This is a genomic window from Methanocalculus pumilus, from assembly GCF_055382585.1.
On sequence record NZ_AP042393.1, the window covers coordinates 1,755,494 to 1,811,480 of the forward strand.

At 52.6% G+C, this 55,987-nt stretch carries 62 protein-coding genes and 2 tRNA genes (2 of these 64 cut by a window edge); 37 read left to right on the forward strand and 27 right to left on the reverse strand.

Features of this window, described 5'->3' with window-relative positions:
• The 3 genes in view from ACZ44I_RS09275 to ACZ44I_RS09285 are tightly spaced (each overlapping or abutting the next) and all read left to right on the forward strand, a layout consistent with a single transcriptional unit that may run on beyond the window.
• Positions 1-1,245, forward strand: the 3' portion of a protein-coding gene (locus ACZ44I_RS09275; RefSeq protein WP_464550555.1) for a sensor histidine kinase. Its footprint begins 414 nt before the window's first position; only the last 1,245 of its 1,659 coding nucleotides appear in the window; the start codon falls outside the window, past its left edge; the stop codon is at positions 1,243-1,245.
• Positions 1,242-1,688: a response regulator gene (locus ACZ44I_RS09280; RefSeq protein WP_464550553.1), complete on the forward strand. Its 447-nt coding sequence runs from the start codon at positions 1,242-1,244 to the stop codon at positions 1,686-1,688. Before ACZ44I_RS09275 ends, ACZ44I_RS09280 begins: the two co-directional genes overlap by 4 nt.
• Complete coding sequence (locus tag ACZ44I_RS09285; protein WP_464550551.1) at positions 1,689-2,735, forward strand: PAS domain S-box protein; 1,047 nt, start codon at positions 1,689-1,691, stop codon at positions 2,733-2,735.
• Here ACZ44I_RS09285 and ACZ44I_RS09290 read toward each other — a convergent pair.
• Genes ACZ44I_RS09290 through ACZ44I_RS09300 form a run of 3 tightly spaced genes read right to left on the reverse strand, consistent with a single transcriptional unit; the run spans position 2,725 to position 4,234 of the window.
• Positions 2,725-3,369, reverse strand: a complete 645-nt coding sequence (locus ACZ44I_RS09290) for a DUF2284 domain-containing protein (RefSeq protein ID WP_464550549.1) — start codon at positions 3,367-3,369, stop codon at positions 2,725-2,727. The two genes, ACZ44I_RS09285 and ACZ44I_RS09290, sit on opposite strands and share 11 nt — an antisense overlap.
• A gap of 46 nt (positions 3,370-3,415) precedes the next feature.
• Entirely contained in the window at positions 3,416-3,865 is a 450-nt protein-coding gene (locus ACZ44I_RS09295; RefSeq protein ID WP_464551625.1) for an FAD synthase family protein, read from the reverse strand.
• The gene (locus tag ACZ44I_RS09300) at positions 3,866-4,234 is read right to left on the reverse strand and encodes a Mov34/MPN/PAD-1 family protein (RefSeq protein WP_464550547.1); all 369 of its coding nucleotides are present in this window, start codon (positions 4,232-4,234) and stop codon (positions 3,866-3,868) included.
• Between the two features lie 85 nt (positions 4,235-4,319).
• On the opposite strand from ACZ44I_RS09300, the gene ACZ44I_RS09305 reads away from it, so the two are divergent.
• Positions 4,320-5,291: a M48 family metallopeptidase gene (locus tag ACZ44I_RS09305; RefSeq protein ID WP_464550545.1), complete on the forward strand. Its 972-nt coding sequence runs from the start codon at positions 4,320-4,322 to the stop codon at positions 5,289-5,291.
• Positions 5,292-5,324: 33 nt separating this feature from the next.
• Here the strand turns inward: ACZ44I_RS09305 and ACZ44I_RS09310 are convergent, their stop codons facing one another.
• The 4 genes from ACZ44I_RS09310 to ACZ44I_RS09325 all read right to left on the reverse strand — a co-directional run bounded on the left by ACZ44I_RS09310 (position 5,325) and on the right by ACZ44I_RS09325 (position 9,199).
• The gene (locus tag ACZ44I_RS09310; RefSeq protein ID WP_464550543.1) at positions 5,325-5,969 is read right to left on the reverse strand and encodes a HepT-like ribonuclease domain-containing protein; all 645 of its coding nucleotides are present in this window, start codon (positions 5,967-5,969) and stop codon (positions 5,325-5,327) included.
• A 61-nt stretch (positions 5,970-6,030) separates the two neighbouring features.
• Positions 6,031-6,243 (reverse strand): hypothetical protein, encoded by a 213-nt coding sequence (locus tag ACZ44I_RS09315; protein ID WP_464550541.1) that lies wholly within the window; start codon positions 6,241-6,243, stop codon positions 6,031-6,033.
• Between the two features lie 74 nt (positions 6,244-6,317).
• Positions 6,318-7,391, reverse strand: a complete 1,074-nt coding sequence (locus ACZ44I_RS09320; RefSeq protein WP_464550539.1) for an ABC transporter permease — start codon at positions 7,389-7,391, stop codon at positions 6,318-6,320.
• Positions 7,388-9,199, reverse strand: a complete 1,812-nt coding sequence (locus tag ACZ44I_RS09325) for an ABC transporter permease family protein (RefSeq protein ID WP_464550537.1) — start codon at positions 9,197-9,199, stop codon at positions 7,388-7,390. The genes ACZ44I_RS09320 and ACZ44I_RS09325 overlap by 4 nt, the downstream gene beginning before the upstream one ends.
• A gap of 163 nt (positions 9,200-9,362) precedes the next feature.
• Between ACZ44I_RS09325 and ACZ44I_RS09330 the strand changes: the two genes are divergently transcribed.
• Entirely contained in the window at positions 9,363-10,244 is an 882-nt protein-coding gene (locus tag ACZ44I_RS09330) for an ABC transporter ATP-binding protein (RefSeq protein ID WP_464550535.1), read from the forward strand.
• A 59-nt stretch (positions 10,245-10,303) separates the two neighbouring features.
• Here the strand turns inward: ACZ44I_RS09330 and ACZ44I_RS09335 are convergent.
• Positions 10,304-10,377: transfer RNA gene (locus ACZ44I_RS09335), tRNA-Lys, on the reverse strand.
• A gap of 110 nt (positions 10,378-10,487) precedes the next feature.
• Here ACZ44I_RS09335 and ACZ44I_RS09340 point away from each other — a divergent pair.
• The 4 genes from ACZ44I_RS09340 to ACZ44I_RS09355 are packed head-to-tail and all read left to right on the forward strand — an operon-like array spanning position 10,488 to position 16,971.
• Positions 10,488-11,960, forward strand: a complete 1,473-nt coding sequence (locus tag ACZ44I_RS09340) for a DHH family phosphoesterase (protein ID WP_464550533.1) — start codon at positions 10,488-10,490, stop codon at positions 11,958-11,960.
• The gene (locus tag ACZ44I_RS09345) at positions 11,950-12,570 is read left to right on the forward strand and encodes a 6-hydroxymethylpterin diphosphokinase MptE-like protein (RefSeq protein WP_464550531.1); all 621 of its coding nucleotides are present in this window, start codon (positions 11,950-11,952) and stop codon (positions 12,568-12,570) included. The genes ACZ44I_RS09340 and ACZ44I_RS09345 overlap by 11 nt, the downstream gene beginning before the upstream one ends.
• On the forward strand, positions 12,560-14,209 hold the full coding sequence (locus ACZ44I_RS09350; protein ID WP_464550529.1) for a radical SAM protein: 1,650 nt from the start codon (positions 12,560-12,562) through the stop codon (positions 14,207-14,209). The genes ACZ44I_RS09345 and ACZ44I_RS09350 overlap by 11 nt, the downstream gene beginning before the upstream one ends.
• Positions 14,210-14,247: 38 nt before the next feature.
• Positions 14,248-16,971 carry a cation-translocating P-type ATPase gene (locus ACZ44I_RS09355; RefSeq protein ID WP_464550527.1) on the forward strand — a complete coding sequence of 908 codons (2,724 nt, stop codon included), beginning with the start codon at positions 14,248-14,250 and terminating at the stop codon, positions 16,969-16,971.
• On the opposite strand, the gene ACZ44I_RS09360 is transcribed toward ACZ44I_RS09355, so the two are convergent.
• Positions 16,952-17,401 (reverse strand): GNAT family N-acetyltransferase, encoded by a 450-nt coding sequence (locus ACZ44I_RS09360; RefSeq protein WP_464550525.1) that lies wholly within the window; start codon positions 17,399-17,401, stop codon positions 16,952-16,954. The two genes, ACZ44I_RS09355 and ACZ44I_RS09360, sit on opposite strands and share 20 nt — an antisense overlap.
• 128 nt (positions 17,402-17,529) lie before the next feature.
• Between ACZ44I_RS09360 and ileS the strand changes: the two genes are divergently transcribed.
• Positions 17,530-20,706, forward strand: coding sequence for an isoleucine--tRNA ligase (gene ileS, locus ACZ44I_RS09365; protein WP_464550523.1), 3,177 nt, complete (start codon positions 17,530-17,532; stop codon positions 20,704-20,706).
• Here the strand turns inward: ileS and ACZ44I_RS09370 are convergent.
• The gene (locus ACZ44I_RS09370) at positions 20,683-21,426 is read right to left on the reverse strand and encodes a tRNA(His) guanylyltransferase Thg1 family protein (RefSeq protein ID WP_464550521.1); all 744 of its coding nucleotides are present in this window, start codon (positions 21,424-21,426) and stop codon (positions 20,683-20,685) included. The genes ileS and ACZ44I_RS09370 overlap by 24 nt on opposite strands.
• On the reverse strand, positions 21,423-21,695 hold the full coding sequence (locus ACZ44I_RS09375; protein WP_300331886.1) for a PRC-barrel domain-containing protein: 273 nt from the start codon (positions 21,693-21,695) through the stop codon (positions 21,423-21,425). Before ACZ44I_RS09375 ends, ACZ44I_RS09370 begins: the two co-directional genes overlap by 4 nt.
• Before the next feature lie 51 nt (positions 21,696-21,746).
• Here ACZ44I_RS09375 and ACZ44I_RS09380 point away from each other — a divergent pair, with 51 nt between their 5' ends.
• On the forward strand, positions 21,747-22,886 hold the full coding sequence (locus ACZ44I_RS09380; protein WP_464550519.1) for a CBS domain-containing protein: 1,140 nt from the start codon (positions 21,747-21,749) through the stop codon (positions 22,884-22,886).
• Here ACZ44I_RS09380 and ACZ44I_RS09385 read toward each other — a convergent pair.
• The 3 genes from ACZ44I_RS09385 to ACZ44I_RS09395 are packed head-to-tail and all read right to left on the reverse strand — an operon-like array spanning position 22,883 to position 26,105.
• Positions 22,883-24,736, reverse strand: a complete 1,854-nt coding sequence (locus ACZ44I_RS09385; protein ID WP_464550517.1) for a molybdopterin biosynthesis protein — start codon at positions 24,734-24,736, stop codon at positions 22,883-22,885. The two genes, ACZ44I_RS09380 and ACZ44I_RS09385, sit on opposite strands and share 4 nt — an antisense overlap.
• A complete protein-coding gene (locus ACZ44I_RS09390; RefSeq protein WP_464550515.1) occupies positions 24,730-25,932 on the reverse strand; it encodes a molybdopterin molybdotransferase MoeA in 1,203 nt (400 codons plus the stop codon). Before ACZ44I_RS09390 ends, ACZ44I_RS09385 begins: the two co-directional genes overlap by 7 nt.
• On the reverse strand, positions 25,929-26,105 hold the full coding sequence (locus ACZ44I_RS09395; RefSeq protein ID WP_300333638.1) for a hypothetical protein: 177 nt from the start codon (positions 26,103-26,105) through the stop codon (positions 25,929-25,931). Before ACZ44I_RS09395 ends, ACZ44I_RS09390 begins: the two co-directional genes overlap by 4 nt.
• A gap of 112 nt (positions 26,106-26,217) precedes the next feature.
• Here ACZ44I_RS09395 and ACZ44I_RS09400 point away from each other — a divergent pair, with 112 nt between their 5' ends.
• From ACZ44I_RS09400 to rpl12p, 8 genes are all read left to right on the forward strand, one after another.
• On the forward strand, positions 26,218-27,537 hold the full coding sequence (locus tag ACZ44I_RS09400; protein WP_464550512.1) for a D-aminoacyl-tRNA deacylase: 1,320 nt from the start codon (positions 26,218-26,220) through the stop codon (positions 27,535-27,537).
• Entirely contained in the window at positions 27,534-28,700 is a 1,167-nt protein-coding gene (gene ftsZ, locus ACZ44I_RS09405; protein ID WP_464550510.1) for a cell division protein FtsZ, read from the forward strand. The genes ACZ44I_RS09400 and ftsZ overlap by 4 nt, the downstream gene beginning before the upstream one ends.
• A 5-nt stretch (positions 28,701-28,705) precedes the next feature.
• Entirely contained in the window at positions 28,706-28,909 is a 204-nt protein-coding gene (locus tag ACZ44I_RS09410) for a protein translocase SEC61 complex subunit gamma (RefSeq protein ID WP_464550508.1), read from the forward strand.
• A gap of 11 nt (positions 28,910-28,920) precedes the next feature.
• Complete coding sequence (locus ACZ44I_RS09415; RefSeq protein WP_464550506.1) at positions 28,921-29,394, forward strand: transcription elongation factor Spt5; 474 nt, start codon at positions 28,921-28,923, stop codon at positions 29,392-29,394.
• A 131-nt stretch (positions 29,395-29,525) separates the two neighbouring features.
• The gene (locus ACZ44I_RS09420) at positions 29,526-30,002 is read left to right on the forward strand and encodes a 50S ribosomal protein L11 (protein ID WP_464550504.1); all 477 of its coding nucleotides are present in this window, start codon (positions 29,526-29,528) and stop codon (positions 30,000-30,002) included.
• Positions 30,003-30,064: 62 nt separating this feature from the next.
• On the forward strand, positions 30,065-30,706 hold the full coding sequence (locus ACZ44I_RS09425) for a 50S ribosomal protein L1 (protein WP_464550502.1): 642 nt from the start codon (positions 30,065-30,067) through the stop codon (positions 30,704-30,706).
• The gene (locus ACZ44I_RS09430) at positions 30,707-31,555 is read left to right on the forward strand and encodes a 50S ribosomal protein L10 (RefSeq protein WP_464550500.1); all 849 of its coding nucleotides are present in this window, start codon (positions 30,707-30,709) and stop codon (positions 31,553-31,555) included.
• A gap of 12 nt (positions 31,556-31,567) precedes the next feature.
• Complete coding sequence (gene rpl12p / locus ACZ44I_RS09435) at positions 31,568-31,879, forward strand: 50S ribosomal protein P1 (RefSeq protein ID WP_255332474.1); 312 nt, start codon at positions 31,568-31,570, stop codon at positions 31,877-31,879.
• Between the two features lie 131 nt (positions 31,880-32,010).
• Here the strand turns inward: rpl12p and ACZ44I_RS09440 are convergent, their stop codons facing one another.
• Positions 32,011-32,619 carry a hypothetical protein gene (locus ACZ44I_RS09440; RefSeq protein WP_464576500.1) on the reverse strand — a complete coding sequence of 203 codons (609 nt, stop codon included), beginning with the start codon at positions 32,617-32,619 and terminating at the stop codon, positions 32,011-32,013.
• The gene (hypF, locus tag ACZ44I_RS09445) at positions 32,619-34,850 is read right to left on the reverse strand and encodes a carbamoyltransferase HypF (protein ID WP_464550496.1); all 2,232 of its coding nucleotides are present in this window, start codon (positions 34,848-34,850) and stop codon (positions 32,619-32,621) included. Before hypF ends, ACZ44I_RS09440 begins: the two co-directional genes overlap by 1 nt.
• A gap of 96 nt (positions 34,851-34,946) precedes the next feature.
• Between hypF and ACZ44I_RS09450 the strand changes: the two genes are divergently transcribed.
• From ACZ44I_RS09450 to ACZ44I_RS09460, 3 genes are read left to right on the forward strand one after another with little or no spacing between them, the layout of a single operon-like run.
• Entirely contained in the window at positions 34,947-35,423 is a 477-nt protein-coding gene (locus tag ACZ44I_RS09450) for an ArsR family transcriptional regulator (protein WP_464576502.1), read from the forward strand.
• Positions 35,410-36,216: a DUF7839 domain-containing protein gene (locus ACZ44I_RS09455; RefSeq protein WP_300333014.1), complete on the forward strand. Its 807-nt coding sequence runs from the start codon at positions 35,410-35,412 to the stop codon at positions 36,214-36,216. The genes ACZ44I_RS09450 and ACZ44I_RS09455 overlap by 14 nt, the downstream gene beginning before the upstream one ends.
• A 6-nt stretch (positions 36,217-36,222) precedes the next feature.
• Positions 36,223-38,247 (forward strand): DEAD/DEAH box helicase, encoded by a 2,025-nt coding sequence (locus tag ACZ44I_RS09460; protein WP_464550492.1) that lies wholly within the window; start codon positions 36,223-36,225, stop codon positions 38,245-38,247.
• Positions 38,248-38,458: 211 nt separating this feature from the next.
• Here the strand turns inward: ACZ44I_RS09460 and ACZ44I_RS09465 are convergent, their stop codons facing one another.
• From ACZ44I_RS09465 to ACZ44I_RS09515, 11 genes are all read right to left on the reverse strand, one after another.
• Entirely contained in the window at positions 38,459-39,295 is an 837-nt protein-coding gene (locus ACZ44I_RS09465) for a hypothetical protein (RefSeq protein WP_464550490.1), read from the reverse strand.
• Positions 39,292-40,170 (reverse strand): polymer-forming cytoskeletal protein, encoded by an 879-nt coding sequence (locus tag ACZ44I_RS09470; RefSeq protein WP_464550488.1) that lies wholly within the window; start codon positions 40,168-40,170, stop codon positions 39,292-39,294. Before ACZ44I_RS09470 ends, ACZ44I_RS09465 begins: the two co-directional genes overlap by 4 nt.
• Positions 40,171-40,183: 13 nt before the next feature.
• Positions 40,184-41,419, reverse strand: coding sequence for a 2,3-bisphosphoglycerate-independent phosphoglycerate mutase (locus tag ACZ44I_RS09475; protein ID WP_464550486.1), 1,236 nt, complete (start codon positions 41,417-41,419; stop codon positions 40,184-40,186).
• A 61-nt stretch (positions 41,420-41,480) separates the two neighbouring features.
• Positions 41,481-42,095 carry a 30S ribosomal protein S3ae gene (locus ACZ44I_RS09480; protein ID WP_464550484.1) on the reverse strand — a complete coding sequence of 205 codons (615 nt, stop codon included), beginning with the start codon at positions 42,093-42,095 and terminating at the stop codon, positions 41,481-41,483.
• 29 nt (positions 42,096-42,124) lie between these two features.
• Entirely contained in the window at positions 42,125-42,370 is a 246-nt protein-coding gene (locus tag ACZ44I_RS09485) for a KEOPS complex subunit Pcc1 (protein WP_464550482.1), read from the reverse strand.
• A complete protein-coding gene (locus ACZ44I_RS09490) occupies positions 42,367-43,581 on the reverse strand; it encodes a DHH family phosphoesterase (protein ID WP_464550480.1) in 1,215 nt (404 codons plus the stop codon). The genes ACZ44I_RS09485 and ACZ44I_RS09490 overlap by 4 nt, the downstream gene beginning before the upstream one ends.
• Positions 43,582-43,584: 3 nt before the next feature.
• On the reverse strand, positions 43,585-44,043 hold the full coding sequence (locus tag ACZ44I_RS09495) for a 30S ribosomal protein S15 (protein WP_460372029.1): 459 nt from the start codon (positions 44,041-44,043) through the stop codon (positions 43,585-43,587).
• A 228-nt stretch (positions 44,044-44,271) separates the two neighbouring features.
• Positions 44,272-45,441, reverse strand: coding sequence for a KamA family radical SAM protein (locus ACZ44I_RS09500; RefSeq protein WP_464550478.1), 1,170 nt, complete (start codon positions 45,439-45,441; stop codon positions 44,272-44,274).
• A 229-nt stretch (positions 45,442-45,670) separates the two neighbouring features.
• Positions 45,671-46,063 carry a Zn-ribbon domain-containing protein gene (locus ACZ44I_RS09505; protein WP_464550476.1) on the reverse strand — a complete coding sequence of 131 codons (393 nt, stop codon included), beginning with the start codon at positions 46,061-46,063 and terminating at the stop codon, positions 45,671-45,673.
• Positions 46,064-46,071: 8 nt separating this feature from the next.
• Positions 46,072-46,452 (reverse strand): DUF2073 domain-containing protein, encoded by a 381-nt coding sequence (locus ACZ44I_RS09510; protein ID WP_464550474.1) that lies wholly within the window; start codon positions 46,450-46,452, stop codon positions 46,072-46,074.
• A 5-nt stretch (positions 46,453-46,457) separates the two neighbouring features.
• Complete coding sequence (locus ACZ44I_RS09515) at positions 46,458-47,099, reverse strand: Era-like GTP-binding protein (protein ID WP_464550472.1); 642 nt, start codon at positions 47,097-47,099, stop codon at positions 46,458-46,460.
• A gap of 241 nt (positions 47,100-47,340) precedes the next feature.
• Between ACZ44I_RS09515 and ACZ44I_RS09520 the strand changes: the two genes are divergently transcribed.
• The 15 genes from ACZ44I_RS09520 to ACZ44I_RS09590 all read left to right on the forward strand — a co-directional run.
• On the forward strand, positions 47,341-47,886 hold the full coding sequence (locus ACZ44I_RS09520; protein ID WP_464551624.1) for a CBS domain-containing protein: 546 nt from the start codon (positions 47,341-47,343) through the stop codon (positions 47,884-47,886).
• A complete protein-coding gene (locus ACZ44I_RS09525; protein WP_464550470.1) occupies positions 47,883-48,641 on the forward strand; it encodes a CBS domain-containing protein in 759 nt (252 codons plus the stop codon). The genes ACZ44I_RS09520 and ACZ44I_RS09525 overlap by 4 nt, the downstream gene beginning before the upstream one ends.
• A gap of 9 nt (positions 48,642-48,650) precedes the next feature.
• The gene (locus ACZ44I_RS09530; protein WP_464550468.1) at positions 48,651-49,592 is read left to right on the forward strand and encodes a CBS domain-containing protein; all 942 of its coding nucleotides are present in this window, start codon (positions 48,651-48,653) and stop codon (positions 49,590-49,592) included.
• Between the two features lie 6 nt (positions 49,593-49,598).
• On the forward strand, positions 49,599-50,435 hold the full coding sequence (locus ACZ44I_RS09535) for a CBS domain-containing protein (RefSeq protein WP_464550466.1): 837 nt from the start codon (positions 49,599-49,601) through the stop codon (positions 50,433-50,435).
• The gene (locus ACZ44I_RS09540) at positions 50,432-51,208 is read left to right on the forward strand and encodes a CBS domain-containing protein (RefSeq protein ID WP_464550464.1); all 777 of its coding nucleotides are present in this window, start codon (positions 50,432-50,434) and stop codon (positions 51,206-51,208) included. Before ACZ44I_RS09535 ends, ACZ44I_RS09540 begins: the two co-directional genes overlap by 4 nt.
• A gap of 73 nt (positions 51,209-51,281) precedes the next feature.
• Positions 51,282-52,259: a deoxyhypusine synthase gene (locus ACZ44I_RS09545; protein ID WP_464550462.1), complete on the forward strand. Its 978-nt coding sequence runs from the start codon at positions 51,282-51,284 to the stop codon at positions 52,257-52,259.
• Positions 52,260-52,356: 97 nt separating this feature from the next.
• Positions 52,357-52,441 (forward strand) — tRNA-Ser (locus ACZ44I_RS09550).
• A gap of 27 nt (positions 52,442-52,468) precedes the next feature.
• On the forward strand, positions 52,469-52,918 hold the full coding sequence (locus ACZ44I_RS09555; RefSeq protein ID WP_464550460.1) for a 30S ribosomal protein S13: 450 nt from the start codon (positions 52,469-52,471) through the stop codon (positions 52,916-52,918).
• 13 nt (positions 52,919-52,931) lie between these two features.
• Positions 52,932-53,477: a 30S ribosomal protein S4 gene (locus ACZ44I_RS09560; protein WP_464550458.1), complete on the forward strand. Its 546-nt coding sequence runs from the start codon at positions 52,932-52,934 to the stop codon at positions 53,475-53,477.
• Between the two features lie 2 nt (positions 53,478-53,479).
• Entirely contained in the window at positions 53,480-53,875 is a 396-nt protein-coding gene (locus ACZ44I_RS09565) for a 30S ribosomal protein S11 (protein WP_292736998.1), read from the forward strand.
• Positions 53,875-54,702 carry a DNA-directed RNA polymerase subunit D gene (locus ACZ44I_RS09570; RefSeq protein WP_464550456.1) on the forward strand — a complete coding sequence of 276 codons (828 nt, stop codon included), beginning with the start codon at positions 53,875-53,877 and terminating at the stop codon, positions 54,700-54,702. The genes ACZ44I_RS09565 and ACZ44I_RS09570 overlap by 1 nt, the downstream gene beginning before the upstream one ends.
• On the forward strand, positions 54,703-55,065 hold the full coding sequence (locus ACZ44I_RS09575) for a 50S ribosomal protein L18e (protein WP_464550455.1): 363 nt from the start codon (positions 54,703-54,705) through the stop codon (positions 55,063-55,065). It abuts the gene before it with no gap.
• Between the two features lie 6 nt (positions 55,066-55,071).
• Positions 55,072-55,494 (forward strand): 50S ribosomal protein L13, encoded by a 423-nt coding sequence (locus ACZ44I_RS09580; RefSeq protein ID WP_464550453.1) that lies wholly within the window; start codon positions 55,072-55,074, stop codon positions 55,492-55,494.
• A 14-nt stretch (positions 55,495-55,508) separates the two neighbouring features.
• Entirely contained in the window at positions 55,509-55,910 is a 402-nt protein-coding gene (locus tag ACZ44I_RS09585; protein WP_292736990.1) for a 30S ribosomal protein S9, read from the forward strand.
• Positions 55,911-55,941: 31 nt separating this feature from the next.
• Positions 55,942-55,987: the beginning of a DNA-directed RNA polymerase subunit N gene (locus tag ACZ44I_RS09590; RefSeq protein WP_300333725.1), read on the forward strand. 143 nt of this gene lie beyond the right edge of the window; 46 of the gene's 189 nt are visible here — the first part of the coding sequence; the start codon lies at positions 55,942-55,944; its stop codon lies beyond the right edge, outside the window.

Below are 55,987 nucleotides of genomic sequence, written 5' to 3' on the forward strand. Positions count from 1 at the left end.
ATCGCGATCATCCGCGACATTACCAGACAACGTGCAGCAGAAGAGGCAATAATCCGGACAAAAGACATGTTCGAGTCGGTGATCAGGATCAGCGCCGTACAGGATGCGGGGGAGGAGGAGATCCTCTCTGCAACACTCAGTGAGGCAGCAAAACTCACAGAGAGCACCCATGCCTACTGTGCCATCCTATCTCCTGATGAGAGCTTCTTCAAAATCTCCTCATCTTCAGATGATATCCCTGCAACAGCAAGGCTCTCTCCGGCAGACAGGGGCGGGCCATGGGAAGAGGTGATCAAAAAGAGAGTGCCGCTCATCGGTGGGAAGTGTGGCGGCATCTGCCTCCCAATCTTTGAAAGGGACCGTGTTGTGGCGATCATCACCCTCAGGGGAAAGCCACGTTTGTATGATGAGTTTGATCTCCGGGTTGCAACATATCTGGGCGAGGCACTCTGGCAGATTGTCCTCAGGTACAGGGCCGAGGAGAATCTCAGGCAGCTGAATGAGGAGCTTGAGAGACGGGTAATGGAGCGGACACGCGAGCTTGCAAACCTGAATAGTGAGCTTGAGGCCTTCACCTACTCGGTATCCCATGACCTGCGGGCGCCACTCAGGAGCATCAATGGATTTTCTCTCGCGATCCAGGAGGATTATGGAGATGAACTATCAGGCGAGGCTGTTGAATATCTTGGACGGATTCGATCGGCATCAGAGAGGATGGGGACCCTGATCGATGATCTCCTCCACCTATCAAGGATATCGAGGGCAGAACTCCACCGTAAGGAATTCTCGCTCTCCGAACTTGCACACGAGGTAATTGAAGAGATTATGGAGCAGGAACCTCGTGAAAACGTTAAGGTTGAGATTGAAGACGGGATGGTCGTCTCAGCAGACCGGGGGCTTATGCGGAGCGTCCTCTCAAATCTCTTCTCAAATGCATGGAAATTCACCAGTAAGAAAGAGAAGACAGAGATACACTTCTGCTCAGAGAAGAGAGGAGATATCACAACCTATTACATCTCCGATAATGGAGAAGGCTTTGATATGGCATATGAAAAGCGCCTTTTTCTCCCCTTCTCCCGGCTCCACACAACAGATGAGTTCCCGGGAACCGGGATCGGCCTTGCGACAACAGCAAGGATCATTTCAAAACATGAAGGTACAATCCATGCAGAAGGAATACCCGGTCAGGGTGCCACCTTTTATTTCACTCTCGGTTCAAAAGAAAGAGCAGGAGTGTTGCAGTGATCTCAAAAGGCACCATTCTACTTGTTGAGGATAACAGGGATGACGAGCTTCTGACCCTGAGGGCTTTTCAAAAAAACAGGATTGTAAACCCAATCGCAGCTGTCCATGACGGGCAAGAGGCTCTTGACTATCTTTTTGCCTCAGGTTCATATGCGGAACGGGACAAGGACGATCTCCCGGTGATCATCCTCCTTGATCTCAAACTCCCAAAAGTCAACGGGCTTGAGGTGCTCAGGGAGATCCGTAGCAACGAGAGGACGCGTGTGATCCCTGTGATCATCCTCACCACCTCAGCTGAGGATGAGGATGTTATCGGAAGCTATGCACGTGGCGCAAACAGCTATATCCGAAAGCCAGTTGACTTCACCGAGTTTGTCGAAGCAGTCCGAACCCTTGGAAACTACTGGCTGCTTCTGAACACAAACCCACAATCGAGGATATAGATGATGGATGCGAAACTTCGGGTGCTAATCGCTGAAGACACCGAGGATGATGCGCTCCTTCTCATCAGGGCACTCAGAAAAGGTGGATATACCCCGGATACCGTCAGGGTATGGAATGCAAAAACATTATCTGAAGCGCTTTCAAGGGGTGAGTGGGATATCATCCTCTCGGATTACCATATGCCGGGATTTGGAGGAGACCAGCTGATCCAAATTGTCAGGGATCAGGGAATAGAGACTCCAATCATCATCGTCTCCGGTGCCATCGGCGAAGAGGCGGCGGTTGAACTGGTGAAATCCGGAGCCCAGGATTACGTGATGAAGGACAATCTCATCCGTCTTGTTCCATCGATATCCCGTGCATTAAAAGAGGCTGAGGATCGGAAGGAGAGGAGGCGTGCAGAAGAGGCACTGAAAGAGTCCGAAGAGCGTTACCGGAACCTTATTCTGCAGATATCCGAGGGAATTATCATCTTCGACCATAGAACGGGTAAAATCATCGAATCTAACGAGAAGATATCGGAGATCTTTGGCTATACAGAAGACGAGATCCATTCCATGACCATCGATGAGCTCATACGAGGATGCATTAAAAGAGATGCGGGACACTGGGTCATCCCTGAAAATACCGGGCTTGTTGAAGGAAGAATACACCAGAAAGACGGGGATAAGAGAGATATTGAAGTGAGTCTCAGCCGTATTTCCCTCAAAGAAAACCCGGATGCGGCATCTGCGGTGATACGGGATATCACAGATAAAAAAGAGGCAGAACGTACCCAGATACAGGCATTAATTCAGATTGACCGGAATATCGAGCAGTTTGCAATCCTGGCGGATAATATCAGAAACCCGCTCCAGGTGATCGTCGGCTATTCCGCCCTCTCAACCGACGAGCACACAACTGAGATCGTGGAACAGGTAGACAGGATTAATGAGATCATTAAACAGCTCGATCAGGGATGGATCGACTCGGATAATGTCCGGAGGTTCTTACGGAGGAACTACAGTATCGGCAGTTTTGAGAAACCCGACTATATCACTCAATGAGGAGGAGGGCGACCGATCGGATCTCTCCATGCTCTATCTTTCCATATTCATATCCTGCACAGGGGATCGGCTGAATATCCCATCCCACCTTTTTTGCCGTGGCAAAGACATCCATCCCGACAGATTCCATACTCGGCCGGACACGATCCATCTTCCTGCATGATCTCCTGATACTCTCATCAATCGGGCCCTCCCATTCCTCTGCAACACATTCATCACAGAAGATGCAGGGATATGCCCCAAATCCAAATGCCTTGTAATAGCCATCATAAAATGCCATCTTCTCAAGCATCCAGACCGTATCCCAGATCCAGAGGATCATCTCCCGGTAGAAGGGATGGAAATCAAGTGGTATATCTTCTGGATGGATCGTTGGATGGGCGGGATCACCATCAAACCTGAGGAGGAGCGCAGTCCTGTATCCATGGAGAATACGCCGTATCTCTTCGGGATTCGGGGTATATGGCGGACAGCTCAGGTGCTTGCCGTACCCTTTGCACCCGAACCTGCACTTCATCCGAACCCAGTCTGAAACAACGATATCCTCAGCCGGGATAACTGCCGGAAGAACACCCTTATCTTCTGCAAATGATGAGAGGAGCGCAATCTCATCGTCAAGGCTTCGTACTGCCATCTCACTTCACCTGAGGTGGACTTTGCTGAAAAGATGATAAAGATTGTTATGGTATCCGCTCGTCTCCCGAGGGCACATACCCACGCATGAGCATGGCACGGTCAATGATCCGCCGTGATGAACAGAATTCACAGGTCCGGAATTCAGATACACGGACAACCCGGATATCCAGCCCCTGATTCTTCAGCTCTTCTTCAAGGGTCTCCGGGTCAAACCGCTGGTTGAATCCGATGGTGATGATATCGGGCTGAATCTCCCAAATAGGCCTGAACTTATCAGTCAGATCCCCAAGAACAGCATGGTCGACCGGCTTTAAACCAAGCACCATGGTAAGCCGCTGATCCTCGGGTATGATCGGCTTTGGCTTATGTTTCACATTCTGTTCGCGCGCAACAATCACATGGAGTTCATCGCCGAGGGCCCGGGATTCTTCCAGATAGAAGAGGTGGCCCGGATGGATGATATCAAAGGTGCCGGTGGCAACAACACGTGTCAGTCAGATCACCTCGAGGCTTCTCTCTGATCCGTCGCGGGAGAATGCCCGCCAGTCATCGGGCCCATACGGGTATCCGATGATCAGGTGGCATGAGCCAAAGCGGGGGAAGAACCCGATATCAGCATCTGAAGGTGAAATAACACCATTTGGATGGCTATGTGCACTTCCTGAAAAGGACATCCCAAGGGGGATCATATCGGTGAGGACCGAGGCGCTCCGCTCATCAAGGCGGGTGCCTGGGAGGAGGTTTATGCCCGATAAAACCCCGTTATCCGCTTCAAGAAGGGCAACGAACTCAAGCGGGTGCTGGCTCTTTGCCATCTCAAGGAGTGTCAAGAGCGTATCGCTGCTGATGGCACGGATCGTCATCTTCCTAGTATTTTCTCACCTGAGACTAAGAAAGCTTTGAAGAAATCAGTGGTTTTTTTTCACATCAGGTTAAAATGAATCTCTAATGAATGCAGATGATCGGGAGAAGAGGTGGCAGGAGAGGCAGTTTCTGATAGATGGCATGGCCATCACCTATTCTTTTCAGGTAAACCGGCGGAGGAAATACCCGTGCATCATCGCAAAAGAGAGTGGAAAGCTCCTCCTGGAAGCTCCCGCCCCTATGACAGAGAAGGCAGTCAAACGGTTTTTGAAGGCAAACGAAAGCTGGATCATCTCAGTATTTCAGAAACATGATGACGCCGGCATATTCCGAAATGGCACCGCCACAATTGACGGAGAAGAGATACCCTATTACATCACTATCAACAGAAAGAGGAAGAGGATCGCCATCACTATCCGGGATGATCTCGGAATCGAGATCCGATCCCCGGTCCCGATCACCCCGGAAGAGGCCATACGATCGATCGAAGATGTATCGGCATGGATCAGGAAGATCCGTTCGAAGAAGATGGTCTGGCGTGAGAATATGCTCTCCAGGCAGTATTCAAATGGTGAGATGATCCCATTCCAGGGGAGGTTGCTTACGATCCGCCACACCGGTTCATGCGGGGCGCTCTCTGCATCTATTCGGGGAGATGAGCTCTGGATCGCGCTTCCAGACGGAATCAAGACAGATGAGTCACTTACTCGGATCAGGGAATCGGTGATGGAATGCTATGCAAAAGAGATCCGACCTGTTGCAGAGGAGATTGCTTCCCGCACAGCAGAGGCGATTGGTGTCGCATGCCCTCTGGTGCGGTTTGGATACCAGAAACGGCGGTTTGGATCCTGCACCCCGAGGAACGGTATCATCATCAATCTCAAAGTAGCGATGGCTCCACCGCAATACCTTGAATATACGATCATCCATGAAGTCTGCCATCTGGTGGAGAGAAACCATCAGCAGGGATTCTGGGATCTTGTTGAATCCCAGCTCCCATCATATAAGGAGCTTCACGATCAGCTCCAGAAGGAAGGGATGCAGTACTGCTTCTGAGTGAGGGCAGATGGTCCGTATGAGGGGGCACCCCTAGAAGAACCGGCGCCTCGCACCCTCTTTCGATCTGTTCATCCCCGGCAGGGCTTCAATAGTCTCCCTGATCTCCGGCAGTCTCCGTTGCACAAAATTCCAGACGAGCCTGAGATCGGTTCCATAGCAGGGTGAGATCATGCCGGGAAGTGCACTCAGTGCATCCCAGGGAACAGATGGCGATGCTTCCTTATACTCATCTGGGATGCAGGAGCTGAGGATCCCAATCGTCCGGATATGAGAGAGAACTGCGTTACTGGTCTTTGCATCCGAGAGAAAAACTTCGTAAATGATCCCACGGCAGAAGAGTTCTATATCAGTGATCGATCTGATGATCTCCTTCTGGAAGAGGAGAACCTGCGCACCTGTCAGGGGTTCTGCCTGCATAATACAGGGAGTAAGTTGATCCCGCAAGCCTTTGAGGGAGATAAGAACAATCTTCTGACCCGCTCTCTTCTCAATAAAACAGCTCAGTGCAGACATATCAAGAAGATCCCGATCCTCTGAGAAGGCGGCAATCACATGGAGCGCATCGTCTCCTGGGAGAGGCGGGGTGAAGACACCAAGTTGCGTTACCCCGAATGAAGCGGCCATCTCAACCTTTAATCCTTTCAGGAGTGAGACAACCTCCTTTCTCGACCGCACCTATTCCTGCCCCCGGCTATTCATATCACTATTTTCAGACGATACGACTATTTAGGCTCACCTATTTCTTCCCCATATCCTGAAGGAACCGGCTCTTATGGATATCGGGAAAAGGAGAAAAAGACGATTTCATCTCTTTTTTTCGCCGCTTTTCCCTCATTCTGGAGAGGGAGAAGATCATGCGGATGGATGTTATGGTAAAGAAGATCAGAAGCGCTATTGCTGCTGTCAGGAGGAGATAGACGATGAGATCAGGATTATATGAGAGAACCATACAAGTATGGTAACCTCACAGTCCGCCCATATAGCTTTTTCCGGGCGGCAAGGCAGAGCCGCCTGATCTTCTGCTCACTGCGGCAGGCGGCTGATCCTCCATGCATACCTTGTCAGGAGGAGTGAGAGGAGAAGGGCGAGTGCCATGACACCCAGGAGCAGGAGCCAGTGCGCAGACCCTATTGTCCCTACTGCAAGCCTTACAATGAGGTTCAGCGGATTGTAGGGGAATGACATTGCGATGATGATCAGGACGACAACCGCTGTTGAGAAGATGAACTGTGCACTCGTCCTCTCCCGATAATGAAGCGCACAGAAGGCGCCGATAATGATCAGGATCATCGATCCCGCCACCACATGGAGCAGGATCTCAAGCGGGTGCTGCACCACGATCCCGTTTGCTGCAAGGAGAAGAAGCCATGCCGCAGACTGGATCGGCACGATCGCAATGCAGGCGAGGATCTTGCCCCAGAGCATCTCGCCATAGGTGACAGGTGTCGAGAGAAGGGTCTCAAGCGTCCCTGCCTGATACTCTTCTGTGATGAGATCGATGATGAGTGCGGCAGATATGATCGCGGGCATGAAGACGAGAAGCGGGATTAAGAGGCCAAATACAAACTCAAAGTAGTTTGAACGTCCCCCGGAATCGGGGAAGTTCAGCCGGATTGGATTCATGGTGAGACGATCAGATCTCTCGTTCCTGAGTTCTTCTTCATAGACGAGGAATGCTTCCTTCATCTTCACTTCAACGATTGCTGACTGGATATCGTTCTGGAGCATGTAAAGGGTAACAAGAACGGGGCCTTCGGCATCCGGCGGGGTATCCGGGACAAAGACCACTGCCTGGAGCTGGCGTTCTTTCAGCGAAGCAATGGCAACATCCAGATCCATTCTGTAGACACTAAGATCCCGCCGATCATCGATGATCGAATAGAGCTCTCCCTCAGGTCCGACATACCCGATCCCATATTCAACACCCTGGTATCCGGCAAGAGCATCAGGATCGTACATCGTCGTCAGTCCGACCATCAGGAAGGACGAGAAGAGTGCGATGAAGAGCTGGAGGAGGATCGCAAAGACGATCGTCTTCTCGGCATAGATTCCGCCGAGTTCTTTCTTTGTTACTATCAGGACATTCCGGCTCTTCATAGTGGGATCACCCCGATGACGGTGAGGTTATAGAAGACATGGATGAGTGTGGCAAGAATGATACCGGGAATATACCAGCGGAACCCCCCGGCTTTCAGGGCGACTGCGACGACTGCAAGACAGCCTGCATGGAGGAGGAACGGCATCCAGAGGAGCTGGAGGGAGAGGAACATAACACTCCCAAAGATCGATTCTGTCACCTGTGTAATTGTTGCAAAAAGGAGGAGCTTCTCTCCGACAAGAAAACCGAGCGCAGTTCCGGCAGAGCCGAATATGACAAGCCGCCAGGTGAGACCGCCGGGGAGGATTTTTGCCAGTGCATATATTCCAACCGATTTTGCCACCTCTTCTGTCACCGCCGCATATCCGATCAGGAGGAGGAGGGAGAGCGGCATCGGGAGGTTGAAGAAGAGGACAAGCCCCATCAGCTGCACCATAAAGACGAACGGGATGACGAGTCCGCCGAGGAGAGAGACGGAGAGGATCGGGTACGTCTTTGATATTCCCGCAGAGATGAACTCGATCGTCCGCGGGATGAGACGGTGGAGGGAGAAGAGCCGCTCTTCAGTGAAGTTCACAGCACCGGCATAGAGCAGGATGATGCTTGTGAGGTAGAAGAGGCTCGTTGAATAGAGATAATCCATCAGGGTAAACGAGTCTCCCTGGATCTCAAGGACGATCAGGGTAAGCGGTGAGATGAGTGAGACGACATGGACATTGGCGAAGATGCTTGGGAAGAAGAGATATGATGTGGCGATCGTTGAGAAGAAGATCGAGAGGAAGGAGAGCTCCTTGAAACTGCGTGCGAGCATCCCGATGACAAGTGCGCTTGCGAGGAAGAAGAAGATCACCGGAATCAGCGGGAGGATAGTGTTTATGGGGAGGGAACTGATCACGATGAGGATGAATGAGATTGCGAGCATCATCACAAAATAGGGGAGCGCCTTTCCGATGATGATGGCAGAGGGGTGGTATGGTGCTGAAAGGAGGATCTCGCCCCGCCGTTCGATCCGCTCGTTCATGATGCTCATCATGAAGAACTGCGAGGTGAAGTAGAGGGGGAAGATGAAGACGAAGATCAGGATGATCGAGTCAAAGGGGAGCGGGGGTGCGAGCTGGTCCGGGGTTCTGAATGATCCGGATCCGGATTCCTGGCCGATCACCTGTGAATACCGGCTGATAGTATCATCCTGTGCCGCCGTCCGTGAGATCTCAGCCCTCAGCTGGTCCGGTTCATAGGGAACAGACACTTCAGGTGTTTCAACGGGAACGACAGGGCCGGTTGGTTCAGGCGCCTCTCTCTGCGGAACCGGAGAGATTCGCTGGCCGCTCTGGGTTGCAGAAAAGTCGATGGTACTCCTCTCATATATCCGGTTGATCCAGAGCGGATATGCTGCATAGAGATCCGGTTCCTGCACATTTATGGAGGCAGAATAACCTTCGAAGACCTGTTCGAGCGAGGTGAGTGCGGCACGCCCCTTCTCGGTATCCTGGACATAGACCTCACTGCCCAGGATGATTATATCATAGGAGAGCCGGGTGTTCAGAAGAGATGCAGGTGAATCGATGAAGACAATGAACCTTCCATCTTCTGCGATCACCTCGCCGGCAGGCAGGTTATCTGTACCAAGCCGGTAGATACCGTCCTGTATATGAAGGCCGCTCTGTGCTGTCAGTCCGGATGCAGCAACCAGGAGGATAAAGAGGATGATTGCAGCAGGCAGTACCCCCCGCCCCATCGTCGAGAGGGTGCGCAGAAGCTCCCATCGCGCCACAACATGGATCTGCCGGAGATACCCCACACTCATGCACGCCTACATAGGACATTTCTTCTATAAAATAGTCGTTATCGGGGATAGAGGGAAGTATGCCCGGAACCTGTCCGGGATTGAGAGGGGAGAGAACAGATAGCTCATAAGAATGATCCCCCTCCGGCACCATTATTATATCAAAACGCTGAACCGTCTCAGTATGATCCATGCCCGGGATGTTCGAAAAGAGTTTGATTCGTTTGTTGCACTGAAAGGACTGGATGTCGATGTTGATAAGAATGGCATCTTTGGGATCATCGGGCATAACGGGGCAGGGAAGACGACATTTCTGAAGATATGTGCAGGACTGCTCACGCCCACATCTGGTACCCTTGAGATAGATGGCATCGACGTCATTGCCGATCCGAATGCGCTGAAGGAACGGCTCGGGTATCTCCCTGAAGAGTCACGGCTGTACGATACCATGACGATCTCGTCCTACCTCTCATTCTTCGGGGAGATCTACGGGATGCCCCGGAAGGAGATCAAAAGACGATCTGATGAGCTTCTCTCCTCCCTGAACCTCGCGGATGAAGGAAAAAAGCTAGGAGAGCTCTCAAAAGGGATGCGGCGGAAGGTTGCAATTGCACGATCGCTCCTCCATGACCCGACGATACTCGTCTATGACGAGGCAACGTCGGGGCTTGATCCGATGACCTCGCGGTTCATCACAGGGTTTCTCCGAAAACTGCGTGATGATGGCAAGATGATCATCATCTCTGCACATAACCTCTTCCAGGTGGAGGAGATATCTGACCAGGTGTTAATCCTCTCTGAGGGGGAGAGGGTTGCGTTTGGCACGATGGATGAACTGAGGGAGGAGTTTGGATCACTGACCTACTTCATCCATTTCAGGATTTCCGATCCCGCATCACTTTCCGGAAACCTCCTCTTCTCCCAGGACGACGGAGGGTATATATCGACTGCAAAGGATATCGATCAGCTCAACCGGATCACGTCGCAGATTGATGCGGCAGGCGGGAGTGTCGAGCGGATAGAATCACGGTACCCGAGCCTTGAAGAGATGCTGATGGCGGTGTGAAACGATGATGATTCATATAATGATACTCTGTGGAATAAAGAGCAGAAAACAGAAGAAAACGGGCCTGAAGGGATTTGAACCCCTGACCGACGGATTAAGAGTCCGTCGCTATTCCTGACTAAGCCACAGGCCCAGCGTTTTGACTTAATACCGTTATAGCCAGGACTATTTATGCCTTCTGAAAAATACCCTTGACCACCCCCTCCAATCACCATTATAATATTGAAAGTACCAGAGTACGGTATGGCTGATGGCGGAAAGAGTGACCCAAAACCAGTAGTCCGGTATATGGTATTTGGGTGCGGGAGCATCGGCTACAATGTCATAGAGGAACTCCTGAAAGAAACCGATAATATCGTTGTTGTCGACTCTGACGAGAAGCGGGTCGAGGACTTAAAAGACCATAAATATCAGGCGATAGCCCATGACATATCAGACCCGGATCTCTTCCAGGATCTCCCCATTCCTGAGATCATCTTCGTTCTTTCAAGCAATAAGGAGGCAAATCAGGCCGCTGTCAGACTGGCGAAGAAATGCCATCCGCAGGCATTCTGCATAGCGCGTGCAGTCGATCTCTTCTCTGTCGACAAGCTCGTTGAGGAGGGGGCGGATGTTGTGCTCTATCCCCAGCAGGTGGTCGCAAAATCGGCTGTCAACCATATGAAGCGGCTGGTTGCCGCACGAAGCGCACAACAGCTCTACTCGCTTCTTGAAGGAATGAAAGGAACACTCGGCATCATCACGCACCGAAACCCCGATCCGGACGCAATCTCCAGTGCCATGGCACTCTGTGCCATCGCCCAGGGCGCAACCAAAGGCGAGCTGAAATGCGTGATTCTCTTCGATGGAAATGTCGGGCATCAGGAGAATCGCGCATTCGTCAATCTCCTTGAGATCCAGATGGACCGGATCACTCCTGAAAGGCTGAAGGAATGCACCCATCTTGCACTCGTCGATTCTGCTGCACCCGGAATCAACAATGATCTCGATCCGGATCTTGCCGTCGACATCATCATCGATCATCACAGCTCAGACGGCGTTGAGCTGAAGAAAAAACCTAAATTCATGGATATCCGCCCCGAAAGCGGTGCTACTGCAAGCATCTTCGCCCAGTATCTCCAGGAACTCGATATCAACGTGGATACAAAGATTGCAACCGCCCTCTACTATGGCATACGGGCAGATACCCGCGAGTTCCGTCGTGGCGTCACCTCAAATGACCTCTATAATGCCGCATACCTCCTCCCCCTCTCAGATGCGGATCTCCTCGAGAAGATCATGTCCCCATCGTACTCCCAGGAGACTGTTGATGTGATAGGGAATGCAATCACAAGCCGCAAAATAAAGAATGGATTCCTCTTTTCAAATGTCGGCTATCTACGGAACCGTGATGCCATCCCCCAGGCGGCTGATATGCTCGTCAATCTTGAAGGGGTAACAACCGCCCTCGTCTATGGCATCACCGATCATCAGATCACTATATCCGCCCGGAACAAGGATATCCGGGTGCATATCGGCAATGTCCTCAAAGAGGCATTCGGTGATTTCGGTGATGCAGGGGGGCACGGAACAATGGCTGCTGCAAACATACCCCTCAACTACTTCTCACTCGTCCGCGACAAGGAAGAACTCCTTGAGATGATCATTGACCCGATCTTAAACATCTTCACCAAGATCGTCGGGATCGATGATAACGGGGATAAGAATGAGGTTTGAAGAATGGGAACCTCACTATATTGAGATTCTTGACTATTTTGGATTTGACCGCAAATCTGATGAGACAGCAGCCGATCTCCTTGCCAGGATCCTTCCCAGGGATGATATCAGAGCGCTTGAATTTCTCATTTCTGGAAAGACCGTAACCATCTGCGGCAATGCCCCCTGCCTTGGATCAGAACTCGACAGGATAGAGGGCGTAGTCATCGCAGCAGATGCCGCAGCACTTGTTTTGTATAATGCAGGTATAATCCCGGATGCGATCTTCACCGATCTGGATGGGGCAGATGATCCCTTCATCACCATGAATGAAGGGAAGACGATACTCGTCGTCCATGCCCATGGTGACAACATGCCGCTCCTCCAGAGGTGGGTTCCACAGTTTCCTGGGAAACTGGTCGGAACCACGCAGGCAACACCGCTTCTGCAGATCTATAACTTCGGCGGGTTCACCGATGGCGACCGCGCCGCCTTCACAGCAGACGCGCTCGGGGCAGCACGCCTGATCTTCATCGGTTTTGACCTCTCCGACACCTCAGTCGATCCGATGAAGAAGGGGAAACTCTTCTGGGCACGCCGGCTCCTCGGCATGATCGGCCATGAACTCTGACGCTCTCATTATTGACGGGTATGTGGACGAACCCGCCTGCCTCGGCGTCCCGCCATACATCTCACCCTATATCCGGACAACAGCAGGCGTTCTCACTGAAGCGGGGTATCAGGTGCACTATACCACAATCGATCAGATCAGATCAACACCCCATGAGCTTCAGGCACTCAGATCGATCCCTCTTGTTGTCGTTATCGCCGGCCAGACCGTTCCCGGCAAGTACCTTGCCGGAACACCTGCAACCCTGACTGAACTGCGGCAGATAGGATCTCTCTTTGAGGGAAGCAGGCTCCTCCTCGGGGGACCCATCAATTACGGCATCTCGCCCGGCGGTGGAAGAAAGGCAGTGAAAGAGTCGGTGCCGGGCTATACTGCATTACTCACCGGCGATCCGGCGACCGCCTTAAACCGGTTCCTCCTGGATGAAGAGACGCATGGTGTGGAGGATTATGCAGAGAGCGGGCGGTGGAGTATCCTTGGAGCAAGGATTGTCAATGAACATCCCCATTTCCCATACGTCATGCTCGAGCTTGAGACTGCAAAAGGGTGTTCACGTGCAGATACCGGCGGATGTTCCTTCTGCACCGAACCCTTCCATGGCACCCCGAGGTACCGTCCCATTCACCTGATTGAAGAGGAAGTTGCCGCTCTTGCTGCGAATGGTGTCCGGCATTTCCGGGTAGGGCGCCAGCCCGATCTGCTGGCATACGGAAGTAGTGGCGGCGGGTTTCCACGCCCTGACCCTGAAAAGATCCGGGATCTCTTCACGGCGATCCGGCGGGCGTCACCGGATCTCGCAACCCTCCATATAGATAACGTAAATCCAGGTACGATCGCCCGGCATGAGGACGCCGCCCGCGAGGCGCTCGCGACAATAGTCGAGCTCCATACGCCGGGGGATATCGCTGCATTCGGGATGGAGACTGCCGATCCTGATGTGATTGCTGCAAACAACCTCAAGGCAACACCGGAACAGATGATGGATGCGATCAGAATCGTCAACGAAGTAGGAGGTATCCGGGACAAAAATGGCGTTCCCCATCTTCTGCCGGGGTTAAATTTCGTCTGCGGACTATTCCATGAGACCGAAGAGACCTACCAGCTGAACCAGTCCTTCCTCGAAGACCTTATCGCATCAGGACTTCTTGTCCGCCGGGTCAATATCCGGCAGCTGATGCCGTTTGAAGGAACACGGGCGTATAATGAGAATACGCTCGACCAACATCATGGAGCATTCCGATCCTTTAAAGAATGGACACGGAAGCATTTCGATCCCGTTATGCTTGCCCGTGTCTTTCCCATCGGAACCATCCTGAGAGATGCAGTCGTTGAGATTTCGGGGAGAACCTCATTTGCACGCCAGATGGGAACATACCCGATCCTGATCGGCCTTCCCCTTGAACTCAAAGAACGGAGCCTCGTCGATTCGGCCGTTGTAGGATACGGGAGCCGTTCCCTCACCGCCCTCCCCTATCCGGTACCTGTCAACAGCCTCCCGGCATCGGCCCTGAAAGCACTTCCCGACATCGGGAAGAAGACACAGGCCACCATCCTTGCAAAACGCCCGTTTAAAGATCAGAAGGAATGGGAGAAGGCGACCGGCGGAACCGGGATCGACCATCTGATCACCTTCTCCTGATCGCAAGGTGCATAAATCCGGAACGATAAGTAGGGTATATGGAGCCGCCTGTTCAAACTGATGAAGTTGAAACACTTCCGGATTGGCACACACAAACAATCAGCGAGATCAGGCGGCGGCTCGAAACTGGTGACGAGGGATTGTCTGAGGAGGAAGCTCTTGCACGATCCCGTATATATGGGGCAAATTCCCTCCCCGAGAGGAAGAGAACTTCGGGAACAATCATCTTCTTAAGGCAGTTTGCAAGCCCCCTTATCTATATCCTCCTCGCAGCAGGCGTTCTCTCAATCGCATTCGAGGACTGGACAGATGCGATCTTCATCTTTCTTGTGATCTTTCTGAATTCCGGGATCGGATCGATCCAGGAGTGGAAGGCAGAGAAGAGTGCGGCTGCCCTCCAACAGATGCTGAAGATCTTTGCCCGAGTGAAACGGGGAGGGCAGGAAGAGAAAGTATCAGCAGAAGCGCTCGTCCCGGGCGATCTTGTCCTGCTCGAGTCGGGAGCACGGGTTCCGGCTGATCTCAGGATCATATCTGCATCCTCGCTTGCTATCGACGAATCGCTCCTCACCGGTGAATCAGAAGCCGCAAAAAAGAAGACGCCGGTTCTTCCCGCAGATACTCCGGTTGCGGATCGGAAGAACATGGCATACGCGGGAACAACCGTGATGTCAGGAAGGGGCACCGGAATTGTGACGGCAACCGGAACAGAGACCGAGATCGGGAAGATCGCCGCCTCCGTCAGCAGCTCTGCAATGGGAAAACCTCCGATCATCATCAGGATGGAGGTCTTTGCAAAGAAGATCAGCATCGCCGTCCTGATGGCATCGGCATTCCTTGCAGCAGTTGTGCTGATGCAGGGGGAACCACCACGGGAGGTCTTCTTCCTCGCAATCGCCCTTGCGGTATCTGCAATCCCCGAAGGGCTTCCTGTCGCCCTCACCGTCGCCCTTGCAATCGCTACCGGCAGGATGGCCGAGCGGCATGTGATCGTCAGGCAGCTCTCGGCAGTTGAGAGCCTCGGCAGCTGCACGGTGATCGCAAGCGACAAAACCGGGACGCTGACGGTGAACCAGCAGACTGCAAAGGTGATTATACTCCCGGATGGCAGGGAATTCAGCATATCCGGTGAAGGATACTCGGGAGTGGGCGAGATCACCGGATCTGATGGAGAAGAGACGAAGAACAACCCCGTCCTTCACGCAATTGTAAAAACCGGGGTCATCTGCAATGAAGGCGCACTCTCGGAACGGGAGGATGGGAGATGGCAGTACCATGGCGATGCGATGGATATCGCCTTACTCTCGCTTGGGTACAAGGCAGGCATACCACCGGATGAGATCAGATCGAAGGTGACGATACTGGCAGAGATCCCGTTCTCATCAGAGAACCGGTTTGCCACCGCCTGGTACCAGGAGGGAGATGACCGGATGATCGCCGTGAAAGGCGCCCTTGAGGTGATCCTCCCCGGATGCAGAACCATGCTGACAGATGAAGGCAGCAGGGAGATCGATCCGATTAAAATCGAAGAGCAGATGGAGCGGCTGACTGCCCGCGGTTACCGCGTCCTTGCCATTGCCGGGGGGAGATCAGATCCCGAGGAGGTGAAAGGCGGACCCCCATCACCACTCGAACTCTACGGACTCGTCGGATTCATCGATCCGATACGGCCGGAGGTCTATGATGCGATAACCGAGTGCAGGGAGGCGGGCGTCGATATTGTGATGATCACCGGCGATCATCCAAAGACTGCCCTTGCAATCGCCCGCGAACTCGGGATCGCAACCAGCGAGAGCGAGGTGATGAGAGGCGACGAGCTGGCAGCCATCCGTGATGCACCCGACAGCAAGGCATTCCTTGACAGAATCAGAAGGATGCATGTCTTTGCAAGGGTTAGCCCTGACCAGAAACTGGCGATCGTCAATGCACTGAAACAGAGTGGCGAGTTCGTTGCGGTGACGGGCGATGGTGTGAACGACGCACCAGCACTCAGGTCTGCAAATATCGGGATTGCAATGGGAACCGGCACCGATGTTGCAAAAGACACCGCCTCGATGATCATCACAGATGATTCATTCTCATCAATCGTCTCAGGAATCAGAGAGGGAAGATTTGCCTATGATAATATACGCAAGGTCACCTATCTCCTCGTATCAACCGGATTTGCAGAGGTATTTCTCTTCATAGCCGCCCTCATGATCGGACTCCCCCTCCCCCTGATCGCCGCCCAGCTCCTCTGGCTGAATCTGGTGACAAACGGGATCAAGGGTGTCGCCCTTGCATTTGAGCCCGGTGAGGAAGGGGCAATGAAACGCCCGCCCCGGAGTCCGGACGAAGGGATCTTTAATGATGTGATGATGCGGCAGATCGTGGTGGCGGGCCTCGCGATGGGCGGTATTGCGCTCGTCTCCTGGTACTGGCTCCTTGCAAACGGCTATTCACAGGCAGAAGCACGGAACCTGATCGTCCTGTTGATGGTGATACTCGAAAACTTCCATGTCCTCAATTGCAGGTCGGAATACCGTTCGTTCTTCAGGATACCGCTTCGGACCAATCTCTACCTTGTCGCAGGCATCATTGCGGCACAGGTGATCCATACCATCGCGATGTATGTTCCATTCTTCCAGGATGCCCTTGGAATCGCGCCGGTCTCACTCCATGAGTGGATCGCGGTCATCGCCCTCTCTTCAGGCGTCCTTGTGGTGATGGAGATCTATAAGTTCCTGATGAACATGAGAAAGATCAGAGCAGAAGCCCCATGATCATCCGGTCGATATCAGGATAATAATAGGATTCTTCATAGGAGAGGATCTCAAAGTTCTTTGACTGGAGCAGTGCCGTTACAGGAGTATGCCGTTTTGAGAGTGCGATCCTGACGCGTTTTGCCCCCCTCTTCCTGAAGGATTCAAGAAGAGGATCAAGCAGATCAACCCCGACACCTTTTCCCTGCCATTCGGCGGCAACGCCAATCCTCAGGATCCATGCCTCTTTTTGATCATCTGCAACCTGCGCCCCGATGATATAGCCGATTGGATCGTCTCCATGCGTCGCAACCAGATATGTCTCGTGAAAGAGTTCGCCTGCCTGGCGGAGGAAGATGGGAGAATACCCGTAATCCCCGAAAAGCTCCCTTTCAATCCGGCAGATATGCGGATAATCCCCCTGGATGTATGTACGTACCAGATACTCCATCAATCATCACCCTGTGTATCTACAACCCCCTTTTGAAAGAAAAAATACCTTTCGATCCGGGTTTTAGTGGAAAACCCTTTGTCTGTTTCCATCGTACATATAGGAATACAGGAGAACGAGGGATCCAGGTGGAAGAAGTCACCAGCAGTTATACACCAAAAGAGGTGGAGGAGGAGGTACGTGCATTCTGGCATGCTGAAGATACCTACAAGAATGTACAGAAACTCAGGAAAAATGGAAAGCCATTCTTCTTCGTTGACGGACCGCCATATACCACCGGGTATATCCATCTTGGAACGGCATGGAACAAGATCTTAAAGGATGCCATACTCAGGTATCACCGGATGCATGGACGCCATGTGATCGATCGGGCGGGATACGACATGCATGGGCTTCCAATCGAGGTCCGTGTTGAGAACGAACTTGGATTTACCTCAAAGAAGGATATCGAGACATTCGGGATTGCACAGTTTGTCGAGAAATGTCGGACATTTGCCGTTACCCATAAAGAGATCATGAGCAGGCAGTTCTCAGATCTCGGCGTCTGGCTTGATTTTGAGAACCCATACCAGACGATCTCAAACGACTATATCGAAGCTGCATGGTTCACCCTCAAACGTGTCGAAGAAGAAGGGATGCTTGAACGCGGATACCGCGTCGTCAACTGGTGCCCGCGATGTGAGACCGCCATCGCCGATGCCGAGGTCGAATACCAGGATGTCACCGATCCATCAATCTTTGTCAAATTCCCCCTCACCGGAGCAGAGAACGAATACCTCGTCATCTGGACGACAACACCCTGGACACTCCCAGCTAATGTCGCCGTTGCTGTTGCTGCCGATTTCACGTATGCACGTGTGAGGGCAGTCCGGGAAGGCGTAACCGAGATCCTCTGGATCGCAGACGATCTTGTTGAGAGCGTTCTGAAAGCCGGACGGTACCAGGACTATGAGATCCTCGGTGTCAAAAAGGGTGCAGAACTTGTCGGGACCGAATATACATCCCCTCTTCTCTCCTCTGTCCCGATGCAGGCCCGGATTGCCCACCGTGTCGTTGCTGCGGACTTTGTTGCCATGGAGAATACCGGCATGGTGCATATCGCTCCCGGACATGGCTGGGACGACTATGTCCTCGGCATGAAGGAGAACCTCCAGATCGTCTGTCCTGTTGACGGTACCGGACGGTTCACAGAAGAAGCTGGCGAATTTGCCGGACTCTATGTCAAGGATCCGGAGACAAACAGAAACGTCATCGACGCACTCGGTTCCGCACTTCTTGCCGGGAAGAAGATCACTCACCGGTACGGCCACTGCTGGCGTTGCAAGACCCCCAATATCTTCCGTGCCACCTCCCAGTGGTTCATCAAGGCAAGTGATGCCAAAGAGAAGATGCTCGCGTCTATTCAGGACGAAGTGACCTGGTTCCCGGACTGGGCAGGGAGCGCACGATTCCATGACTGGATCGAAGGTGCGCGCGACTGGTGCATCTCCCGGCAGCGGTACTGGGGCATCCCGATCCCGGTCTGGGTCTGCCCGTCATGCGATACCTATCGGGTGATCGGCAGGTTTTCCGAGCTTGAAGAGCTCTCCGGTAGAACAATCGCCGATCCACACCGGCCTATGGTCGATGAGATCACAATCCCCTGCACCTGCGGCGGCACTATGCACCGGGTTGAGGATATCTTTGATGTATGGTTCGATTCCGGGGTCGCCTCATGGGCAACACTCAGCTATCCGGGTGAAGAGGAGGCATTCAAAAACCTCTGGCCTGCCGACTTCATCACCGAAGGCCAGGATCAGACACGGGGATGGTTCTACTCACAGCTCGGCCTCTCTACAATCGCCTTTGGACAGGCGCCATACAAACAGGTGCTGATGCACGGGTTTGCTCTGGATGCACAGGGAAAGAAGATGTCCAAGAGCTTTGGAAACGTCGTCACCCCTGAGGAGGTCATTGAGAAGTTCGGGGTTGATATTCTGCGGTTGTATATACTCTCTGCGAGCGCACCCTGGGATGACCTGAAATTCAACTGGGATGGTGTAAAGACGGTTCATCGTACACTCAATATCCTCTGGAATGTCTACCGGTTCCCGATCCCCTACATGCGGCTTGACAACTTCCAGCCGGGAGCGGATGCAGCCGGTGCCTATGATCCATCAGTAATCCGCCGCATTGCTTCTGACGGAGCATTTGAGGATCGGTGGCTCATCTCAAGGATCCAGTCCCTCACCCGCGATATAAGCAGGGCTATGGATGAATACCAGATGCATCAGGCGACCCGGAAACTCCTCTCATTCATCTTAGATGACCTCTCCCGCTGGTATGTCCAGCTTGTGAGGCCGAGGATGTGGCTTGAAGAAGACTCGGCCAGTAAGCAGGAGGCATATGAGACGATCTATTTCGTGATGAGACGGCTTGTCTCGCTTGCATCCCCGTTCATCCCGCATCTTACTGAACTGATCTACCAGAACCTGAAGCTCGACGGGGATCCGGCCAGCGTCCATATGCTCGACTGGGCAGAGGCAGATGCCAGCCTGATCAGCTGCGCTATCGAGGATGCGATGCAGGTCGTTCAGTCCTTTGATGATGCTGTTGCCAATGCACGGCAGGCAGGAAAGCGGAAGCTCCGGTGGCCGGTCGGCGAGGTCGTGGTTGCAACAGAGAGTTCACTTGTCAAAGAGGCGGTCGAATCCCTCCTTCCACTCTGCAAGGCACGGGCAAACACACGGAATATCCGGGTTGTTTCAGGCACCTGGGAACGTATCCTCTGGACGGCTGAGCCGCAGATGAAGAAGATCGGGCCCGAGTTTGGAAAAAACGGGGTACTGGTCAAACGTGCAATCGAGGAGTCGGACGGAACCGCACTCCGGCAGCAGATCAATGAGGCGGGATCTGCAACCATCACCGCCGGCGATCAGGAGATCGTCATCACGGCAGACCATGTCTCCTTCAGTGAGAAGCTCCCCGAAAATGTGTACTCGGCCACAATGCCCGATGCAACCATCTATGTCGATGTCTCCCTCACCGACGAACTTGAGGCAGAAGGATATGCACGTGAAGTGATCCGGCGTGTCCAGGAGATGCGCAAACAGATGGATCTCTCTGTCGACGATCAGATCCAGGCGGCCATTGCTATCGGAGAAGATCGGATCCGATCACTGCTCGACCAGTCAAAAGACTGGATTGCAGGAGAGATCCGTGCATCATCACTTGTGTTTAGAAAAGAGAAGGTGGAAGAGGCAGGGTTCTCATCAGACTGGGATATCGAGGGGCTCAGCGTATCAATTACCCTGCTTGGGCCCTGAGATGAGAGAGGAGAGATACACTCTCCCCTCCTGTGAATTGAAGAGCGGGGGAGTTCGATCGGATACAATCCGGTTCCTCTGCGCAACCACAGCCTCATCTTCTTTTGGATTATAACCGCTCACCTCTTCAGAGGCACGGAAGACAACCAGTCCACGCCTCTGCCACCCGGGTGTCTCTGCCAGATTGATACCCCTTAAATGCATCAGCTCGTGCATGGCAGCGGTATTCATCCCATGGAGCATCTCCTGTACTACTTTCGCAGAATGGCCATCCTGTCCCAGTGCCCACTGAGAGTAGGCATTATTGTGGTTCCTCCACGCCTCTTTCTGTCGCCAGATGAGATAATCAATCGCAGTTTCACTGTCAACCGGAACAACCCGCGCGTCAAATGAGAGCGGTTCGCGGAGAGAAAGCTCGATTGTCAGGGCACTTGATGCAAAAGAAGCGGCAACAGAGTCGAGCTTTTCAACACGCCCGAAAAATGGGAGCTTTGTAAAGAAGATATTGATCTCATCGGAGAAGGTATAAGCAAACTCCGGAGAGAGACCGCTTTTCCCCAGAAGAAGCGATGATACCATCTCCATGGCAGAGGAGAAACGCTCGTCAAAGGGTTTTTCGAGACCGAGGGCTTCTGCCACGGAGCGGAAGGATCTCCCGTCAAGCCTGATGAAACAGGGTGCTATTGTCCTGAGTTCCGAATAGATCTCCCTTCGCTTCATTCGTCTATTTCACGTTCGGCTGATGTATTGAAGGCGCCGGGTATGTGCCGGATAAGGACAATGTCAGAAACCTCCTTAATCAGGCGATAGGGAACTTTCAGGCCCTTGAACGACTTTAAGTCAATAATATCAGGATTAATGTTTGTCAGGGCAAGCGATGCCATCTTTTTGTTATCTATATCGATGACAACATCAGCGACATTACCGATGAACACAGCCCTGTCAGTGTATACGCTCATTCCAAAGAGTTCTGAGATCTGCCACTTCATATCAATCTGTTCAAGATATATACTAAATACTTAAAAAAGATACTCCCTTGCATGAATGGATCGCTGGAGATAGGACGGATTTTTGACATCCCTGTCCGCCTTCATATCACTTTTTTACTGGTGATACCGCTCTTTGCATGGATCATCGGCAGCCAGATCAACCTGACAATCGAATTTATTGAGGGTATCTTTGCCATCCCCATCGACAGAACCATCATTGAAAGTGGTGTTGTACCCTATATTCTCGGCACGATCGTGGCGCTTACCCTCTTCTTCTGTGTATTCATCCACGAACTTGCCCATTCGCTTATTGCACGTGCCCACGGCATTAAGATCAACTCAATAACGCTGATCATCTTCGGCGGCGTCGCTTCGATGGAGGAGATGCTCCCTGACCCAAAAGTGGAGCTGCCTATGGCGATTGCAGGCCCCCTCACCAGCCTCGGGCTTGGAGTCCTCAGCTGGATTCTCATCTATGTCGTGGATCTGGTCGTTGACGCCCCGGCTGTTGCAGGTGTCTTCATTTATGGATTCGGATACCTGGCGATCCTGAATATCCTGCTCTTTGCCTTCAATCTCCTTCCGGCATTCCCGATGGATGGCGGACGGGTGCTTCGTGCATGGCTTGCAAAACGGATGCCGCTTCATCGTGCAACACGGATTGCATCGGATATCGGGAAGGGGTTTGCCATACTCTTTGGGATCTTCGGGATCTTCACCTTCAGCTTCATCCTCATCATCATCGCATTCTTCATCTACATCGGCGCAAGCCAGGAATCGTCAATGGTTACAACAAACTTCCTCCTCCAGGATGTAACCGTCGGCGAGATCATGTCGAGAGAGGTCCTGAGTGTCGAGCCAACCCTCCCGCTCACCGAAGTGATACGGCTGATGTACACAACAAAACATCTTGGATTTCCTGTTGTGGACCGGGGAGACCTTATTGGGATCATCACTCTTGCAGATATCCACAGGACCAGCGATATCGACCGAGAAGCGATGCAGGTCCGTGATGTGATGAGCAGGCAGCCGATCACCACCCTCCCGCCATCCGCATCAGTCACCGATGCACTCAGGATCATGACAATGCAGAATATCGGCAGGATCCCGGTCGTCGAAGAGGGAAAAATTGTTGGAATCGTTACCAGGACTGATATCCTGACGGTCCTCGAACTAAAAGATATGGGTTAGAGGGAGAGGGTCTGCCTGATACCGGTGGCATCGGTCCTGTAACCGCTTGATTTGTTCAGGATTGTTCTGAATAAATCAGATTCGATCACCTCAAGGAGGGATCTGATCCGGGGATCTTCGAGATCTTCGGTCATGATCCCGATCTCATACCGCTCGGTTCCCACCGGGACAAATGAGAGACCAGTGATCTCTGCCGCAGATGCGACACAGAGACCTGCATCCGCCTCTCCGCTTGCAACAGCAAGGGCAACAGCAAGATGGGTCGTCATCTCCCGATCATAGCCTGAGATCGCCGATGGTGCGATACCACGCTCCTTCAGGAGGTGATCAAGGAGCATCCGGGTACCTGACCCTTTCTGCCGGTTCACAAACGAGACCGAATCCAGCTCCTCAAAGGTGATCCCATCCCGTGAGACGATACCCTGTTCCCGTTCTGCAACACAGACGAGGGTCACCTCCTCTCCTGCAAGGTACCGTTCCAGGTACCGGACATTATAGGTGCCATCCGGTGCAAGAAGATGCATCGGCGCGCAATGGCAGTGCCGCCTCTTCAGGGCAAGAATACCGCCCATACTCCCGATATGTGCAGAGTGGACCGGGAGCGGAGCGAGGAGATCGGCCATCCGATCAAGGATCGGATCGTGGCTTCCGGATAGAATAAGAGCAGATTCGAGTTCCTCTTTCGGCACACTCAGGGAAACCGGAATCTTTTCGCCTGCCTCCAGCCCTTCTGAATCAGCCGGTATCCTGAGAACACCGTTGGATCGGACCGCACTCATCTGGACACCCGCACCACGTGAGAGCGGAGTTGCAATCAGCCGTCCTGCCACACGGCCCGCGGTCATCAGTACAAACTCATCAGTTCCGATATCCGAGGCGAGTGTCCGGGTCAGTTCCGCCTCGATCAACTCGCGGGATGGAACAGGGATCCCTGCACCCCTGATCACCGGTGTGATGATCTCCCGGATCACCGTCAGGGCGGAGAGAGGGTAGCCAGGGAGGCCGATCACCGGCTTACCCCTGATCACCCCGATGATCACCGGTTTTCCCGGTTTTATACCAACACCATGAACCAGCACCTCGCCAAGCTCACCGACCACCTGCGCGGTATAATCTTTGGTACCCTTTGACGAACCTGCCGAGATGATCACCATATCATAGGCAGATACTGCGGCATCAATCGCGTCCCGTATCCGGTCGGGGTCGTCTGGTACAAGGGGAGAGACCGTTGCATGGACTCCGAGAGAGCGGAGATGTGCTGCTGCCATCTGGCAGTTGCTCTCGACAACCTGGCCGGGTTTTGGGCGTGTGCCATGAGCCACCAGTTCGCTCCCGGTCGGAATAAGCCCTGCAGAGAGGGAGAGGACAGCGACATCGGTGATCCCATATGCGGCAAGCGCCCCGATATCGTGGTACTGTATCCGGTGGCCACGGGGAAGAACCATCTCGGATTCGGCTATATCCTCACCAACCGGCCGGATATGCTGCCATGGTGCTGCTGCTCTTCTGATCACATATCCTCCGCCCTCAAACGCGACATCCTCGATCATAATCACGGCATCACAGCCTGGTGGAATGACATTGCCGGTGTTCACGCGGACTGCATCCTGAAGAATGACCGGATGCTTATCGGTTGCACCATTGGTTGCCCGCGAAGAGACCGCAATTCCATCCATTGCCGAGAGATGTGCTTCGGGAACAGAATATTCCGCATAGATCGGATTGGCTGTTACCCTGCCGACACTCTCCATGAGGGGAACACTGATCACCTGCGGAACTGGCGGACAATGGCTGCGGATAAGTTCAATCGCCTCTTCGAGCGGGACGAGAGAGAGATACCGGTTCACCACAGGATCACCTCGACAGACGCCCCCGTTTCAAATCCCTCGGACTCTGCCGGTACACGGACATATCCCTCACTCTGGACAAGTGTATGGAGGAGGCCTGATTTTGAGAAGATCGGGGTTGCCACCCCGTCCCTTACTCTCACCCGGACATAATCCTCTCTCCCTTTTGCAGAGGGGATCCCGGCATCAAGGGTTGCAGAACAGCTCTGCTCCAGAAGAATAACGCCGCTCATCACAGCGAGAAGGGGTGCGCAGATCGCCCGCATGACCATAAATGCCGAAGACGGGTGACCGGGGAGGCCGATCACCGGTTTACCCCGGATCTCACCGATGATCGTCGGTTTGCCCGGGGATATTGCAATCCCATGAACAAGAACCCTTCCCAGATCAGCGATCACCCGTGCGGTTGCATCGCGGTCGTCTTTGGAGCTTCCGCCGGAGATGAAGATGGCATCGGCTTCTTCAAGCGCCACCAGTATGGCAGCGGTGAGTGCATCAGGTTCATCAGGCACGATCCCAAGCGACAGGGGGATACAGCCGCACTGCCGGATAAATGACTCGCAGACGATTGAATTAACATCCCGCACCTGCCCCGGCAGGGGTACCTGATCGGGTGCGACCACCTCGTTTCCGGTTGCGATGACCGCAATCCGCGGGATGCGCCGTACCGGAAGAGAGAGGATACCGGCTGCTGCAAGCACACCCGTCTCCTGGGGAAGAATCCGGTGTCCTGATGGAATGATTAACTCACCGGATCTGAAGTCCTCGTCAGCTGCGACATAGTTCTCGCCACCAGAGACTGGCTTCATCACAAGGATCTGATCCCCTGCCACCTCGGCATACTCGATCATCACAACAGCATCTGCCCCCTCCGGCATCATCCCGCCGGTCGGGACATACCGGCACTCACCTGCCACAATCGATCCCGGATCAGCTGATCCCATCTCGATCCTGCCGGTGCAGGTGAGCATCGCAGGGAGTGATTCCCCGGCACCGATGGTGTCAGAGGAGAGTACCGCATATCCGTCAACGATTGATCGTGCAAACCCCGGCATATCATGAGGTGCAATGATATCGGCATTCGAAATGCGGAAGAGCGCCTCGGATAGTCCAACCATCTCTGTTCCGGGATCTGGTGCGATGGAGAGGAGGCAGGTCACTGCCTCATGTACCGGGATCACCCGGATGAACCGGCTCATTTGAAACAACCCAGCTGGCAACCACGGATCTTGATGCCGTTTTTGTTGCAGTACCGGGATATGTCAAATTTTTCTATGTTGTACTTCTCAGAGATGGCAAACGCCTCTTCGCACCTGATCTCTTTCTCAATACCTTCAGCGGCAAATGCCTCAGCTACTGCGTCGTATGACATATACCAATCATTGCATTCCGATGATATAGCATTTTCAGAATAGTATCATAAGCCATACAGCTACCTGGAGCATGGATCAAGGTTTTGAGAGCCTGGATCAAAGATATAAAGCATGGTAACTGCGCTTATCCATTCGCGCCTTGATCCGGCAGGGGTGGCGATCAGAAGAGCGATCGATTGTCTCATCGGGGAGGAGGGGGAGGATGAATGGCCACTGCTTCAGGATGGCTGGCTCATCCATGAGGTTGGTGGAAGGCTCATCTATGAAGAACGCCTCGATGAGAGGGTGCAGGCGGATCGGATCATCTTCCTCTCCCGCCACACAAGTGTAAATCCCAAGCCGTTGCTGACGGTTCATGTAACCGGCAACTTCGGTGAGGCTGCATATGGAGGTGCACCCGATGAACTCCCGGCGGCTGATCCCGGTATGATGCAGGCGGTTCTCCGGAACCTGATGCTGTATGCCCCGGATGGGTATCGTGCAAGCTATGAGATCACCCACCATGGGCCGAGCGATCTGACGACACCCTCGTTCTTTGTCGAGATCGGCAGTACTGAGAAGGAGTGGCGTGATGCAAGGGCGGCAGAAGCCGTTGCCCGGAGCGTGCTCTCCGCAGTACCGGGAGCATTTCTGCCCCTGATCGGATTTGGCGGCACCCACTATGCAGTCCGGCAGACAGTGATCTCATCAGAGACCCGGGGGGCATTTGGCCATATCGCTCATTCACGGGAAGCAGGGGGCATGACTGCTGAGAGGGTCGGGAGAATGGCCGGGATGACCGGGGCAGTTGCCGGATATATCGATAAAAAAGCGCTCAGCGCGAGTGAATACGATCTGATTGCCGGGCTTCTCAGGGAACTACAGCTTCCGCTTGTGACAGAAGGTATGCTTCATGAGATGGGGAGTGTACCCTGGAAGACCTGGAGCCGGGCAACTGCCCTTGCATCAGAAATTGCGCCCGCATCACTGCTGAAGAACCATGGAATGGAGCGGGACTGCGCATTATCGGTGGTCAGGATCAATGAAGAGCTCCTCAACGAAGCGCTCAGGGTGGGAAAAGAGGAGTTCATCACCGCCCTTGATACCATCACCCCCTGTTTCAGAATCACCAAAGGCGGGGCAGTTGCCCTCCCTGTCTTCATAGGATATTATGAGGAAGAGGCACAATTAGCAAGTGATTTAATAACCCTGTGTGTACAACAGATCACGAAACATTCTCATGCTGTTGTAGAGGGTGATCGCCTTATCATCAGCAGAGAACGTTTTGACCCTGAGAAAGCGCGCAAACTCGGGGTACCAGCAGGACCACTCTTCGGCAGGCTTGCCAGCGGGCAGGCCGTAAATGTTGGAGAGAGGGTCATTTCGGCCGATATGGTCACCACCCATGTTCTGCTGGAGATCACAATCCCGGGATTGGAGAGAATAACATGAGATCAATCGTGGAAGAGGCATTATCACGGAAGAAGGCGGAAGAGGCCGAGGTAGCCGGAGAGGCACCTGCTGAATATCCAAGCTCGCCAATAGTTGATGGACAGGCCAACCCGAAATTCGAAGGGACCATGGATGATGAAGACTTTGAAGATGTTCTCAAGAGTCTACGCACCATAATCACCGTCGTCGGGTGTGGTGGAGGGGGATCGAATACCATCACCCGGATGTTCGAAGAGAATATCCATGGGGCAAAGATGATTGCGATTAATACCGATGCCCAGCATCTTGCAATGACAAGAGCTGACCGGAGAATCCTCATCGGGAGGCAGACGACAAAAGGACTTGGCGCCGGAGCGGTCCCACGCCGGGGTGAAGAAGCGGCATTGGAGAGTGAGGGGGATCTTCACAGAGCTATTGCCGGAAGCCACATGGTCTTTGTCACAGCAGGTCTTGGTGGCGGTACCGGAACAGGATCCGCACCGATTGTAGCAAAGTCTGCTCGTGAAGAAGGTGCACTGACGATCGCTGTTGTGACACTCCCCTTCACCGCCGAAGGTGCAAACAGGATGGAGAATGCCGAGGCAGGTCTCGAACACCTCCGTGAGGTTGCAGATACCGTCATCGTCGTGCCAAACGACCGTCTCCTTGAGGTTGTCCCACGCCTTCCACTCTCCACCGCTTTCAAGGTGGCTGATGAAGTGCTGATGAAGGCTGTGAAAGGGATCACCGAACTGATCACGCTTCCGGGTCTTGTGAACCTCGACTTTGCCGATGTCAGATCTGTGATGGAGCAGGGCGGCATCGCGATGATCGGGATGGGTGAATCTGATTCCGAAGACAAGGCAAGCGATTCAGTGAAGAAAGCCCTCCGCTCACCACTCCTTGATGTGGATATCTCAGGTGCAACCGCCGCACTCGTGAATGTTGTCGGCGGTCCTGATATGACCATGTCAGAAGCCGAAGGCGTGGTTCAGGAGATATACGAGCGGATCGATCCCGACGCACGGATCATCTGGGGTGCCCAGATTGATCCGGGTATGCAGAACAGGATGAGAACGATGCTTATCGTCACCGGGGTTCAGTCCCCCCAGATATATGGAAAGCCGGATCTCCCTCACGGACAGCGGCTCCAGAAGCAATACGATATAGATTTTCTTAAGTGATCACTATGAATACCCCAGAACTCAAGAAACCCGACCTGAAAGGTCTTAATCTGAATGAGGAACTCTTCAGGAAATATATCCGTGTACTAAAGCTGGCGCGGACACCGACCCGTGAAGAGTTCGGCAAAATCGGCCTCGTAGCAGGCATAGGAATTTGTATAATCGGCCTTGTTGGATTTATCATCTACGAGATCATGCTCGTGTTCTAGAATTGATCGAAATGACTGAGGCAATAAACCATTACTACGCAATTAAGACGACCTCAAAGCAGGAACGCGCGGTTGCAGATTCCATCTTCCGTACTGTTGAGCGGAACGATGTTGATATCAGGGTCTCTTCAGTGATTGTACCGGAGGAGCTGAAAGGATATGTGATCCTTGAGTCACCGGAAGGACGCGGCCGGATCCAGGAACTCCTCGAAAGCATCCCCAGTGCACGATCACTTGTGCCGGGCGAGACGAAGCTTGAAGATATCCTGCATTACCTTGAACCAAAACCTGTTGTCTCAGGTATTGATGAGGGAACCATCGTCGAACTGATCGCTGGTCCCTTCAAAGGAGAGAAAGCAGTTGTCAAGCGGATCGATCTCGGAAAGGAAGAGATCACTGTTGAGCTGTATGAGAGTATCGTTCCAATCCCAATCACCGTCCGGGGCGACCATGTCAGGGTCATCGAACGGAAGAGCGAAGAGTAAGAGATAATCTGATCACCTCCAATCCCACTCTTTTTCAGAGAACTATCCCCATCATATTTATCAGATCTGCCGTTGACATATATGAACCACAGCTGACAATCCCATTAAGGGGTTGCCGGCATGGTGATACTATGGCAGAAACTGTCGAGGTACTGGTACCCGGCGGTAGAGCGACCGCAGGCCCGCCATTGGGCCCGGCGCTGGGCCCTCTCGGCATCAACGTGAAGGCCGTTGTCGATGAAATCAATCAGAAGACATCGGAATTCAATGGAATGACTGTGCCAGTCACGGTGGAGGTCGACGATAAGAAGAACTTCACCATCTCGGTGGGTATCCCACCGACGACGGCATTGATCATGAAAGAAGTTGGTGTTGGGAAGGGGGCATCAAGCCCAAATACCCAGCCGGTTGGTAATCTGCCGCTCGAAGCGATCATTCGGATCGCTCGCATGAAACAGGAGTCGATGCTCTCCTATGACCTCAGAAATGCGGTCAAGGAAGTCATAGGCACCTGCCGCTCCGTTGGAGTGACGATCGAAGGCATGAAAGCACAGGATGCTATTGCCGCGGTCAATGCGGGCCAGTTCGATGATCAGCTAAACGCATAGACATAGAGACAACCATAGGAGATCGTTATTTTTACGGTCGAGAACTATGGAGGCATCATTTAATGGTTGAGTTAACCCAGATTCAGAAGGCCGTATCCACGGCAATCGAGCAGGCGCCAGAGAGGAAGTTCCGGGAGAGTGTGGATATCACAATCAACCTGAAGAACATCGACATGACGCAGCCGAAAAACCGTATTGATGCGACGATTCTTCTACCAGAGAGTCCAGGCACCAAAAAAATCGCGGTTCTGGGCAAAGGAGACATAACCACCCAGGCAAAAGAGGCAGGTGCCGATATCATCATCGGTCCTGAAGAGATCGAACGCCTGGGAGGTGCCCCGCGTGAAGCCAGACAGGTTGCATGCGATTATGATTTTTTCCTTGCTGAGACCGCTGTTATGCCACTCGTAGGCCGATGGCTGGGCCCAAGGCTCGGTCCACGCGGCAAGATGCCAATGCCCATCCCACCCGGACAGGACATCAGACCTATTGTAGAGCGTCTGCGCGGCTCCATCAGGATTCGGACCAAAGATAAACTGACTTTTTCTGCGAAGATCGGGACGACAGAGATGACGCCTGAACAGATCGCAGAGAATATCAACACGGTCCTGAGGAGAGTCGAAGCAGATCTCGAGCAGGGTTCACAGAACCTCCGGTCGGTCTTTGTCAAAACGACCATGGGGCCGGCAGTGAGGTTGATCTAAATGGCAGTATACACACGCCACCTGCCTCAGTGGAAGCAGGATGAGGTTGAAGAAGTCAAGAAGTATGTTCAGGAATATGCCGTACTCGGCATCATCGATACATTTGGTATCCCTGCAACACAGTTTCAGCAGATCCGGCGGAACCTCAAAGAGAGAGCCACCATCAAGGTGATGAGAAACACACTCATCGAGCATGCATTCTCTGATCTTGGTGGAGTATATGACGATCTCAAAGAGCATATCACCGGACACTCGGCACTGATCTTCACAAACGACAACCCCTTCAGATTGTTCAAGTCCCTTGAACAGACGAAGACAAAGCGGGCTGCCAAAGCTGGTGAGATCGCACCAGAGGATATCGTTGTTCCAAAGGGACCAACAAGCTTCAAGCCAGGCCCTATCGTCAGCGAACTTCAGCAGGCGGGTATCCCGGCCACCATCGATGGCGGCAAGGTGAAGATCCGCGAGACGAAGACGGTCGTAAAGGCTGGCGAGGTCATTGACCGGAAGAAAGCCGGTGTCCTCTCGAAGCTAGACGTAAAGCCGATGGATGTCGGTTTATCTCTTTTCGTCGCACTCTACCAGGATGAGCTGTATCTTCCGGATGTACTTGGTATTGACGAGACTGAATACTACAACAAGCTCGTTCTTGCCGTCCAGCAGGCGTTCAACCTCTCAGTCAATGCAGCCTATCCGACTGCATTCACGATGGAGACGATCCTTGCAAAGGCATTCCGTGAGGCTCGCAGCCTTGGTATAGAGGCCGCTATCTACGAGAAGGATGTCATTGATGGCATCATCGCAAAGGCATACAGACAGATGAACACAATCAAAGTATTAGTTGAATAAGGTGACTGAATTATGGAGTACATATACGCTGCTCTCTTACTGCACTCTGCTGGCAAGGCAGTTGAAGAAGAATCCGTCAAGGCAGTTCTCTCTGCCGCAGGTATCGCTACAGACGAATCCCGTGTAAAGGCGCTCATTGCCGCCCTTGACGGCGTTGACATCGAAGATGCCATCAGCAAGGCCGCTGCAGCACCCGTTGCAGTCGCAGCTGCCGCAGCACCTGTAGCAGCAGCCGCTGCTGAAGAGGCGCCTGAGGAAGAAGAGTCAAAGAAGGAAGAGGAAGAAGAGTCCGGCATGGCCGGTCTTGGAGCCCTCTTCGGCTAAATTTCTTTTTTTTACCCAGACAATCCCGCCACTGAAGAAGGCAGGAACTGGTTTTGATTGTGGTGCATATAAGCCGGAGTGCGAACACTACTGTTGCAGGACCGCTCAATTTTCGTTTGAAGAATACACCATCAGAGGTGGGAAGGATTTGGTTTTACCTCAAGATCTGATGCCGCTATCTTTTCACAAAGCCGTCTCCGCTTCCGGATAGGCCAGAGATCATAGAGGAAGAACTGGACCGGTTTCCAGAGGGCAACCCACCCGATGATGATCAGGGACTCGGCGATCAGCCCAGCAAGCGATCCCTGGTCGAAGATATCTGATGCATGCTGGCTGATTGTCAGGCAGAAGAAGAGGAAGACGATCCCGATTGCCAGATTCAGCCTCTCACGCCTCCATTGGACCGAGAAGGCGTGCCCTGCCAGTGATCCGAGATAGAGGAAGTGGTTGGCAACTGCCATTCTGATATTCTCTGTCACCTCATGAGAGATAAGGGGGAGCGGCAGGTACACGGTTATCCGGGCCTTCTGATCGAAGGGAATCTCTTCAAAAGAGGCATAGATATACTCTTCAGCATCAGGATCCAGTTCCTTTTCATAGAAAGGCGAGGGATCAAGGGTATTGAAGAGCTGGATAACGTTTGAGATCTTCAGTTCAACACGGGCGATCTCATCCGGATCCTCAGGCGGAAATCCAAATTCCCGTTCAGGATACTCAAACTCCTGTGCCTCCATCTTCATCACCTGCTTCCGGCGATGATCGCCTGTCCATATGAGATGCAGCCATCACCAAGGGGGTATTCTGTGTTGATGACCGGCTCGATTCCGGCTCTCCCGAGCTCGTCACAGATGGTGGATCTGATCATGTGGTTGTAGCAGACGCCTCCTGAGAGGGAAGCCTTTCCGATACCGTGCTCTTCGGCTACAGACGCTGCTATCCGGGCAATACCACGGGCGAGATTGAACTGGAAGGATGCGGCGATATCTGCAACAGCACGCCTCTGTATCTCGTGGCTCTCCTCTTTCAGGGGAAGATACCGCAGACATGCCTCTTCCATCAGGCGGGAAGTCGAAAGCACCTGACGGCCGTTCTCTTCAGAGATGAGAAGCTCCCACTCAGCAGCTCTTCCCGACGCAGCCACTGCCTCAAGACGCATCGCGGGCTCGCCATCATAGGTTCGTTTGGAACAGATGCCAAGGAGGGCGGATGCGGCATCAAGTACCCTCCCGGTGCTCGTTGTGGGTATGGTGTTGAACCTTCTTTCAACCTGATGTGCAAGTGCCGAACAGGCGATATCATTCCATCCCCGCCCGGCAAGGAGATCCAGGACCTCAGGATTGGGGAGGATGCCATAGAGCATCCGTTCGGGGTTTGTGGTAGCGGCATCCCCGCCCGGCATCAGGACCTGCTCAAGGTGTCCTGCCCGTGCATAATCAGGCGCCTGCCCGACAAAGATCTCGCCGCCCCAGACCGTGCCGTCATCCCCGTACCCGACACCGTCAATGGCGATACCGACACACCGCTCACGGGTCGCAGCGGCAATATGTGCACGATGGTGCTGGACCGGGACCAGTGCTGCACCAAGCTCTTCTGCAAGGTCTCTTGCATATCGTGTCGAGAGGAACTGTGGATGAAGATCACAGGCGATGATCTCAGGAGTGGTTCCGGTTAAGCCCCTGAGCCGCTCCACCGTCTCCTCAAGGTAGCGGACGGTTGAGGGGTTCCTGATATTTCCGATATGAGGGGAGGTGATGCAGAAGCCATTATTGTAGATGGTGGCATTGGCATTCAGTTCCGGCCCGACAGCGAGGATGGGTGTTTTTCCAAGATCAATCCGGGTCCTCTTCGGTGCAATACCCCGGGAGAGGCGGATGATCAGGCCATCACGGACAACCGAATCATCACAACGGTTCTGGATCTCGCGATCATGGGTGAGGAAGTAGTCCACCACACCCCGAAGACGTGACATCACCAGATCGATCTCGGTTATCATCGGGTTGCCGGGAACATTCGCACTTGTCATCACAAGCATCGGTGACGTAAGGTGACTGAAGAGAAGATGGTGAAGACCGGTATAGGGGAGCATCATCCCGAGGGTGTGCAGGTTTGATATCGTCGGGTGGGATGTGTGATCGCGTTTTTCAAGGATGACAATAGGGCGTGCGGGACTTGTGAGCTGTTTTCTCTCCTCATCATGCAACATAGCAACCTGCTCGATGGTATCGGCTTTTGCCATCACTGCAAACGGCTGCCCGGTCCTTCCGAGGAAGGTTTTCAGCCGTTCTGCTGAAGATTCGATACATGCAATATGGAAACCCCCGATCCCGCGTATTGCGAGGATCTTTCCCATATCAAGAAGTTCTGCTGCCTTTTTGATCGGGTCTGCAACCGGCATGCTCCGGCCGTCCGGATCCATCAGGGTGAGCGCGGGGCCGCAGGCAGCACAGGCGATCGTCTGGGCATGGTGGCGCCTGGATCGCGGGTTCCAGTACTCCTCCTCGCATGAAGGGCAGAGAGGGAAGTGATCCATTGTTGTTCTCTCCCGATCATAGGGGAGCGCGCGGATGATACTGTACCGCGGGCCACAATCCACGCAGGATGTTGCCCAGTAGTTGAAATAACGACCATCCACCTGATTAATATCATGGATACAGGCCTCACAGATGGCAACATCGGGGGGGATCAGGCCGGAGAGAGTGCCTGCTTTGCTATCAAGGATTATGAAACGGTCGGGGATTGAACCTGAAAGGGGTGAGACGATCACCTCATCTATGGCTGCAAGGCGCGGCCCTCTCCGGACCGCATCAAGGAACTCGTCAAAACGATCTCCTTCAGCGTGAATAAGGACTTCGCTGCCTAGATTGGTGACCGAGCCACGGATGGAAAGCGACTCCGCAGTTGCATAGACAAAGGGACGGAACCCCACACCCTGTACGATCCCACGGACGATGATTGTGCCGGATCTCCGCATGGATTATCAACAAAGGTTATAGAATTACAGAGCAATATAGTACATAGGGTTTTTGCAGTGACGGATCATCCTAAGACGAAAATTGTAAGCGACCCGGTGGAGCTAGTACCTCTGCTTGTTACGTTTAACAACTCAGGGTATAAAATGATTTATGAATTGCTCTCGAAGGCATGGGTTACTGAAGAGGAACTGAATCAGCAGTATGAAGGTGAATGTATCAATCATTGCCTGAAGATGCTGAAGAAAGGAAACCTTATAGACGAGCAGTGGAGAACAGTTCCGGGAAAGAAACCCGAGAAGGAATACCGGGTAAATTATCAGAAGTTCAGGGCAAATTTCCAGTGTACAATGGAGGATCTCGTCTCGATGCTCTATATATCCACATCTAACGACGAGACACTCAGGGAACTATCCGATAACATAAAGGCTGAAGTTGATTCAGGCAACACCTCCATCGGCGAGATCGCGCGGAAAGTTGGTGTAAAACCTATCTATGTCAAGGGCATAGCAAAGCGTCTGCCACATTTTGATGTCCGGGGACAGGGGTTGATACTCCTTGATGGAGAAAAGTAAAGATCCCCTTGGAAATCTTCTCAGAAGTAAAAGGGAGACGACCAGGTTTCAGGTTCTCGTCGAAGTAGCCGAGCACCAGCCATCAATACGCCAGCAGGAGATCGCCGAGAAGCTCGGGGTGACCCCGCAGGCAATCTCCGAGTACATCCGCGATCTCGCAGATGACGAGCTGATCACCGCAGAAGGACGCGGCCGGTACAGTGTCACCCGGAAGGGAATTGAGTGGGTGCTCTCAAGTGCGGAGCAGCTCGAGAGCTATGCACGCCATATCAGGCGGGATATCATACAGCAGGTAGCCATATGGGCTGCAATTGCCGGAGAGGACCTGAAGAAAGGCGATTCTGTCGGCGTCTTCATGAAAGGGGGATGGCTGTATGCAGGAAAGGAGACCCAGTCAGCAACAGGCATTGCCATCGATGATGCTGAGAAGGGAACTGATGTAGGGGTTGCACGGTTGAGCGGGATCATCGAGCATACCGAAGGATCGGTCTTCGTCTGCAAGGTTCCCCGGATCGAACGGGGCGGGTCCCGTGTCGTTGAACGGGACCGGCTCTTCAAAATTGTGCAGAAGGCAGAGATCGTCGGTGCAGTCGGGGTTGAGGCATATATGGCACTGAAACGGTCAGGCATCAGGTCAGATATGTTCTATGGCGCACGTGAAGGTGTCATCGAAGCAGCATTTCACGGTATGAACTGTGCAATCATCGTTGTTGATTCTGAGTTCACCGACTTTATCAAACGTCTTGAAACCGCAGGACTCTCCTATACCATCCACGATCTGGCGGTGCAGTAAGCACCTATGAGCGCGATCATCCTCCCCTGGAAGAAAGCCTATCGGATCCTCTTCTTTGATGACCGGAGAATCCGCCATGTCGGCACCGTATCCCTCGCGAGAACGACACGGGGGATACGGCCCGATGAGTTTATGGTTCGAAAGCCGGGTGCATCCCATCTGAGAAAGACACCCACAAAGGATCTCCTTGTCGCTCTCCGCCAGGGTGACGTATACCTGACCCAGCATGATGCTGCTTTTGAAGATTTTCTGGAAAACCTGCAGATACCATATTCCTTTGTCGATATATGCAGAATCTGCCTCCTGGAAGATCAGATCACCCAGCTCTCCAAAGAGACAAAAATCCGATGCGGCCGTGAGCTGATCTGCCCGGATTGTGCAAAGAAAGAACTCTCACGCGAACTGTCTCATCTCAGAAAGCTTGGGAAGAAGACCCGTGCGCATATTGAAGATCTCCTGATGGAGCACCGGGATCTCGAGGCAGTCCTTGCGATAATCCAGCCGGAGAGCCTCGATATGAAGAAGACCCTCTTTGACAGGGTCGATGCGCATCCGGTTTCAGATACACAACGGCTTGAAGAGCTCCCACTCCCCCGCGAGTTTGTGGATGCAGTCTCTATTACCACCCTGATGCCCGCTCAGCAGCTTGCGGTGGAGTCAGGCCTCCTCTATGGGAAACACCTGCTTGTCGTTGCAGCAACAGCCAGTGGGAAGACATTTATCGGAGAGATGGCAGGTCTCAAGAACCTTCTTGAAGGACGGGGACGCCTCCTCTTCCTGGTGCCGCTGGTTGCATTGGCAAACCAGAAGTATGAGCGGTTCTCCGCGACCTACAAGAACCTGGCAAGCGTCTCCATCTCAACTGGCGTCTCCCGGCTGAACCTCCCCGAAACACGATCCCCTGCACGGCGGGATGCGGGATCGGATATCATCATCGGGACATATGAAGGGGTCGACAATATCCTCAGAAGAGGGCGGCAGCTTCGGAATATCGGGACTGTGGTGATCGATGAGGTGCAGATGCTCGAAGATCCGGAGCGTGGCCACCGGCTCGACGGGATGATCGCCCGCCTGAAGCATATCGCCCCAAAGACGCAGTTCATCTATCTCTCGGCAACAATCGGTGCACCCCATCTCCTCGCAAAGAAACTGAATGCGAATCTGGTCACCTATGCAGAGCGGCCGGTCTCACTTGATCGCCATCTCCTCTTCATTGAACGGGATGCGAAGATCCCAACGATCAAGCGGCTGATCTTCGAAGAGTTTGGGAAGACCTCTTCCAAAGGATTCAAAGGGCAGACGATCGTCTTCACAAACGCACGATCCCGCTGCCACCAGATCGCAGATGCAATCGGTCCCCGTGCAGCCCCATACCATGCCGGACTCACGGCACAGGAACGAAGAGATATCGAGTCCAGGTTCACAAAAGGAAAACTTGCCGCAGTCGTCACAACGGCCGCCCTTGCAGCGGGTGTTGACTTCCCCGCATCACAGGTGATCTTTGATGCCCTGGCAATGGGGATTGAGTGGCTGACTGTGCAGGAGTTCCACCAGATGATCGGAAGAGCCGGTCGGCCCGACTTCCATGATGCGGGGCGTGTCGTGATCCTGGCTGAGCCCGGCGGCTCATATTCACGTGAGTCGAAGGCGACCGAGGAAGAGGTGGCGATCAACCTTCTCAGGGGCGTGATGGAGGAGGTCGCGCCCGTCTACGGGATGGAGGAGAGCAGTGAAGAGTATGCGGCTAATGCCGTTGTTGCCCGCGGAATCGAGCAGGATCTTGAGTCCATGAACGAGCGGATGGTCGGAACACTCGAGGATGCCATCCCCGAGATGGAGAAGTACAGGCTGATCCATCGAAAAGGCGGTGTGATCGAGCTCTCGCCGTTCGGTAGGGTGATGGCAGAACACTTCATCGGAGTCGAACGGCTGAAGCGGATACGCAGCCTTGTCCGGGAAGAGGATGATCCCCTGATGATCCTTGCGGATCTCGAGTGCAGGACCGATGAGGACGAACAGAAGGGGAGGTAAAAACATCCCCTCTCACTCCGTCCTGAAGATACCGCTACAGACCACGTACTCTTTTCCGTCACTTCTGGCTAGAAACTATAAAACAATCAGGGAATACTGATGTAAACCCTTCACCATTCTGTGCATATCCTGAATTTGGAAGAGAGGTATTTATGTTTTCTGAAACAGTGATAAAAGGATGGATTCTTCTTGTGGAGAAGAGTGAGAATCCTCATCCCACACAGACCCACCGGTCATAGATCGGGTCACGGTCATTCTCAAAGACCTCGATCTTCCGGTCCACCGATGCACCCCACTCCCTGATCAGCCCCGACTCCCGTTCGGTCCCAACAGTGATCAGCGCCTCCTCACAGAGATCAAAGAGCACCATAACAAGCTCTTCCCAGAGATCTGTTCCAAATGAGTGAATCTCACCGAGCATAATCCCAAGCCCCCTTTCTGCCGGAGGCAGGAAGACATCGGCAGTCCTGCCATCAATACAGAGGGTTCCTTCCGGATCCAGCCTTCCTGCAATCAGCCCCCGGGCGATGAGCGCCTCATCATTATCATAGGCAAGCGGATCCATCCCCATCTTTGATACAATGGCTGATCCGATCCCCGAACCACAACAGCAGTCGATGCATGGACCTGATCCGGTTGTACCCCAGACCTCGTGGATCAGGGATTCAAGTTTTACTGTCCTGTCCGGGGGGACATCCTCAAATGCAGGATCAACTACAGCACCGATCTCTTCGGCAAATGACCTCCGAACAGCCTTTTCCCAGAGATGCCGCTCTGTCTGGTAGAGATCACCCCCAACCTGCTCAAATCGTTCGATCTCATCGCCCGTCATCTGCCGGTACAGGCAGGTTGATGCCCACCAGGTTACACCGTCTTTTGAGAGGGCGAACGCCAGTGGTTCATCCTCGGTATCAATAAGAAGCCTGGCACAATCGTCTCTGGCGGGGAGGGCAAGGAGATCGGAAAGATACTCTGTCCCTGAAAGATCCCCAAAAGAAGGCTCAACAAATGCGAGGTTTTCAACCTCAAAAATTTCTTCAGCTTTCATCTCTTCTTCCTCTGTATCGTCAGTCCGCCGATTGATTTGATGACACCCTCAACGGTTGCATTTTCGTCCATCGTCACCCGCTGCCCTTCCACATTTCCAAGGATCCGAACAGACTCTTCAATGACAACGTCATGTTCGGCCTCCACATTCCCGTGTATTTCTGCACCAGAAGAGATCGCAATGGAATCTGTTGCCCGTATACTTCCAAAGAGGGTGGTATTCGATCCAACCGTTGCCTTCTCTCCCCTGATCTGCCCATGGAGCCTGCATCCTGAGCCGATCATAATTGAGGTCTGCACCTGGAGCCGGGATTCATCAAGGTGGGTTTTTGAGGGAAGCATAAGTGGATGAGCATCATCTTCACAGATCTCCTCAATGAACCTGTCGATCTCTTCCTCATGTTCGAGCCTGAGCATCGTCAGGACATAAAGGAGGATATAGAGGATCACCGGCATCGGATTTCTGACCTCGATATCGCCACGAGCATCAAATCCCTTCTCGATCATGACGTTATCACCGATATCGAGATTCCCCATCACAGAGAGTTTGCCCCGGATCGTAACACCCTCGCCGATGAAGGCATCTGCATCGCAGACGAGGTTGCCGGCAATTTCACAGAAGTTGCCGATCCTGAGATCACCCTCTGCGATTACATCACCATTCAGGGTACAGGACTCTGCTATGAAGACATCATACCCTGATATCCCATAGTCGATTCGTGAATGATCGCCAACGATCACATCACCCGGTGCCTTGAGTATACGTTCCTGCAGCTCGGTATTATCAGGGATGACACATCCCTTTAACGTCAGCCGTTCCAGTTGAATCTCGTCAGCGACGGAACCATTCTGAGCCGGGACTGCATTCTCCTCCATACCAACCTGCACCTCATGCTCCATACTTTTCAGATCTATTGATCAGATCAACCAGTATCGGCATAAGATCTCCGCCACGGATCCTGCCAAGCCCACCTGTTGCAGCGGAGATCTCATCAAATAAAGAAACTGAATCCACCCGTACTCCGGGACCATGGATAATGATCGGCACCGGATCGCCCGCATGATCCATCACCGAACAGGGTGTCGTATGATCACTACAGACTGCAATAATGATATCGTTTCGTTCAAGGAGTGGTGCCAGTGCAGAATCGATCACCCCGATGAAATCACGTTTCAAAAGAGGCTTTCCATCATGTCCAAACTCATCTGCGCCCTTGATATTCAACAGCACAAAATCCTTTCTCTCAAGCTCTTTCTCTGTATATGCAATTTTTGCCTTGAGATCGGAATCAGCCGATCCGGTGATCCCAGGCACAGGTACCGGCTCAAGGCCAACTACCGATCCGATTCCCGATATGAGGGCAGCCGCCGAGATAACACTCCCGGTCATCCTCCATTTCTCGGAGAACGGCTCAAACCGCCCCATCACCCCGGCACCGCGGATCAGAACAACATTTGCCGGAAGAAGCCCCTCGGCTATCCTCTGCTTATTCAGAGGGTGATCGAAGAGGATCTCCTGTGACTGGCGGAGGAACTCATTTGCCACCTCGGCGGTGCGGAGATCAGATCCGGCATCCGTCATCGGTCGGATTGGAAGCGGGGGGAGCTGTTCGTGTTTTGGATCATTGGAAGTTACACTTGCACCAAGCCCCTCACCACGGAATGCCAGAGCCGCACGGTGCCCTGCACCGGGTTCAAAGAAGAATTCCACACCAAACGATGAGAGATCGACACCATCCCGGATCGCAGCACAGAGAGGTTCAGTTGAAGAGATCCGCCCGGCTCTCCTGTCGATGATCGTTCCGTTCGAATCAAGGGTTCCGAAATTGCCACGGAACCCGATCATCCCGGCTTCCATTTTTATTCCACATCCTTCAGCTTCAAGAGGGCCCCTTCCCGTATAGTAACGCTTTGGAGGATATCCAAGAAGGCTCAGGTGTGCGGTATCTGATCCCGGCCGGATACCGGGAGCAATGGTATCCATGATTCCGCAGACGCTCTCCTTTGCAAGGCGGTCTAAAACAGGTGTTGCCGCCGCCTGAAGAGGCGTCTTCCCATCCAGTGCATCACACGGCCGATCGGCAATACCGTCAAGTACCAGGAGAAGTATCTTCTGCGCAGTCATTCTGCATAGAGATACACCTCAATATGTTATGAGGATGCCCCTTTGTGGAGCGAAAAAAAAATTATGCGGCAATGGCCGCAGCCTTCTCAGCTGCCGTCCTTACCGCTTCGGATTTGATCACATCGATTCTGCGAATCGGGAAGATCGTCCGTGATTCCTTAAAGATCTCGCGCGAGATATCGCCAGTAACCGCTGCCTTTGAGAAGGTATCGTAATCCATCTCAGAAGCAAGGCGGGTAACAACCTCAACCATCTTTGCCCTGATTGCATGGATATGCGAGAGTTTTGCCCGGTTCAGTGTGAAACAGGTGAGTGTCACCTGAATTTCTCGGCCACCCTGCACTTTCAGGGTCACGGTCGAGTCGATCCGTGATGTCCGCCGCTTTACATTTGAACGGATATAATCACGGGTTACCTCATGACCGATGAACTCGGTATAGGCTGCATCGCCTGCGACATTGTTAATCCGAAACTGCATCTTAATGTACTGTTTGGAGTAGTCCTGTGCAATCTCACCGAGTGAGACCTGCATAACGCGACCAACCATGTTTGCGGGATCTGCCGAGACAATATCCCCGATAAACACTTTACCAAAGACCTCAGGGGTATAGACTTTGTACCAGCTCTTCGCCTTCCAGCCTTCGACCCTGCGTCCAACCTGCTTCTTTTTTGCCATCGTATCACCAAATTACCATAATCTACGATTTATGCCTGTTCTTGTTCCATCTTTTTCATTCTCTCAGAACAGAGTGAATCTGCAATCGAGAGATTCATCAGATAATCGTCAATAGTTGCGATTGCCGAACGCAACGGCATGTCGCGAATCACCATCTCAACATAGTCCTGAGATATATGCATCTCCATAGTGTCCGTATTGTCAGGAGAGAGACTCCCTGCAACACAATCGGGCGAAGCATGGTATGACCGGATCCGGCCACTCTCGATCTTCATGCCGAAATCGCCTCCATAACCGCCTGCCGGAAGAGTGTATCTGTTCCGGCAGGAATTGTTGCCCCTGCCCTTTTCATGTGCCCGCCGCCACTTCCGCCTACAGCGGCAGCAGCGGTTTTGACAATGGTATCAAGATCCAGGTGAAGACCAGGAGGCGTTCTGGCAGAGACAGAGCAAAGTTCATCATCTCCTGTGATCACAAAGACCGGGGATGACCGTGTGAGATCGGTTGAGAGGAGATCGGCAACATCGGACGAGACTGTCTGGTCATTCACCCGGTACCACCCCTCATCGATCTCTTCGGCTGAGCCAATTCCCTGAAGAATCCTCTGCCGGAATTCCGAGAAGATATCCCATGCTTCCTCCAGTCCGGCAGGATCCCCCATACATATGGATACGGCAAGACCGCCACGTCCGGATTTTCCGCAGGCATCGATAACAGCTGACATCGCAGGAGCCCAGGGGATCACCTCACGCTCAAGCTGATAGCTGTCAGATACAAGCCTCTGAAGCGCAATCGCAGATGCGGTTTCATCGACACCGAGTACGAGCCGCGAGAGGAAGAATGAATCTTCTTCTGCAGGTCGATCCGGATGGACGAGCGCCGCCATCTCCCTGCACACAGTCTCATTGCCGGATATCCCCGGAAGATATGGATCTGTTGCCAGGAAGAGGCGATCATAGAGAGTCCGGCCGGCAGGCATGAAGCCCGGCCTGGTCGAGATCACCCCGTTGCCAATCCCTTCATTCAGGATCTCACGGTTTTGACCCAGAAACTCCTGCCTGTCCCCGATTGCTCCAAGGATTGCAAGCCCCGCGAGGTCGCGGTTCTCACCAAGCTCCCGTGCGACATAATATGCAGCTCCCGATGCCGAGAGTTCAAGATCTCCATCGATGCCCGATAACCTCGGGTTGACATGGAACTCACCCGAAAATGACGGGACATGGTGGTCGATAACCATTACTGATTCAGGGAGATCGGGAATTGATGACCCAAAGTCGCAGAGGAGAACCGGTGTGTCGTCTGGGATCATCTCTCTCTTGATTGTTGAACGAATATGAAGATGAAATGGAACGTGAATTCTTGTTAACGCCGTACAAAGAATTGATGCCGCTGCTACCCCATCGACATCGTGATGGGCATAGATCTCCACAAAGCCTGATGACTTCAGGTGTTGTGCAAGCAATTCAGTTGACGGCGAAAGAGGCATAATTTATCGTGAAAGGAGAATCTCTGCGGTCTCCGGTTTGTATGTCCACCCTTTCGGGAGCTTTCCTGACTTTGTATAGTACCTGACCAGTCTTCTGACTTTTGACTCGGTCAGCTGGAGCTGGCGCTTGTTGTGGATATCCTTCTTATTTTCAGAGAGATGCTTCCGCATTCCAAGAGCCTTCTGCATCAGGTTCCGAAGATCTTCTGGGATCTCGGAGACGAGATCGTTCTCCTTCAGGATTGTGCCGATACGTTTACCGGTCACCAGCTTGATATCGGGGACACCGTACTTGTCCCTGAGCGTCATACCGATGACAGAGGAAGAAAGGCCATCCTTCTTCATTCCAACAATCAGCTTCTCGATCTCAGCGAGATCGGTGTTGGACCATTCCGGAATATCCGTTCTATAAGGACGGACAGAACCCGACGATCCTCTCCGTCGTGCATGCATTCGTGCCATGTATACCTCATTTTTTGTTTAGCTGCCTGCAAGGGAGTGCAGGAGTGTCCGGCAGTTGCCATTCACTGTAAGTCACGAAAAGAGCCTAAACTGACTCGTCGTAATCCCAAGCCCCCATAACGGGCAGTGCCATCGAGCACGTCGGACTTACCTCAGCCAGCACATACTGTGCGGTATATTAATAGAACAGGTAAGACTTTAAGAGTATCGGAGGGAAGGGGGGAACCTTCACTCCGAGAGGGCATCGGCTTCCGGGGGTGCGCCGATCACCAGATCATTGTGGGGGTCATCCATTGAGGAGAGGGGGCATTCGTCGACGATCGATACATAATCATCAAACCAGTATGCCGAGGGGTTTCTCCGGCAGACGACAACCTTGCCCATCTCTTCTGGATCTGCTGCCTGATGATACTTCAAGACCACGTAATCCTTCGTGCAGGCAGAAATTTCGATCTTCCCGGTGGCATGCGACATCACAAACCGTGCACGCTTGGCAATGCCGGAGACCTGTGATCTGGCCTCCTCAAATATCCGGTAGCTCTCCTCGATCGGGACAGAATAGATATGATTTCCATATGTCGGGCGGCACTGGAAGATATAGTAGGGAGATACCCCGATGAAGGAGAGTTTCCTGAAGAGTTCGGCCAGCAGATCACCAGAATCATTTATTCCGCGTAGAATCGGTGTCTGGTTCAGGATCATGACACCCGCATCAATCAGAGCTGAAATTGCCTTTTCGGCCTCCGGCGTGATCTCTCGCGGGTGGGTAAACTGGCTCATCAGGTAGATACGCTTCTCAGGCAGGCTGTATTCCTTCAGGAGATCAAGTAGTTCGGCATCCTCTGAGATGCGCATCGGATTGTATGCAGGCATCTTGCTCCCGATCCGGATGATGTGAACATGATCAATCGTTCTTATCTCTGCGATAATCTCGCGGAGTTTCTTTGTCGGGAGCATCAGGGGATCGCCACCGGTGAGGAGGACGTTTGTCACCTCGGGATGTTTCCTGATGTAGTCAATCCCGGCTGTCACATCAGGAGAGATCTCATCTGCCCCCTCAACAAAGAGGCGTTTTCTGAAGCAGTACCGGCAGAGGCCAGCACACCTGTCTGAGACGAGCAGGAGGCCGGTACGTGCATACTTATGCTGAAGACCAGGTACTGCCGTGTATTTCGATTCGCCTGAAGGATCAAGATCGCCATCTTCAGCCTCAATCTCACCAGGATCCGGAATGATCAGCCTTCTGATCGGATCATATGGATCAGACCAGTCGATGAGGTTCAAGTAATATTCACTTGCCTTGAAAGAGAACCAGTTTTCAACTTTCCCGATATCTTTCTTCTCCTCAGCCGAAAGCCTTGGAATCTGAGAGACCGATGTGATATAGCGTGTTGTCATAGAATCACCTCCGTGACGGGTATCTTTCTGTACCAGTGTATGATACAATCGATAGAAACGACACACCCCGGAACAAGCATACAAAGAGAATGCATGGTGCAGTCAGGTGGCCACTATTGTTAGAAATCCAGTTACCTATGGCTCATCATACTATTTAAATATTGTTAGGGAAGTGGAAATAATGCGAAAATAAAGCTTTAAAAAGGAAATTGGGCGATTATTGATGAGATTATTTCTTCGTCTTCGGCTTTTTGCCTTTTGCCTTTGACATCGAGATGAGATCAACGACATAGCTGCCATCCTTTCCGACACCAATAACCCGCTCATCACTTCTGGCAAGTTTCTCAATATTTAACTCATAACTCCCAGGACCAACGATCCGGACACTCTCGACCCGATCGTACATATCTGCATGAGGTTTTTCAGGGGTTTTAACTTCAAGGATCGGTTCGTTCGTCTCTTCTGCGATCTCAGTGATACTCTTCTCTTCAAGGACGTCCTTATGCCTCACCTTCTCGCTGACGTAGAAGAATTTCTTTCCGCCACAGCTTGGACACCCCCTCAGGATCTCGGTTGAGCCATCCCGAAACTCGCGGCCACACTGGGTACATTTGTGAGGCATGATACTGATTATCCTCCCGAAGTGAGCGAGGCCCATGCAACAAGCCGATCCCGCTCAATCTTCAGCATCTTCAACTGACCCGCAGGGCCGATCACGGTCATTCTTCCCTGCCGGGGTTTCTTCCCTTTGAAGAGTCGCCCAAATATGCCACCGGATTCGGCCTCTTTACCGGGATAGGTCTCCATCTCAATCCCTGAAAAGCCACCGGGCCGGATCTCTCTCATAGTCACCTCAACCAGCATACTCTGTTCATCCGGAGTCAGACCATGCTCAAGGACAACAATGTTGCCGAGCATGACCGAATCGAGGATCGTCCTGATCTTCTCCATTGTTGTAAGATTTGTAAGCCGGTCTGCTGAGATGAGTTCGATTTGTACTCCCTGTATCATTGAGATCACCTGAAGTGTTCGGTCATCATATCATAGAGCTCTTCCATATTTGTCCCTTCAAGTCCCGATAATGAGATGACCGGGTGCTGGGGGAATGCACTCTTGATACGCGATGGTGCTGCATCGGGGAGGTCTGTCTTATTTGCGACGATCACAACCGGGAGATCCCGGCTCTCGATAATCCCGACCATCATGATATTCACCTGCATGAAAGGATCCAGTGTGCTGTCCATCACATAGATGACTCCATGGATATCCTCCCTGAGCCAGTGCATTGCCTCTGCAACACCCTCGGTTGCCTCACGTGCACGTGAGATTGCTTCGTCCTGCTCAAGGCCGTATTCCAGAAACTCATGATAATCGATCTTGGTTGTCACACCCGGAGTATCGACAATATCCAATAAGAGGGTATTTCCGTTTGCTCCTGTGATCACCACATCTTCCCGTCGCCGTGCCCGGCGTGTTTCATGCGGAATCTCAGAAACAGGACCAATCGCATCACCCGAACAGTCACGGACGATCCGGTTCGCCAATGTGGTTTTCCCTGCATTTGGGGGGCCATAAATGCCTATTCTGGAACGTTTCCTGCGAAAAATATTCTGAAAAAAATTACTCAATCTTTTTTTAGCCCGAGTAAACATACTCATCTGTCAACCCCTGAACACTGGCAGTTTTCTGGTCTGCCATGGTACTTGTACTCTTCTCCCAATTCTTATTAATACTACCCTCCTATTGCCAAAAAAAGTTCTGGTGAGGGGACTCTGCAGACCAGAACCATCTCAAGGCGTCTGGTTTACGAATCTTTTAATATGGGCGTTGCATAGTAGATGTGTCATCAGCGAAGAGAGCAGAAAAGGAGGTGAAACGAAAGTGAGACAAAATGACAACATGGACTTCGAAACCCGCGTCCCTGTACGGGAGGTGATGAAACTCAATCCGACCACAATCGATGCCAATGCAACAACTGCAGAGGCTGCACGAGCAATGTGCCGTGATGAGGTCGGGAGCTGTATCGTGCTACAGAACAATCTGCCGATTGGCATTGTTACTGAGGAGGATTTTAACTGCAAGGTTATGGCAAAGGACAGAAAACCTGGCGAGGTATATGTAAAGGAAGTGATGAGCACCCCGCTGATCACGATCGATTCAGATGCAGCTATTGCCGATGCTGCACGAATGATGGTCATTAACCGTGTCCGACGGTTACCGGTCGTGAATACAGAGAAGAAAGTCATCGGAATCCTTACTGTACGGGATATTCTCAGCGTAGCAAATGAGATCAACGAGATTATGAACGATCTGATCGTCATAAACCGCATGAACGACTACCATGCCGGAGTCTGCGACAGGTGTGGAAGCATGTCTGACGATCTCATGTATCTTGATAACCAGAACATCTGCCCGGTATGCCGTGATGAGGAGTCTATCCAATGAAAGTCTCAGGCGATCTGCTGATAGAGGTGCATTCCCTCCATAAAGATGATTACGTCACCCATGCACGTCAGATCTTACGTGATGATGTGTATCGTGAGATTTATGTCACCGATGAGAAGGGACATCTCACCGGTATGATCGATATCACCGATGTCCTGAAGGTAACCGATACCCGATCGAACGTGACCATCTCGGGATTTATCCGTGAAGCACCATCTGTTACCATGGATACCTCCCTTGAGATGGTCGGATCGACTATTCTGAAAGCAGGTACAGACAGTGTTCCTGTCCTGAAAGAGAATAGTGTATTCATCGGAGCAATTCTGTTCAGGGACCTCTTTCCGGTTCTGGTATCACGCCATGAGATCACCGGAAACGTTTGCGATGCAATGACAAAGAATGTGATCTGCTCGGAAGCGGACTGGAGCATCCAGAAAGTATACTCAAGGATCGTCGAGAGTGGATACGCATCCCTCCCGGTTGTAACCAATCAGAAACTGATTGGCATCATATCACGCCGCGACCTCATTGAAAACGGCAGTATCAGGCGATCACTTGGAAACAGTACAAAAACATCCATATCCCGTGTCATGACAACACCGGTATTTACAACGAGCCCTGACGCCACAGTCTCCGAAGCTGCCAGCATCCTTGTCACCCATGACATCAGCCGCATTCCTGTGGTCGAAGACGGGACTGTCGTCGGCATTCTGGATCGCCATGATGTCCTGAAGAAACTTGTACAAAAAACGTAAGGGATCACCATGCATGAGAATACAACAGGCCAGAACAAAGGTGAACGCCACCTAATGATGCAGGGAAAGTTGAATCGGGGGCCGATAGAATTCAAATCGCGCCCGGCAGACAGGAAGGGCGGGATCATGGCCATTTCTACTGCAAACGTTGTCAGTGTTCCTCCGACGATGAGCATCTGCGATGGTGTTGCAACGATGACACGTGAGGGATTCCGCAGGTTGCCGATCACCGATGCCGGGAGCGGTCAGCTCAGGGGCATCATCACGGTATCGGATATTGTCGACTTCATGGGAGGAGGAGACCGCTACAACCTGGTAAAAACCAAGCATAAGGGTAATTTTCTCTCTGCAATTAATGAAAGCCTCAGGACGATCATGACCGAACAGGTGATGACACTCCGTGAGAGTGATGATATCGACGATGCAATCGACCTGATCGTCAATAAAAGACATGGCGGTGCACCGATCATCGATGATGAGACGAAAGTTGTCGGAATGGTGACCGAGCATGACCTTTTAAAAGCCCTCTTCATGGGCCAGAGCCTCCTCTCGGTCGAGGATGTAATGTCAGAATCACCGCGGGTAACCAACCCCGACTGCTCGATTGCCGATGTTGCCCGGCAGATGAATAAATACCATTTCAGAAGACTCCCGGTCGTCTCGGGTGATGTCCTCTTTGGGATCGTCACGGCTACCGACATTATGAAGTATGTCGGCTCCGGCGAGGTCTTCAGGACGATCCAGTCAGGAGATGTGAGTGAGGCTACAGCACTACCGATCCGATCGATCATGACGGGATCTCTCCAGACAACGACGCCTGACAAGAGTATCAATGACATTGCACGGGAGATGGTACAGAAGCGCATCGGAGCATTCCCCGTCACAGAAGATGCACGGCTTATTGGGATGATCACAGAATTTGACCTTGTCAGAACACTCGCATCAAGGTGATGCACCATGATTGTACAAGAGATAATGTCAGCCCCGGTCTATGTTGTCAATACGCAGGAGAACATCGCATATGCACGCAACCTGATGCTAAGACATAAGATCTCCCGGCTCCTTGTGATGGATGAGGAGAGACTTGCCGGAATCATAACCAAGAAGGATATTGCATATGGGTTCCGGCAGCATGACCCCATCTGGAGGAGAAGGCCGATCGACAGGATTCCTGTTGAGGTGATGATGCGTAAGGATCCAATTACGGTATCGCCGGATCTTCCGGCTTCCAGAGCCGCGGGAATAATGCTTACTCATGATGTAAGCGGGCTTCCGGTCATGTCCGGTGAGCATGTCGAGGGGATCATCACAAAAACCGACATCATGGCATCAGGAGAGGTTGACCGGATCACTGCAACAGTCGGCGATATCATGGAGGATGTGCTGACCGTTTCACGGTACCATTCGCTCAATCACGTCATTGATCTCATCAGGGAGAGAAACGACAAGATCCTGGTGATCAACAATGACGGAACCCTTGCCGGGGTGATCACCGAGTCAAACATAGCATTCTTCGATTCCTTCGACCAGAACGGTGTGCCGGAGCGGGATATTGTACACCTGAGAAAGGAAGAATCCGGAGGGCCCAAGAACCGGCGGCATGTCCGGCAGTTGTCCGGGATCGCAGAAGATGTGATGTCGAGGCCTGTGATCACCATCAATCCGGCTGAATCAATATCAAGTGCGATTGCGTTGATGCGAGAGCACCATATTAACAGTATCATCGCCGAAGAAGACGGTGAGATCAAAGGCATATTAAAAAGGGATGACATACTGAAAGAGGTAGCACAATGACGACGAAACCAACCATCAAAGACATCATGTCAAAACCTGTCAGTATTGCGAAATCAGCCCCCATCACAGAGGCGCTTGACAGGATGCTCAGCGAAGGGATAGATCCAATCATCGTTACCAACCAGGGCAAGGTCATCGGAACCGCTTCACGCCGGACAATTGCCGAGAAGATCGGCAGCAAGAAGACCGGAGCCATTCCTCCAACCCAGATCCATGTTGCAAATGTGGTTAAAGAGGACTTTACCTTCGCATATCCCGACCAGGATATCGATCTTCTCATCCCCCTCCTCCAGAACTATAAGATCGTGGTTGTTCTGGATGCAGAACATAAGCTGATCGGAATGGTCACAATGGGCGATCTGCTGAAGGTCATGAGACCCGACTGTCCGCTTGAGGATGTCATCGAGCTCGCACCCAGAATCTCTCCAGATGATCGGATCGTCCACCTTCACCGGAGAATGGTGGATGACTCGGCAACCCGGTTCATTGTCAATGACAACGGACGCGTCCTTGGTATCGTCACCGAGACCGATCTCGCCCGTGCCCTTGTGAAACTCAAGGAGATGGTTGAGGTGAAGCATCATGATAACCGGATTCGGAACCTGATTGCACAGGATATCATGAGCACTCCTGTCATATCCGTTCCAATGGGAACACCAGTCGGGGCGATCATCGACCTGATGACCGAGAAGAATATCAGTACTGTACTTGTAACAAATGATGAGAAGCCAATCGGCCTCGTAACCCGTAGATCGATCATCAGTGCACTCTGATCATCATCTTTTTTTTTGATCTTTTTCCGCCTTCATCCCTGCATTTAATACTTCACGCAGCAATGTAACTGGCATGGAGCTGACCCCCACCACTCCGGTGAAACCAACCGAGCGGATCGCCGATCTCCTCGATGCGATGAGCAGAACCGGTTTTCAGGGACGAAAACTGGGTGAAGCATACATCATCTGGAGAGAGATGATTGCCGATTCTGACTGCACAATCCTTCTTGGCGTCTCGGGTGCGATGGTCCCGGCAGGCATGCAGGAATGCCTCATTACGCTTGCTGAGCGGCATTTCATTGACGGTATCGTCTCAACAGGCGCAAATATCTTCCATGACATCTGCGAGCATCTTGGTATCAGGCACTATCGGGGCCATCACCATGTCGATGATGCAGCACTCTTTGAGAAGGGGATCGACCGTATCTATGACGTCTTTGCCTATGAAGAACAGTTCAGAAGTGTCGACCAGCAGGTTGCTGACTTTATCGATTCGATCGCCCCGTTCCAGGGATCAAGCCGCGAGCTGATCAAACAGCTTGGAGAATGGCTCATCGAGACCAGGCCTGAGGGGCGATCCCTGACCGCCACCTGTGCCAGGGAAGGCATACCCATCTTTGTCCCTGCACTCGCAGATTCATCCATTGGGATCAGCATGGTTATGGCCCGGAGAGCAGGAACAAGCGTAAACATTGATCAGATCGCAGATACTGATGAGATCACCCGGATCGTCGAGAAGGCAAAGAAGACCGGAGTCGTCTATATTGGCGGCGGCGTTCCGAAGAACTTCATCCAGCAGACACAGGTGATTGCTTCCATCCATGAAAGCGATCTCGGCGGCCATGCCTATGCCATTCAGTTCACCACAGACGCCCCCCACTGGGGAGGACTTTCCGGATGCACCTTTGAAGAGGCGATAAGCTGGGGGAAAGAGGCGATCGCCTGCCCCCGTGTCCAGTGTTTCTGCGATGCAACTATCGCCATCCCCCTCATGACCTCAGCACTCGTCTCCTCAGGCAGTGTACGGCTGAGAAAGGATGGCAACCCATAACCATTAATACCCTTTTCTTCCAATAGTATAGAGCACTCACTTTATGGAGCGGTGTCTATTCACGCACTGCGAGTGTCGAAAGATGCGAAATGACTCTGTTGAGGTAGCCAAGCCTGGTATGGCGCAGGTTTGCTAAACCTGTGTCCCCCTGGGACTCGAGGGTTCAAATCCCTCCCTCAGCGCTCCAAGGAGAATAAGAGGAAGAAAACATGGAAGAATCCGAACTGAATTACTTCGTACGCGTCAGTAATACCGATCTCGACGGCACCAAGCAGGTACAGATCTCACTGACGGGCATCAAGGGCGTGGGAATCCACACCGCGCTCGTTCTGGCACGCAAGGCCGGCGTCAATACCCACGATCTGATGGGTAAGCTCTCTGATGAAGAGGTTGACCGGATCCGCGCTGCTGTGGACGAGTACGTAGAGACAGTCCCGACCTGGATGATGAACAGACCAAAAGATCTCTATACCGGACAACCCCGTCACCTCCTCGGTGTCGATGTCTCCCTCACCCTTGAGGAGGATATCAATATCATGAAGAAGATGCGCTGTTACCGGGGCATCAGGCATGAGACCGGCCAGAAGGTACGTGGACAGCGGACCAAAGCAACCGGAAGAACCGGAACAACGGTCGGCGTATCCAAGAAGAAGAAGTGAGGGGTGAGTACATATGGGATATCCAGGAAAGAACCACAAGCAGTACCAGTCTCCAAAACGCCGTTTTGAAAAGGCGCGGATTGAAGACGAGCGGAATATTGCAATCACGTTTGGACTCAGGAACAAAAAGGAGATCTGGAAGGCAACCCATATCCTCCGTCGCCACAGGCAGGGTGCGAGGGACATTCTCGCAATGAGCTCCGGCGGTATTGACGAGGCACAGGTTGAGGCACGCCGCGAAGAGCTGCTCCAGCATCTCCAGAGATATGCCCTTGTCGGTGCAGGAGCCACCATCGACGATGTGCTCTCACTGAAAGTCAGCCATATCCTTGAACGCCGTCTCCAGACGATCGTCTACAGGAAAGGACTTGCCCGCTCACCAAAACAGGCCCGCCAGCTGATCAACCATGGCCACATCGCAATCAACGGCAGGCGAATGTCAATTCCAGGATACATGGTTCCACGAGCCGAAGAGGATCAGATCAGCTATTATGGAACATCTTCGCTTGCAAAGGAGAGCAACCCCGAGCGGGGCCGTATCAATAATGTGAGGGTCTGAAGATGGCAGCTGAGAACGATAAATGGGGTATTGCCCATATCTATGCATCCTTTAACAACACGATCATCACCGTGACCGATCTCTCCGGTGCAGAGACTATCTGCAAGAGCAGTGGCGGCATGGTCGTGAAGCAGGCACGGAACGAGAGTTCACCCTATGCAGCGATGCAGATGGCAATCAATGTAGCACAGGCTGTCCGGGACAAAGGGTTCGTCGGCCTGCATGTAAAGGTCAGGGCACCCGGCCGCGGCAAACAGCGGAGTCCGGGACCTGGAGCACAGGCAGCGATCCGGGCACTATCCCGTGCCGGTATCCGCATTGGCAGGATCGAAGATGTCACCCCGGTCTCACACGACAGTATCCGGGCTCGCGGTGGCAGGCGGGGAAGGAGAGTCTGATGGAGATCGTATTCGGCAGGGTCGATGACTCAATCGTACGATTTACCCTGAGCGGTGCCTCCGAAGCATCTGCTAACGCCCTCAGGCGGGCGATGATCGGTGAGGTTCCAACACTCGCTATTGAGGATGTCAGGATCTATGACAACACCAGCGTCCTCTTTGACGAGATGCTTGCACACCGGATCGGCATGATCCCAATCAAGACCGATCTAAGCAGATTTGTCAGGAAAGATGCATGCAAATGCGAGGGGGTCGGCTGCCCGCTATGTCGGGTCATATTCACTCTGACCGTTGAGGGGCCAGGAACAGTCACCTCAGGGGATCTCGTCTCAGAGGATCCGGAGACAGTCCCTGTCGATACGAATATTCCTCTCGTAAAACTCTGGAAAGACCAGAAACTTGTCATCGAGGCGGTCGCATATCTGAACACCGGAACAGAGCATGCAAAATGGCAGGCGACCGTTGCATGCGGATACAAACAATATCCTGTGATCGAGGTAACAGACCAGTGTGACGGGTGCGGGATGTGTGTCGAAGAGTGTCCGCGAGCCGTTCTTGAAGTCAAAGGACAGACAGTTCGTGTCGTTGACGGGAGATTAGAGGTATGCTCACTCTGCAAGCTCTGCGAGAAGGCATGCATCGGAACCGGTATCGGAGATGAGTCGGCCATCCACGTCAAAGCAGACAAGACAACATACCTCTTTACAGTCGAGAGTGACGGATCGCTTCCGGCACAGCAGATCGTTGAAGAGGGGATCCGATATATCAGAAAACGCTCTGATGAACTCATAGAATCTTTACATGAAATATCAATGGAGGGACAGTAGATGAAGAGAACGGGCAAGACTAACCCGCGCCTGACAAATCTCATCAGGATGCTCAGGAGTGTATCCCATGAGAATGAGGCACAGATCTGGCGTGAGATTGCAAAGAGGCTCGACACGTCCAGCAATAACTATGCTGAGGTCAACATCGGCAAGATCAACCGCTATGCACAGGAGGGCGAGATCATCCTCGTCCCCGGCAAGGTGCTTGGAAGCGGAGTGCTTGAACATTCGGTGAGAGTAGCAGCATTAAACTTCTCCGATTCAGCCCGTGAAAAGATCACACAGGCGAGCGGCGATTGTATGACGATTGAAGAACTGGTATCGGCAAATCCACAAGGAAGCCATGTCCGGATACTGAGGTGAAGAGCAATGGTAACGATCATCAATGCAGAAAATCTCCTCCTCGGAAGGCTTGCGAGCATCGTCGCAAAGCGGGCACGCAATGGCGAGGAGATCGCTATTGTCAATGCCGAGAAGGCGATCCTCTCAGGAAGCAGAGCCGAGATCCTCCAGAAATACCATCAGCGAAGGGTTCGCGGATCTGTTGAGGGCGGACCGTTCTTCCCACGCCGCCCGGACGACATCATGAAGCGGTCAATCCGCGGAATGATTGGATACAAGACAGGTCCTGGTGCAGAGGCATTCCGGAGAGTCAAAGCCTATGTCGGAGTTCCTGAAGAGTTTGCCGGGATGGAGATGGAAGTGCTTGAGGAAGCACACCGGAACAGGTTGAGCAAGCCAAGGTACGTTACGCTTCAGACCATAAGCCAGAACCTTGGAGCTAAATTCTAAGCAGAGGGATTGAATTGACAAAGATTATCAATACAAGCGGAAAGAGAAAGACTGCGGTCGCTCGCGCCACCCTACGTGAAGGTAAAGGCAGGATCAGAATCAACTCGGTTCCTCTCGAAGTATATGGATCTGAACTGATCAGGATGAAGATCGCAGAAGCACTCGTCCTTGCACCAGGTGTAGCAGATACAATCGATATCGATATCGATGTATCCGGCGGAGGAATCATCGGACAGGCAGAAGCGATCAGAACGGCACTTGGCCGTGGCATCCTCGGCTGGACAAACGATCCGGCGATCAAAGAGGTGTACCTTGCATATGACAGGACCCTTCTTGTGAATGATTCACGCCAGAAAGAAGCGAAGAAACCTCATGGACGCGGTGCAAGGAAGAGATTCCAGAAGTCGTACCGTTAAATATAAGCAGACTAATAAGGAATCGGGGACAATGATACCTGTACGATGTTTCACCTGTGGAAAAGTCATTTCCACGG

Coding starts and splice junctions, on each gene's coding strand:
- ACZ44I_RS09395 (WP_300333638.1), bottom strand. CDS start 26,105: ATGTCATACGACGCAGTAGCTGAGGCATTTGCCGCTGAAGGTATTGAG.
- ACZ44I_RS09320 (WP_464550539.1), bottom strand. CDS start 7,391: ATGAAGAGCCGGAATGTCCTGATAGTAACAAAGAAAGAACTCGGCGGA.
- ACZ44I_RS09285 (WP_464550551.1), top strand. CDS start 1,689: ATGATGGATGCGAAACTTCGGGTGCTAATCGCTGAAGACACCGAGGAT.
- ACZ44I_RS09440 (WP_464576500.1), bottom strand. CDS start 32,619: ATGAAGATGGAGGCACAGGAGTTTGAGTATCCTGAACGGGAATTTGGA.
- ACZ44I_RS09345 (WP_464550531.1), top strand. CDS start 11,950: ATGAGGTTTGAAGAATGGGAACCTCACTATATTGAGATTCTTGACTAT.
- ACZ44I_RS09290 (WP_464550549.1), bottom strand. CDS start 3,369: ATGGCAGTACGAAGCCTTGACGATGAGATTGCGCTCCTCTCATCATTT.
- ACZ44I_RS09490 (WP_464550480.1), bottom strand. CDS start 43,581: ATGCCTCTTTCGCCGTCAACTGAATTGCTTGCACAACACCTGAAGTCA.
- ACZ44I_RS09520 (WP_464551624.1), top strand. CDS start 47,341: ATGGACTTCGAAACCCGCGTCCCTGTACGGGAGGTGATGAAACTCAAT.
- ACZ44I_RS09530 (WP_464550468.1), top strand. CDS start 48,651: ATGCATGAGAATACAACAGGCCAGAACAAAGGTGAACGCCACCTAATG.
- ACZ44I_RS09355 (WP_464550527.1), top strand. CDS start 14,248: ATGGAGCCGCCTGTTCAAACTGATGAAGTTGAAACACTTCCGGATTGG.
- ACZ44I_RS09540 (WP_464550464.1), top strand. CDS start 50,432: ATGACGACGAAACCAACCATCAAAGACATCATGTCAAAACCTGTCAGT.
- ACZ44I_RS09470 (WP_464550488.1), bottom strand. CDS start 40,170: ATGGAGGAGAATGCAGTCCCGGCTCAGAATGGTTCCGTCGCTGACGAG.
- ACZ44I_RS09495 (WP_460372029.1), bottom strand. CDS start 44,043: ATGGCACGAATGCATGCACGACGGAGAGGATCGTCGGGTTCTGTCCGT.
- ACZ44I_RS09485 (WP_464550482.1), bottom strand. CDS start 42,370: ATGAAGATCGAGAGTGGCCGGATCCGGTCATACCATGCTTCGCCCGAT.
- ftsZ (WP_464550510.1), top strand. CDS start 27,534: ATGAGATCAATCGTGGAAGAGGCATTATCACGGAAGAAGGCGGAAGAG.
- ACZ44I_RS09410 (WP_464550508.1), top strand. CDS start 28,706: ATGAATACCCCAGAACTCAAGAAACCCGACCTGAAAGGTCTTAATCTG.
- ACZ44I_RS09555 (WP_464550460.1), top strand. CDS start 52,469: ATGGAAGAATCCGAACTGAATTACTTCGTACGCGTCAGTAATACCGAT.
- ACZ44I_RS09330 (WP_464550535.1), top strand. CDS start 9,363: ATGATCCATGCCCGGGATGTTCGAAAAGAGTTTGATTCGTTTGTTGCA.
- ACZ44I_RS09360 (WP_464550525.1), bottom strand. CDS start 17,401: ATGGAGTATCTGGTACGTACATACATCCAGGGGGATTATCCGCATATC.
- ACZ44I_RS09350 (WP_464550529.1), top strand. CDS start 12,560: ATGAACTCTGACGCTCTCATTATTGACGGGTATGTGGACGAACCCGCC.
- ACZ44I_RS09380 (WP_464550519.1), top strand. CDS start 21,747: ATGAATGGATCGCTGGAGATAGGACGGATTTTTGACATCCCTGTCCGC.
- rpl12p (WP_255332474.1), top strand. CDS start 31,568: ATGGAGTACATATACGCTGCTCTCTTACTGCACTCTGCTGGCAAGGCA.
- ACZ44I_RS09315 (WP_464550541.1), bottom strand. CDS start 6,243: ATGGTTCTCTCATATAATCCTGATCTCATCGTCTATCTCCTCCTGACA.
- ACZ44I_RS09400 (WP_464550512.1), top strand. CDS start 26,218: ATGGTAACTGCGCTTATCCATTCGCGCCTTGATCCGGCAGGGGTGGCG.
- ACZ44I_RS09340 (WP_464550533.1), top strand. CDS start 10,488: ATGGCTGATGGCGGAAAGAGTGACCCAAAACCAGTAGTCCGGTATATG.
- ACZ44I_RS09300 (WP_464550547.1), bottom strand. CDS start 4,234: ATGACGATCCGTGCCATCAGCAGCGATACGCTCTTGACACTCCTTGAG.
- ACZ44I_RS09460 (WP_464550492.1), top strand. CDS start 36,223: ATGAGCGCGATCATCCTCCCCTGGAAGAAAGCCTATCGGATCCTCTTC.
- ACZ44I_RS09420 (WP_464550504.1), top strand. CDS start 29,526: ATGGCAGAAACTGTCGAGGTACTGGTACCCGGCGGTAGAGCGACCGCA.
- ACZ44I_RS09390 (WP_464550515.1), bottom strand. CDS start 25,932: ATGAGCCGGTTCATCCGGGTGATCCCGGTACATGAGGCAGTGACCTGC.
- ACZ44I_RS09560 (WP_464550458.1), top strand. CDS start 52,932: ATGGGATATCCAGGAAAGAACCACAAGCAGTACCAGTCTCCAAAACGC.
- ACZ44I_RS09480 (WP_464550484.1), bottom strand. CDS start 42,095: ATGGCAAAAAAGAAGCAGGTTGGACGCAGGGTCGAAGGCTGGAAGGCG.
- ACZ44I_RS09455 (WP_300333014.1), top strand. CDS start 35,410: ATGGAGAAAAGTAAAGATCCCCTTGGAAATCTTCTCAGAAGTAAAAGG.
- ACZ44I_RS09475 (WP_464550486.1), bottom strand. CDS start 41,419: ATGACTGCGCAGAAGATACTTCTCCTGGTACTTGACGGTATTGCCGAT.
- ACZ44I_RS09425 (WP_464550502.1), top strand. CDS start 30,065: ATGGTTGAGTTAACCCAGATTCAGAAGGCCGTATCCACGGCAATCGAG.
- hypF (WP_464550496.1), bottom strand. CDS start 34,850: ATGCGGAGATCCGGCACAATCATCGTCCGTGGGATCGTACAGGGTGTG.
- ACZ44I_RS09570 (WP_464550456.1), top strand. CDS start 53,875: ATGGAGATCGTATTCGGCAGGGTCGATGACTCAATCGTACGATTTACC.
- ACZ44I_RS09325 (WP_464550537.1), bottom strand. CDS start 9,199: ATGAGTGTGGGGTATCTCCGGCAGATCCATGTTGTGGCGCGATGGGAG.
- ACZ44I_RS09575 (WP_464550455.1), top strand. CDS start 54,703: ATGAAGAGAACGGGCAAGACTAACCCGCGCCTGACAAATCTCATCAGG.
- ACZ44I_RS09505 (WP_464550476.1), bottom strand. CDS start 46,063: ATGCCTCACAAATGTACCCAGTGTGGCCGCGAGTTTCGGGATGGCTCA.
- ACZ44I_RS09500 (WP_464550478.1), bottom strand. CDS start 45,441: ATGACAACACGCTATATCACATCGGTCTCTCAGATTCCAAGGCTTTCG.
- ACZ44I_RS09510 (WP_464550474.1), bottom strand. CDS start 46,452: ATGATACAGGGAGTACAAATCGAACTCATCTCAGCAGACCGGCTTACA.
- ACZ44I_RS09565 (WP_292736998.1), top strand. CDS start 53,480: ATGGCAGCTGAGAACGATAAATGGGGTATTGCCCATATCTATGCATCC.
- ACZ44I_RS09525 (WP_464550470.1), top strand. CDS start 47,883: ATGAAAGTCTCAGGCGATCTGCTGATAGAGGTGCATTCCCTCCATAAA.
- ACZ44I_RS09305 (WP_464550545.1), top strand. CDS start 4,320: ATGAATGCAGATGATCGGGAGAAGAGGTGGCAGGAGAGGCAGTTTCTG.
- ACZ44I_RS09580 (WP_464550453.1), top strand. CDS start 55,072: ATGGTAACGATCATCAATGCAGAAAATCTCCTCCTCGGAAGGCTTGCG.
- ACZ44I_RS09535 (WP_464550466.1), top strand. CDS start 49,599: ATGATTGTACAAGAGATAATGTCAGCCCCGGTCTATGTTGTCAATACG.
- ACZ44I_RS09375 (WP_300331886.1), bottom strand. CDS start 21,695: ATGAAGTGGCAGATCTCAGAACTCTTTGGAATGAGCGTATACACTGAC.
- ACZ44I_RS09465 (WP_464550490.1), bottom strand. CDS start 39,295: ATGAAAGCTGAAGAAATTTTTGAGGTTGAAAACCTCGCATTTGTTGAG.
- ACZ44I_RS09370 (WP_464550521.1), bottom strand. CDS start 21,426: ATGAAGCGAAGGGAGATCTATTCGGAACTCAGGACAATAGCACCCTGT.
- ACZ44I_RS09545 (WP_464550462.1), top strand. CDS start 51,282: ATGGAGCTGACCCCCACCACTCCGGTGAAACCAACCGAGCGGATCGCC.
- ACZ44I_RS09515 (WP_464550472.1), bottom strand. CDS start 47,099: ATGAGTATGTTTACTCGGGCTAAAAAAAGATTGAGTAATTTTTTTCAG.
- ACZ44I_RS09415 (WP_464550506.1), top strand. CDS start 28,921: ATGACTGAGGCAATAAACCATTACTACGCAATTAAGACGACCTCAAAG.
- ACZ44I_RS09430 (WP_464550500.1), top strand. CDS start 30,707: ATGGCAGTATACACACGCCACCTGCCTCAGTGGAAGCAGGATGAGGTT.